We start from the raw sequence: 55,783 nt of genomic DNA, 5'->3' as shown, positions 1-55,783 counted from the left end.
GCCGATCTTCTTGCCCTTCAGGCTGGCGGCGTCCACCTTGGTGCCGTCCTTGGCCACCATGCGGCTGGCGATGTTGTAGTACTTGCGGGAGAAGTCCACCGCCTTCTGGCGCTCCGGCGTGATCTGCATCGAGGAGATGATGGCGTCGAACTTGTTGGCGTTCAGCGCCGGGATCAGGCCGTCCCAGTCCTGGGGCACGATCTGGCAGGTCACCTTCATCGCTGTGCACAGCGCGTTGGCGATGTCGATGTCGAAGCCTTGCGGCTTGCCGTCGGCGCCTTGCTTGGAGAAGGGCGGGTAGTTGAGATCCACGCCGATGCGCAGGGTTTCCGCCTGGGCGGACAGGGAGGCGAGCAGGGCGATGCCGGCGCTTGCGATCAGGGCTTTTTTCATGATGTTGCTTCTACTTCTCTCTCGTTGGCCGCTGGCGCGATGCGCAAGCGGCCGGCTTGTAAACCCCGCACCGGAGGCGACGTTAATGTTCCGATCCGGGCCGTTTTGTGTTCTGAATTGACCAACGGTTTTTGCGATAGCCAACAGTAAGCGGCTGATTTGGTCAATCCCCACAAGCAAGTGCGCACATTCTACCTTACTTTTGCGAACAAATGGAAATATCATAAAAATCAATAGGTTACGACGTTATTGTTCGATGATCTACAATGCGTGCTGTTACGAGATTTGTGTAATTGTCCGTCGCTTTGCTGTAAGGTGTCGGCTGGATTTTCGGGCGGCTTATGCGCCTGCGTTGTTGCCTCTGGGATAGGCGTGGCGCTTTTTGTGTAAGTGCATGTCGCATTAAGGAAATCCGGCCGGGGTGGCGCTATCTACAATGCCCCGACAACCTCCCTGCTCACAACAAGAGAAGCTAAATGTCGCTTACCAACAAGACCGAACTGGCCAGCCTGATCGCTGATATTCAGGCAGTGGCCGAGAGCAAGCTTTCTTCCAAGGAGACCCAACGACTCGCCGCCTTCTTCCCGATCTATTTCGAAGAGACCGAACACGCCGACCTCAGGCAGTTCTCCTCGCTCGATCTGTTCGGCGCAGCGATGGCGCACTACGAGTTCGCCGGCAAACGCTCTGCCGGACAGGTCAAGTGCCGCATCTACAACCCCGATTTCGAACGCGACGGCTGGCAAAGCACCCACACGGTGATCGAAGTGGTGAACGACGACATGCCGTTCCTGATCGATTCGATCTCCATGCTGCTGTCGCGCTACAACCTCAATCTGCATCTGCTGGTCCATCCGGTGCTGGCGGTTGCCCGCGACAAGAGCGGCGTGCTGGCCGAGGTGAAGCGCACCGAGGATCGCAGCCTGCCGCTGGAGTCCTTCATCCACGTCCAGATCGACCGCATCAGCGATGCCGAACTGCTGGCCAAGCTGGAAGCCGAGCTCAAGCGCGTGCTGGCGGATATCCGCCTGGTGGTCACCGACGAGCCGAAAATGCGCGAAGTGCTGGCCAGCATCGGCAAGGACCTGGCCAAGGTGAAGGGCGAGCGCGCCGCCGAAGCCAAGGAAGCCGTGGCTTTCCTCGACTGGATGGCCGCGCGCAACTTCCTGTTCATGGGCTATTGCGATTACGATCTGGTCAAGCGCGACGGCAAGGACAGCCTGAAGATCGTCAAGGAGTCCGGTCTTGGCATCCTGAAAGAGCAGGGCGACAAGGAATACTCGGCCAGCTTCGAACAGCTGCCGCAGGAGCTGCGCGAGCTGGCCCACCTGCCGCAGCTGATCATCCTGAACAAATCGCAGACCCGCTCCATCATCCATCGCCCGGCCTATGTCGACTTCGTCGGCATCAAGCGCTTCAACGACAAGGGCCAGGTGATCGGCGAGCGCCGCTTCCTGGGACTCTATACCGCCAGCGCCTACCAGGCTTCGCCGAAGGACGTGCCCATCCTGCGCCAGAAAGTGGCGACCGTGGTGTCCAGCTGCGACTTCGTCGACGACAGCTACAAGTCCAAGACCCTGGGCTTCGTGCTGGAAAGCTACCCGCGCGACGAGTTGTTCGAAATCCCGGCCGAGGTGCTGGGACCGATCGCCGAAGGCATCGTCAGCCTGCAGGAACGCCCGCGCGTGCGGCTGTTCGTCCGCGCCGACCGCTACCACCGCTATGTCAGCAGCCTGGTCTATGTGCCGCGCGACAGCTTCAGCACCGAAGTGCGGCTGAAGATCGAAAAGGTGCTGATGAACGCCTTCAACGGCGCCAGCGCCGAGTTCAGCGTGCAGATCGGCGACGGCACCCTGGCCCGCGTCCATTACATCATCCGCACCGCATCCGCCAAGCTGCCTGAATTCCACGCCGCCGACATCGAGGCCGAAATCGCGCGCCTGGTGCGCGGCTGGAGCGAAGAGCTGCACCAGCAACTGGTGGAAGCCCACGGCGAAGAGCGCGGCAACGGCCTGTTCAACCGCTACAAGGATGGTTTCCCGCTGGCTTACCGCGAAGAGTTCGCGGTGCGCAACGCGGTGCTGGACGTCCAGCACCTGGAGGCGATCTGCGCCGAACAGCCGCTGGCGATGAAGCTGTACCGTCCCTTCCACCGCGTCGGCGCGGCCTTCAATCTCAAGCTGTTCCGCGAAGGCGAGCCGCTGGGCCTGTCCGCCAGCCTGCCCATTCTCGAGAACATGGGCGTCAAGGTGCGCGACGAGCATCCATACTGCGTGAAGCGCGCGGACGGCAGCCAGGTGTGGATCAGCGACTTCGGCCTCGACGTCGGCGGTTTCGGCGAGCAGATGGCGCAGGATCAGGTGCAGCATGACTTCCAGGAACTGCTGGCCCAGGTGTTCGCCAAGCGCTGCGAAAACGACGGCTTCAACCGCCTGGCGCTGGTGGCCGGCCTCGACTGGCGCGAAATCTCGCTGGTGCGCGCGCTGGCCAAGTATCTGCGCCAAGGCGGCCTGACCTTCAGCCAGGCTTACATCGAGCAATGCGTCGCCAATTACCCGGCCATCACCCGCAGCCTGGTTGAGCTGTTCTACGCCCGCCTGGACCCGGCTGGCTTCGACGACGACAAGGCCGAGCTGCTGCTGGCCGCCGTGCGCGGCATGCTGGATGGCGTGGCCAACCTCGACGAAGACCGCATCCTGAACGGCTTCCTGGCCGTGATCCTGGCTACCCGCCGCACCAACTTCTGGCAGAAGGCGGAAGACGGCCACTTCAAGTCCTACATCTCGTTCAAGCTGGAATCCAGCCAGATCCCGTTCCTGCCGCAGCCGCGCCCGATGTTTGAAATCTGGGTGTACAGCCCGCGCGTGGAAGGCGTGCACCTGCGCGGCTCCAAGGTGGCCCGCGGCGGCCTGCGCTGGTCTGACCGGATGGAAGACTTCCGCACCGAAGTGCTGGGCCTGGTGAAGGCGCAGATGGTGAAAAACTCGGTGATCGTGCCGATGGGCTCGAAGGGCGGCTTCGTCGGCAAGCAACTGCCGGCGCCGTCCGAGCGCGAGGCCTTCCTGGCCGAGGGCATCGCCTGCTACAAGATCTTCATCTCCGCCTTGCTGGACGTCACCGACAACCTGGTGACCGGCCAGATCATTCCGCCGACCGACGTGCGCCGCCTGGACCCGGACGATCCGTACCTGGTGGTGGCCGCCGACAAGGGCACCGCCACCTTCTCCGACATCGCCAACGGCATTTCCGAAGCTTACGGCTTCTGGCTGGGCGACGCCTTCGCCTCTGGCGGCTCCGCCGGCTACGACCACAAGGGCATGGGCATCACCGCCCGCGGCGCCTGGGAGTCGGTGAAGCGCCACTTCCGCCATCTGGGCATCAACACCCAGGAGCAGGATTTCACGGTGATCGGCATCGGCGACATGGCCGGCGACGTGTTCGGCAACGGCATGCTGCTGTCCGAGCACATCTGCCTGAAGGCGGCGTTCAACCACCTGCACATCTTCCTGGACCCGACGCCGGACGCGAAGAAGAGCTTCGCCGAGCGCGCGCGCCTGTTCAATCTGCCGCGCTCCAGCTGGGCGGATTACAACCGCGAGCTGATCTCCAAGGGCGGCGGCATCTTCGAGCGCAGCGCCAAGTCCATTCCGCTGTCGCCGGAAGTGAAGGCGTGGCTGGAAACCAGCAAGGACAGCATGGCGCCGAACGAGCTGATCCATGAGATCCTCAAGGCCAAGATCGACCTGTTGTACAACGGCGGCATCGGCACCTACATCAAGGCGTCGACGCAGAGCCACGCCGACGCCCGCGACCGCGCCTGCGATCCGGTGCGCGTCAACGGCAACGAGCTGCAAGCCCGCGTGGTGGCCGAAGGCGGCAACCTGACGTGCACCCAGCTGGGCCGCGTCGAGTTCGCGCTGGCCGGCGGCCGCATCGCCACCGACGCTATCGACAACTCCGCCGGCGTGGACTGCTCCGACCACGAGGTCAATATCAAGATCTTGCTGGGCGCGGTGATGCAGGCCGGCGACATGACGCTGAAGCAGCGCAACGAGTTGCTGGCCGAGATGACCGATGAAGTGGGCCAACTGGTGCTGCGCAACAACGTGCTGCAGACCCAGGTGCTGGCGATCAAGCGTCTGGAAGCCGCGTCCATGCTGTCCACCCATGCGCGCATGATCGCGCACATGGAGAAGACCGGCGAGCTGAACCGCGAGATCGAGTACCTGCCGTCCGAAACCCAGATCAACGAGCGCCGCCTCGCCCGCCAGGGCCTGACCGTGCCGGAGATCGCGGTGCTGCTGGCCTACAGCAAGATTTCGCTGGACCAGGCGATCCTGGCCACCGACGTGCCGGACGACAAGGACTTCCTGCCGGTGCTGGTCAACTACTTCCCGAAACCGCTGCAGCAGCGCTTCGGCAAGCAGATGGAGCAGCACCAGCTGCGCCGCGAGATCATCGCCAATCAGCTGGCCAACCAGATCATCAACCGCATGGGCACCACCTTCGTGTTCCGGATGCAGGAGGAGTCGCCGTTCTCCGCCGCCGACATCGCCCGCGCTTGGTGGATCGCCAGCCGCGTGTTCGACGCGGAAAGCCTGTGGGGCCAGATCGAGGCGCTGGACAACAAGGTGCCGGCCGATCAGCAGATGCAGCTGATGGTGCTGGTGCGCACGCTGGTGGAGCGCGTGACCCGCTGGGTGCTGCGCAACAAGCGTCCGTTCGGTTCCGTCAACGCGGTGATCGAGCAGTACGCGTCCAAGGTGCAGGGCCTGCTGGCGCAGCTGCCCAAGCTGATTCCGGCCGCCGACTACCCGGCGGTGGCCGCGCTGGAGCAGCGCATCGCCCACGCGAATCTGCCGCAGCCGCTGGCCCAGGTACTGGCGCGCCTGGAGTTCGCGGTGCCGCTGATGGACATCATCGAGATCGGCGAGGGCAGCAAGCTCAAGCTGGAGCAGGTGGCCGCCAACTACTTCCAGCTGGGCAGCGCGCTGCAGCTGGACTGGCTGCGCGACGCCATCACCGGCCTGCCGCGCGACAACCGCTGGCAGTCGCTGGCCCGTTCGGCGCTGCGCGATGACTTGTACAGCGTGCACCGCAATCTGGCACGCCAAGCGCTGGAAGGCGCGTCGGCGGCGGACTTCGCCTCCAAATGGCTGGTCAATCGCCAGGGCGCGGTGGAAATCTGCGGCCAGATGTTCGCCGAGCTGCAGTCGTTCAGCGCATTGGACCTGGCGATGCTGTCCGCCGGCATGCGCGAGTTGAACAATCACCTGCTGGCCTGATGCCGATGCCCTGACAATTCCGGCCGGGAGGACGGAATGAAAAACGCCGCGAGGACTCCTCGCGGCGTTTTTGTTGATATTGCCGGAATGCCGGGTTTACATTGGTTTTGTGGATTTTAGTAGCTCAAATGTCACTGAAATTGTGTATCTTTGCCGATCTCGACGTCATGCCGTGGCAGCGGCGGGCTTCGTTAAGAACAATACACAAGGAGCAAGTGATGAAACTGATCCCGCTGGGCATGACTCTGGGCGCCGCGCTGGCGCTTGGCGGCTGCATGTCCGATTCCTCTTCCGTGAGCGCGACGCGCACCCAGACCGGCGACGAGGCCGCCGCCGGCCAGGTGGCGGTCAAGATGATCGCCTTCAACGATTTCCACGGCAATCTGGAAGCGCCGGGCACGCTGTCGATTCCCGATCCGAAAGACCCGAGCAAGACGGTCAAGGTGACGGCCGGCGGCGTCGACTATCTGGCGGCCTGGGTCAAGCAGCTGCGCGCGCAGTCGCCCAACACCGTGGTGGTGTCGGCCGGCGACCTGATCGGCGCCAGCCCGCTGGTGTCCGGCCTGTTCCACGACGAGCCGACGATAGAGGCGATGAATTTGCTGGGCCTGGACATCAATGCGGTGGGCAACCATGAATTCGACGACGGCCAGGACGAATTGCTGCGGATGCAGAATGGCGGCTGCAAGCCAGGCGCGGCGGAAACTTCCTGCTTGTACGGCGGCAGCTTTGGCGGCGCCAAGTTCAAGTTCCTGGCGGCCAATGTGCAGAAACAGGACGGCGGCACGCTGTTTCCGGCTTACGAGATCAAGAAATACGGCAACATCCCGGTCGCCTTCATCGGCATGACGCTGAAGGGCACGCCGGACATCGTGACGCCCACCGGCATCCAGGGCCTGAGCTTCAAGGACGAGGCCGACACCGTCAACGCGCTGGTGCCCAAGCTGAAGGCGCAGGGCGTGGCCGCGGTGGTGGTGGTGGTGCACGAAGGCGGCTACCAGAGCGGCAGCTACAACGAGTGCAAGGGCATTTCCGGCCCCATCGTCGACATCGTCAAGAAACTGGACAAGGCGGTAGGGTTGGTGGTCACCGGCCATACCCATCAGGCTTACAACTGTCAGATCGACGGCCGCACCGTCACCAGCGCCAAGAACTACGGCCAGCTGTTCACCGAGATCAATTTCAAGCTGAGCCCGGCGACGCGGACCTTCGTACCGGGGTCGATCCAGGCGGTGAATCGCCCGGTGACGCAGGACATCGCGCCGCTGGCCAATATCAGTAGCCTGGTCCAGTTCTATCTGGACAGGGCTGCGGAAAAAGGCAACAAACCGGTGGGCACGCTGGCGGGCGCGCTGACGCGCAGCGCCAACGCCGCGGGCGAATCGACGCTGGGCGACGTGCTCGCGGATTCCCAGCTGGATGCCGGCAAGGAGCAGGGCGCGGTGGCGGCCTTCATGAACCCGGGCGGCATCCGCGCCGATCTGGCGCCGGCGGCAGACGGCAGCGTCAGCTACAAGCAGGTCTACACCGTGCAGCCCTTCGGCAACACCATGATGACGATGACGCTGACCGGCGCGCAGATAGACCGCCTGCTGGAACAGCAGTGGAGCAACCCGTCCCAGCCCAAGATCCTGCAGGTGTCGTCCGGCTTCAGCTACAGCTGGAGCCAGTCGGCGCCGGCCGGCAGCAAGGTGGACATCAACAGCATCACGATCAATGGCAAGAAGATCGATCCCGCCGCCAGCTACACGGTGCAGGTGAACAACTTCATCGCCGGCGGCGGCGACGGTTTCACCGTGCTGGCCGAGGGCGCCAACCGCGTCGGCGGCCGGGTGGATGTGGATGTGCTGCAAAGCTATCTGGCCAAGCACGCCAACTTGCCGGTGCCGGCGCTGAACCGCATCGTTCAGCTGCCGTGAGCGATGGGCCCCTCCGCCTGGCGGCAGGCGGAGGGGCCGCGCCTGTTCAACGTCTGGCTAGGCGAGTAGAAGACGGCTGAACACGCGCAGCGCGCAAGCGTTCCAAGGCGGTATCGCCGACGCGCGGCAGGCATGGGACAGGCTGTCAGAAGTAATCTATCTGGTCGGCGATGAGCGGGGATTCCAGCTTGCCGCCGGCCACCAGCTTCTCATAGCCGCAGACCTGGTCGCGGCCGTGGCTCTTGGCGTAGTAGAGCGCGCGGTCGGCTTGCTCCAGCAGCTGGTCGGGCAGCAGGCCGGGCGTGATGCGGGTATAGCCGATGCTGATGGTGATGCAGCCGACCTGGGGAAACGGGTGCCGCCGGACCAAGGAGCGGAAGCGTTCCAGCGCGACTTCGGCCGGTTCCGCGTCTCCGCATTCCAGCAGCAGCGCGAACTCTTCGCCGCCATAGCGGAACAGCCCGTCCTCTTCGCGGAAGCATCCCTGCATCAACTGGGCCATCAGCAGCAGCACCTCGTCTCCGACCATGTGGCCGAAGCGGTCGTTCACCTGCTTGAAATGGTCGATGTCCAGCAAGGCCAGCATGTGGGTGGCCGCGGACTCCGCCTGATGCTGCAGGGAAGCGATCAGGTTGTAGAAGCGCAGGTCGAACTTGCGGCGGTTGTGCAGCGCGGTCAGCATGTCGCGGTCGGCCTCGAACAACAGCCGCAGGAAGTTTTCGTGTATCCGCGCCATCGCCAGCAGCATGTCCCGGTTGACGCCGGCGTCCGGGCCGCAATGGATCACCACCAGCGAGGTGATGTTGCCCATGCAGTGCAAGGGCAGGCACAGGCCGCTGGGAATGCGCAGCAGCGCCGCGTGGTCGGGATGGGCGTGGCTGGACAGCTCGCGCAAGAACGGGGGAGGGGGCAGCCAGCCGTCGGCCGGGGTTTCGCGGACATCCGGCTTGCCGGGCGCGGCCAGCGCTTCCAGCCGCCGGCAGAGATAGGGCGAGCCATTGGCCTGGCGGCAGGCGAACAGCTCCACCCTGTCGACATGCATCAGTTCCACCAGGGTGGACAGCAGGCTGGACTCCAGCATTTCCTGCTCGCGCTGCGAGGTCAGCTCGACCAGATTGTCGAGCAGCAGCTTGCTTTCATCCTGCTCCGCGAGGGGTGTCGGCATGGCGGGAACTCCTGGGATGGCCGCGATGCGGCGCGTCCGCGCCGCAAGTTCCCAGAATTATAGGCAAGCCGCCGGAGAAAACAGTCCTAGCCGCGACCCGTGCTGCCGAAGCCGCCGGCGCCGCGGTCGGAGGCGTCGAAGTCGTCGACGATATTGAAGCCCACCTGCACCACCGGGACGATCACCATCTGGGCGATGCGCTCCATCGGCTCCAGGCGGAAAGGCTCCTGGCCGCGGTTCCAGACCGAGACGAACATCTGGCCCTGGTAGTCGGAATCGATCAGGCCGACCAGATTGCCCAGCACGATGCCATGCTTGTGGCCGAGGCCGGAACGCGGCAGCAGCATGGCGGCCAGGCCCGGATCGTTCAGGTGGATGGCGATGCCGGTCGGGATCAGCTGGGTTTCGCCCGGCTGGATGGTCATCGTCTGTTCGGTGGCGGCGCGCAGATCCAGGCCGGCCGAGCCGGAGGTGGCGTAGGCGGGCAGGTTGTCGCGCAGACGCGCGTCCAGGATCTTGACGTCGATTACGGGTCGCATGGTGTTTCCTTGTGATGCGGGGCGGCCAGAAAGCCGCCCGATGATTGATTCTTCAGCGTTGGGCCAGCAGGGCGGCCAGGTGGCGGACGATGGCGGCGGCCACTGCATCCTTCGGCATCTGCGGCAGCGGATGCTCGCCGGCGTCGTCGAGCAGCACCACCTGGTTGTCGTCGGCGCCCATCGCCTGTTGGGCAAGGTTGGCCACCAGCATGGGCAGTTTCTTGCGCTTGCGCTTGGCCTCGGCGAATTCCAGCAGGTTCTGGCTTTCGGCGGCGAAGCCGACGCAGAACGGCGCGGCGGGCAGGCTGGCGACGGTGGCCAGGATGTCCGGGTTTTCTTCCAGCTCGATCGCAGGCGCGGCGGCGCCTTTCTTGATCTTGTGCTCGCTGCGGTTCTTCACCCGGTAGTCGGCCACCGCCGCCACGGAAATGAACACGTCGCTGCGGCCCACTTCGCCCAGCACCGCCTGTTGCATCTCGGCCGCGCTTTGCACATCAATGCGGCGCACATTCATCGGCGCGTCCATGCCGGTGGGGCCGGAGACCAGCGTGACTTCGGCGCCGGCGTCGCGGCAGGCGCGCGCCAGCGCGTAGCCCATCTTGCCGGAACTGATGTTGGTGATGCCGCGCACCGCGTCTATCGCTTCGTAAGTGGGGCCGGCGGTCAGCAGCACTTTTTTGCCGGCCAGCAGCTTGTCGGCGAAGAAGCCGTGCAGCAGCTCGACGATTTCATGCGGCTCCAGCATGCGGCCGTCGCCGGTCTCGCCGCAGGCCTGGAAGCCGTTGCCGGGGCCGAACACGGTCACGCCGTCCGCCTCCAGCTGGGCGATGTTGCGCTGGTTGGGCGGGTTCTGCCACATCTGCAGATTCATCGCCGGGGCGACGATCAGCGGGCAGGTCCGCGCCGCTGCCAGCGTGGAGACCAGGTCGTCGCAGGCGCCGTGGGCCAGCTTGAACAGCAGGTTGGCGGTGGCCGGCGCGATCAGGAAGGCGTCGGCGCGGCGAGACAGCTCGATATGGGCCATCGCGTTGCTGGGGCGCGGATCCCACAGGTCGGTGTAGACGGTGTGGCCCGACAGCGCCTGGAAGGTGGCGGGCGCGACGAAACGGGTGGCCGACTCGGTCATCACCACTTCCACTTGATGCCCGGCCTTGATCAGTTGGCGGGTCAGCTCGGCCGACTTGTAGGCGGCGATGCCGCCGCCGATGCCGAGGAGGATGCGTTTGGCAGTCATCTCTATGGTTTCGAAATCAGCCGTAAACTGGCCATTCTAGCGGATTTGTCCTTTCGGGTGGTCGTATCGTCGGCAGTTCATGCCAATGTTAATGTCATTGCCTGCTTCTATCTTGTTGGCCTGACCCCACAAACAATGCTATAGCCAGAAGGAGGATGCGAGATGTCCATCGCCAGTTGGCCCGAGTCCGAGCGTCCGCGGGAGAAGCTGTTGTCCCAGGGCGCCGCGACATTGAATGATTCCGAATTGCTGGCCATCTTCCTGCGCACCGGCATCAAGGGCGTCAACGCGGTGGAGCTGGCGCGGCGGCTGTTGCAGGAATTCGGCTCCCTTTCGGCGCTGCTGGCCGCGCCGCTGCCCGCGTTCAAAGCCAAGCAGGGCTTGGGGGAGGCGAAATACGCGCAATTGATGGCCTGCACCGAGCTGGCGCGGCGGGCGCTGTCGGAGCAGCTGAAACTGGGCGACGCGCTGTCCAGTCCGCAGCAGGTGAGGGATTATCTGAGACTGAGCATAGGCAGGCGGGAGGTCGAAACATTTGTTGTGATTTTTCTGTCGGCACAAAACCGGCTGATCGAAGTCGAAGAAGTGTTCAAAGGAACCTTGACCGAGACCCGGGTGTATCCGCGCGAGGTGTTGCGGCGCGCGCTGCGGCACAATGCGGCGGCGCTGATTATCGCGCATAATCACCCGTCAGGCGTCAGCGAGCCGTCCAGCGCCGACCGGGTGCTGACCGACACGCTCAAGCGGGCGCTGGAACTGGTCGATATCAGGTTACTTGACCATTTTGTCGTAACCGGCGGGCACGCGGAGTCGTTCGCCGAGCGTGGTTGGCTGTAGCAGGCGCGCGAGCGCGCGGGGCTTGATGCGATGGCGGTTTGACAGTGCCGCCCCCGATGACGGGGCCCGCGAACAATAACTGTTTGCTTGACCTTTGTTCTCCACCGCATCATAAGGAGGTCGTCATGAACATCCTGCGTTTGCTGAATGAGTCGGATTACATTCAGGTCAACAACCAGTTCGTCAAGCCGGACTTCCACACGGTTTCAGAAGAGTTTTCCGATGACGACGACGTGGTGCTGGAAGCCACGCTGGATGGCCAGGAGCTGGTGCTGACCGTGGCCGACCTGACCGACGCCACGCCGCTGGCCGATGGCGGGTTCTGGCTGGAAGGCCTGGGCTATCTCCGTTTCCTGTCGCAGCAGAATCTGCATTGACGTTTCGTCTCCGCATTCTTCCCCAATGGCCCGGCCGACGCCGGGCCATTTCGTTTGGCGGCCGTGGTTTGACCTGCCTCAACTCCGGCACGGGCGCGATGTTCTAGAGTGGCGGCTGTTATTTGCCAGTCATAAATCGGGAGCGTGGAGCGCGTATGCAAAAGTTCAGAATAGGCATGGTGGGAGTGGGGGAGACAGGCACGCCTTTGCTGAAGCAATTGCTGGATGCGTCGTTCGTCGATCTGGTCGGCGTGGCGGATCTGGACCTGCGGTTGCCGGGCATTCTGCTGGCCAAGGAGCGCGGCGTGCCGGTGACCGATAATTTCATCGAGATCGCCGAGCAAGGCGAACGCGTCGACATCATCATCGACGTCACCGGATCCCGCAAGGTCAGGGAGGACCTGCGCCGCTACATGCAGTTTTCCGGCAACACCCATACCGTGATCGTGCACGAGCGCGTGGCCTTGCTGATGTTGTCGTTGGGCGCCGGCCGCTGGGTGGAAACCCGGCACGACGAGCTAAGCTATTGATCGGGAATGTCTGGAATGTGAGGCTGTCCCAGCGATAAGGGAGAGCTGCACGAGGGGATGCGGGAGGCTTGCGCCTCCCGCTTTTTTATTCTCCGGTCGGCGCTTTCGGCGAGGCCGCGTTCTTGTATGCTGAGAGTGTAGTCCGCGCGGCATGGCGCCGCGGGCTATCCTTCATCGCCGTGCAAGGGGAATTCAATGATCAAGCCATCTTCATCCGCCTGGCTGCTGCTGTTGCTGCCCGGACTCGCCCTCGCCGCTCTCGGGCAGCGCATCGATTTATCATCCTCAACCCCTGTCGCGGGCCGTCAGCTGACGGCGGCAGCCATCGGCGCGCCCTATCGCGTGGTGCAGGATCAGGATGCCGCGGGGAGGGTGATACGCCAGTATGTCGCCGCCGACGGCACGGTGTTCGCCGTGGCCTGGAGCGGACCGACGCTGCCGGATCTGCAGCAGTTGCTGGGCGATTACTTTCCCGCCTTCCGCCAATCCCAGCAGTCCAATCGTCGGGGACTTAACTCGATGCAGGGGCAGGTGGGCAGCTTTGTCGTGGAGTCTAGAGGACGGGTGGGCAATTTTTCCGGTGTCGCTTACGACAGCGCGCTGATGCCATCCGGCGTGACGGCCGAGCAGTTGAAATGAGAGGCGAAGCGATGCGCAGAATAATATCGGTGTGCCTGATGCTGTTTCTCAGCGCTTGCGGCGGCGGAGGTGGAGGCGGCGGTGGCGGAGACAACCTGTCCAATGGCAATACGGGGAGCACGTCAGCCAACAGCGTGACGATGAAGGTCGACTCCGGTCCCAGCGGCGTGCAAACGCTCAATATTCCCTATGTGTCGGTCACCATTTGCGCGCCAGGCAGCACCAGCAATTGCCAGGTTGTGGACCATGTGCTCGTCGACACGGGCTCCAGCGGCCTGCGCATTTTGGCATCGGCTTTGAGTGCTTCAGTGATTGCCGGACTGGGCAACCAGCAAGTGGTCGGCCGCCAGGTGGTGGAGTGCATGCAGTTCGTTTCGAGCATCACCTGGGGGGCGGTTAAATTGGCGGATGTCAGAATGGCGGGGAAAGCAGCCAGCGCTTTGCCGATGCAACTGGTCTCAGATCCGGTGTATACAACGATTCCAGGAGCGTGCTCGTCGAGAGGAGCCAACGCCGGCAGTCTGGCCGGCCTGGGAGCCAATGGCATCATCGGGGTGCGCCATGATCTGCAAGACTGCGGCAGCGCTTGCGCCAACAGCTCACTGAACAGCATGTATTATTTATGCGCCGGGGCGTCCAGTTGTGTGGGCGGGGCAGTGCCGGTGACGCAGCAAGTGGCCAATCCGGTGGCGAATTTCAGCGGCGACAATAATGGCGTGTTGCTGCAATTGCCCAGCGTGCCGGCGACTGGTACGGCAACCGCGACCGGTTCGTTGATTTTCGGCATCGGGACGCAGTCCAATAATGCGATTCCGGCCGGAGCGCAGGCTTATCCCACCACCTCTGCATCCGGCTTCACCATCAATACGCTCTACAAAGGCCTCAATTATTCCAGTTTTCTGGACAGCGGCTCGAATCTACTGGTTTTCCCGGATGGAAGCATCAATACCTGCGTCGTCAACGGGCAAACCTGGTTCTGCCCGCCCTCGCAGCAGAATCTGAGCGCGGTGTTGTCCAGCGGAACCAGCAGCAGCGTCGTCAACTTCAGTGTGATCGACGCGAGTCAGTATCTGCAGGGAGCCAATTCGGCGATTCCCGGCATTGCCGCGCCGGCTTCGGGTTCGCTGGGTGGCCAATTCGACTGGGGCCTGCCGTTCTTCTATGGGCGCAGCGTGTTCATCGGTTTTGTCGGCGGCAGCAATCCCTTGGGATCCGGACCTATGTATATTTTCTGAGCTAGTCCGATCTTGCGGCGCAACAATATCTGATCTATAACGCAATCGTCATCACGATGACATCTCCTCTGTCTTTGTGCTTGAGGATAATGGCAAACAGGCCCGGAACACTCCGGGCCTTTTTTTGTTATATGGGCAGCACGAAATATCAGTTAAGCCGGCATGCGTTCCATGCTACATTTCCATGTCATTTTTATTTCGGAACAAGCGTGAACGCGGCGAAGAAGTTACGCCAGCTGCTGGATCAGAGCGAAGAGCCGGAGCAGGTGGAGGTGTTGCTGCAAATGGTGGCGGGCTTGCAACTGGGGCTTCCGTTCGACCTGAGGCGGCTGTGCGGGATCGAGCAGTCCTATTTTGAGCTGGGCATGGCGCTGTTGAAGGATTGGCACGCCGATCATCACATCGCCGCGCGCAGCAAGCTGGTCGAGTCCATCCTGGCGCGCGACCACGGCCTGCAGCGCCAATTGTGCCATCTGGACCCGTCGGCGGGCTGACGCTTGCTGTTAGAATGATCGTCTTTGCGCGACGGAGACGACCATGCTGGCGGATGTGGAATTGGCCAAATCCTATCGTTTGTTGAACCACGGGCCGACGGTGCTGGTGAGCAGCGCGGCGGGCGGCAGGCGCAACGTGATGGCGGCGGCCTGGGCGATGCCGCTGGATTTCGATCCGCCCAAGGTGCTGGTGGTGGTGGACAAGTCCACCTATACCCGCGAGCTGATCGAGGCCAGCGGCGAATTCGTGCTCAACATTCCGTGCCGCGCCCAAGCGGCGCAGGTGGTGCGGGTCGGCAGCGAGAGCGGCCACGGGCAGGACAAGTTCGCGTCCAGCGGGCTGGCAGCCATGCCGGCGCGGAAAGTGGGCGCGCCGCTGGTGGCAGGCTGCATCGCCTACCTGGAGTGCAAGGTGGCGCCGGAGCCGCACAATCAGCAGCAATATGATCTGTTCATCGGCGAAGTCGTCGCGGCCCAGGCTGACGACGCCTTGTTCAGCGGCGGTCATTGGCATTTCGACGACGACCCGGCCAAGCGCAGCCTGCACTACATCGCCGGCGGCGCCTTCTTCGCCACCGGCGAGGCGTTCAGCGTGTAAGAAAACCCTGTTGACGATCGCAAACAGGCGCTGAGCGCCGTGACAGTGATCCGATAAAAAAAGCCCGCCGTGAAGGCGGGCTTTTTCGTTGGCGTCGCGGCGCTTACTGCCAGTCCACCAGCGCGTACAATTTCTTGCCGCGCTTGAGCAGCGAGTATTGGCCGAACAGGCGTTCGCCGTCGCCGATGGCGTGCTCCAGGCTGTCCACCTTGATGCCGTTGACGCTGACCGCGCCGCTCTGGATGAAGGTGCGCGCCTCGCTCTTGGACTTGGCCAGGCCGCCGGCGGCCAGCGCGTCGATCAGGCCGCTGGCGCTCTTGTCCAGCTTGATGGTCGGCAGGCCGTCCTGCGCCAGCTGGGCGAAGTCGTCGGCGGTCAGGCTGGACAGGTCGTTGCTGAACAGGCTGTGGGTGATGCGCTGCGCGGCTTCCAGCGCCGCCTTGCCGTGCACCAGCGCGGTCACTTGCTCGGCCAGGATGCGCTGGCCTTCGGGCTTGCCCTCGCGGGTCTTGTCGGCTTCTTCGATCGCGGCGATCTCGTCCACCGACAGGAAGGTGAAGTAGCGCAGGAATTTGTACACGTCGGCGTCGGCGGTGCCCAGCCAGAACTGGTAGAAGGCGTAGGGCGAGGTCTTGCTGGCGTCCAGCCATACCGCGTTGCCCTCGCTCTTGCCGAACTTGGTGCCGTCGGCCTTGGTGATCAAGGGCAGCGTCAGGCCGTACACCTGGGTCTGATGGAGGCGGCGGGTCAGGTCGGTGCCGGCGGTGATGTTGCCCCACTGGTCGGAGCCTCCGATCTGCAGCTTGCAGCCGTGGCGGCGATACAGTTCGGCGAAGTCGTAGCCCTGCAGCAGGCTGTAGGAGAATTCGGTGAAGGAGATGCCCTGGTCTTCGCGGGCGATGCGCTGCTGCACCGCTTCCTTCTTGATCATGGCGTTGACCGAGAAATGCTTGCCGATGTCGCGCAGGAACTCCAGCGCGCCCATCTGGCCGAACCAGTCGTAGTTGTTGGCCATGATGGCGGCGTTGCCGCCATCGAAGGCCAGGAAGGGCTCTACCTGCTTGCGGATCTTCTCCACCCAGCTCTCGATGATGTCGGGGGTGTTCAGCTTGCGTTCGGTGGCCTTGAAGCTCGGGTCGCCGATCATGCCGGTTGCGCCGCCCACCAGCGCCACCGGCCGATGGCCGGCCTGCTGGAAGCGCTTGAGCATGAGAACCGGCACCAGGTGGCCGAGGTGCAGGCTGTCCGCCGTCGGGTCGAAGCCGCAATAAAGCGTAACCGATTCCTTGTTCAGCAGTTCTTGCAGCGCGGCCATATCGGTGGTTTGCGCGATGAGGCCGCGGGCCTCCAGATCCTGAAGAAGGGCGGTTTGCGTCATTTGACTGGGTCTCCAACACGGTAGAAAACAACGGCCCGTCGCGGGGCCGTCAGGGGGTACGGTTCCAGCGCCGCTTCGCGTCGCCGGGAAAAACGTCCATCTTAACCGAAAATGGAGCGAATTGCGTCTCCGGGCGTAGAATAGCCATACCCGTAGCATGGATGGGTTTGCCCGGATGCCGCATTGCGGCAAAATGTCGGGCGGGAAATCAGGAAAGGAAAGAATCGATGTCGCAGCAGGTCAAGGTATGGGATGTGCCCACTCGTTTGTTCCACTGGACGCTGGTGGGATTGTTCGGCGCCATGTGGTACTGCGCCGAGCAGGGCGGCGAATGGCTGCAATACCATATCTATTGCGGCGTCGCGCTGGCGTCGCTGCTGGTGTTCCGTCTGATCTGGGGCGTGATCGGCAGCCAGACCGCGCGTTTTTCCAGCTTCGTGCGCGGTCCGAAAGCCATCCTGCGCTATCTGAAGGGCGAGTTGCCGGAACGCGAAGCGCCGGGCCACAACCCGCTGGGCGGCTGGATGGTGGTGGTCATGCTGCTGGCGCTGGCCGCTCAGGTGCTGACCGGCTTGTTCGCCGCCGACGTGGACAGTTATTTGTATGACGGCCCGCTGGCCAAGCATATCGACAGCGGTTTGGCGGAAGCCTCCACCGGCGTCCATAAATTGCTGTTCAACGGCCTGTTGGGCCTGGTGGCGCTGCACATCGCCGCCATTGTCGCCTATCGGGTGGTGAAGAAGCAAAACCTGGTGAAGCCGATGCTGACCGGCTACAAGAAGATGGCCGGAGAGGAGCCCAGCCTGCGTTTCGCGCATGGCGCGCTGGCCTTGGCGGCGTTGCTGCTGTCGGCGGGCGGCCTGTATCTCGCGCTGCTGCGCTGAACGACGGGTGGGAACGACAAAGCCGGCTCATGGCCGGCTTTTGGTTCGCATCGCGCCGACGCTTATTTTTCCGGGCCGCGGAAAGCGTCGTGACAGGTCTTGCAGTTCTGCGCCACCTGGCCGTAGGCCTTCTTGATGGCGGCCAGGTCGCCGGCTTTGGCGACGGCTGCGAGGTTGTCCACCGACTTCAGGAAGACGTCGCGGTCGGCCTGGAACTTGGCCGGCTGGCTCCAGATTTCGGGCTTGGCGCGGCTCTTGCCGGTGACGCTGTTGGCCGGGAAATGCTTGAAGGGCTCCGCGGCCAGCGTCTTCATCGCTTCCGCCTGCTGCTCGAACTTCGCCTTGTCGTAGGGAGAGCGCTCGCGCACCGCCATGCCCATCGGCTCGAACGATTGCAGCAGCATCTTCTTGAAGGTCTGGCTGCGGATCTCGGCCGGCGTGTCGGCGTGGGCGGCGGGAATGGCGATCGCTGCCAGCAGCAGCGCGGTCAATGTCTTGTTCATGGCGTCTAGAATGCATGTCGTGCTTGTCGGATGGCGGCGCGGCGCGCCGCAAGGGCCTGTTTATGATGAATGGCGGATGACGCAAAAAAACGTAAACAGGCGCTAAGCCGATTATATCGATGACGGCGGGAAATGGGGCCGAGTGGGCGGCCCGAAAGGATCAATCCTTGCGGAAATCCTTGTGGCAGGCCTTACAGGTCTGCTGGGTGGCGCCGAACTGGGCCTTGATCGCGGCCAGATCGCCGGTCAGCGCCACTTGCTTCAGCTTGGCGGTGGCGGCCTTGTGGTTGTCGATGGCTTTCTGCCAATCGGCGGGCTTGCTCCAGATTTCGGGCTTGGCGTCGGTCTTGCCCGCGCCGCTGCCGGCCGGGAAGTATTGCCAGGGCTGCTGCGACAGCTGTTCCAGCTTGGCGGCCTGCTTGGCGAATTCGTCCTTGTTGTAGGGCATTTCACCCTTCACCATCTTGCCCATCTCGCCGACCACCGGCTTGTACTGCTTGAACGCTTCCTTGCGCTGGCTGACCGGATCGGCGGCGAACGCCTGGCCGGCGATCAGCAGCGCCAGCGACGCCATTAACATCTTTTTCATCGAAGCTCCCTTTTTTGGCATGAAAACGACGCCCGCAGCCTATCACAGCGGGCGGACCGTCAAAACCCGCATTATGTAAATGGTTGAATGGCTGTGATGTTATATAGTAACATTCGTTCATTATTTAGCCGATGCCGACATTATGGACCCCTCCGCCTATCTCGCCGCCGCCGAGCGCCATTGCGCCGCGCGCGGCAGCAAGCTCACCGATCTGCGCCGCCAGGTGCTGGAGCTGGTGCTGAACCGCAGCGGCGTGGTCAAGGCCTATCAGGTGCTGGCCGACTTGCAGCAGCAGCGCGGCTCGGCCGCGCCGCCCACCGTCTACCGCGCGCTCGATTTCCTGGTGGAGCACGGCCTGTTGCACAAGGTGGACGCGCTGAACGGCTTCATCGTCTGCGAGCACTTCGACTGCCAGCACGAAAGCCTGATCCTAGTATGCGAACAATGCGGCCGCGTCAACGAGGTGGACGCCGCCAGCGGCCTGGCCCGGCTGCGCGAAATGGCGCAGGCCGCCGGTTTCGCGCTCAGCCCGCAAAACCTGGTGCTGGCCGGACGCTGCCAGTCCTGTGCCGCCTGAATCTGAAGAAATCATGAACAAGACCAAAGTCAATCTGTTTACCGGCTTTCTGGGCGTGGGCAAGACCACCGCGCTGCGCCATCTGATCGCCAACCGCCCGCAGCACGAGAAGTGGGCGGTGATCGTCAACGAATTCGGCGAAGTGGGCATAGACGGCGCCGCCTTGCTCAACGACGAGCTGGCGGTGGCCGAGATCGCCGGCGGCTGCCTGTGCTGCGTCGCCGGCCCGCAGATGACCGCCACCGTGGCCACGCTGCTGCGCCGCGAGAAGCCGGACCGCTTGCTGATCGAGGCCAGCGGCCTGGCCCACGCCGCCGGCGTCATCGACGAATTGCGCGCCAAGCCCTTGGGCGAGGCGCTGGAAGTGGCCGCGGTGCTGACGCTGGTGGATCCGCGCCAGTTCATCCAGCCCGATTACCACCGCCAGCCGCTGTACCGCGACCAGATCTCCATCGCCGACGTGCTGGTGGCCAACAAGATAGACACCGCCGACATCCCGACCATGGAGGCCTTCCGCGCGCAGGCGGCGGCGCTGTTCCCGCCCAAGTCGCTGGTGGGCGAGGTGCGCGACGGCCAGTTGGACGTCGCCTGGCTGGACGCCGAGCTGGCGGCCAAGCCGCGCTACCGCCCGGCGGTGCTGCCTGATAACGCCAGCGCGTGGCAATCGGCCGGCTGGACCTTCGAGCCGGAGCTGAATTTCGATGGCGAGCGGCTGACGCGGCTGTTCGACGACCTGCCCGCCAAAGTGCCGGGCCTGGTGCGCGCCAAGGGCGTGTTCCGCGTGCTGGACAGCTGGGTATGGCTGAACTGGGCCGCCGGGCAGTGGGGCGCCGCCCAGGTGTCCTGGCGCCGCGACAGCCGCTTCGAGCTGATCGCGCCGGAATTCGACGCCGCCGCGGTGGAAGCCTGGCTGAAGGAGTGCCTGGAATGAGCGGATCGCATTCGCACGATCACGGCCACGCGCATGAGCCGCACCGCCATGTGACCGCCTCCAATCTGCGCCCGCCGCTGAGCCTGCTGGCGATGTCGGCCGGCCAGCGCGTCGCGCTGACGCTGCTGCCGCTGGCCGGCCTGTGGCTGCTGGTGTGGTGGGCATTGCGGGAGCTGGCATGAGCATCATCCTGAACAACCTGACGGTGTCCTACCAGCGCCATCCGGCGGTGCACCACATCAACGGCCGCTTCGCCGACGGCGACGCCACCGCCATCTTCGGGCCCAACGGCGCCGGGAAGAGCACCTTGCTGAAGGCGATGATAGGCGCGCTGACGCCGGATTCCGGCCATGTGGATTTGAACGGCCACCGCCGCAGCGACATCGCCTATCTGCCGCAGCAGGCGGAGATAGACCGCAGCATGCCGGTCAGCGTGCTGGAGCTGGTCGGCACCGGCCTGTGGCACCAGAGCGGCCCGTTCGGCCGGGTGGGGCGCGACGGCATGGCCCGCGCGATCGAGGCGCTGGAGCAAGTGGGGCTGGCCGACTTCGCGCTGAGGCCGATCGCGGCGTTGTCCAGCGGCCAGTTCCAGCGCGTGCTGTTCGCCCGCATCCTGGTGCAGGACGCCAGGCTGATTCTGCTGGACGAGCCGTTCAACGCGGTGGACGCCAAGACCACGGAAGACCTGCTGGGCCTGGTGGCGCAGTGGCGGCGCGAGAAGCGCACCGTGATCGCGGTGCTGCACGACGCGCTGCAGGTGAGGGCGCATTTTCCGCACACGCTGCTGATGGCGCGCGAAGTGATCGCCTGGGGCGACAGCGCCACGGTATTGAATGATGACAATCTGCGGCGCGCGGTGGACACCGCCGCCCACTGGCAGGCCCAGGCGCCGGTTTGCGGCCTGGATGGAGTAAGCGCCTGATGCAACATTTGTACGATCTTCTGGTGTCGCCCTTCGTCGAGTTCGCCTTCATGCGCCGCGCGTTGGCCGGTTGCCTGGCCTTGGCGCTGGGCTCCGGCCCCATCGGCCTGTTCCTGGTGATGCGGCGCATGAGCCTGATGGGCGACGCGATGAGCCACGCGGTGCTGCCGGGCGCGGCCATCGGCTTCATGTTCGCCGGTCTCAGCCTGCCGGCGATGAGCCTGGGCGGCTTCTTCGCCGGCGTGCTGGTGGCGCTGATGGCGGGCCTCGCCACCCGCTTCACCAGCATCAAGGAGGACGCCAGCTTCGCGGCCTTCTACCTGCTGTCGTTGTCGCTGGGCGTGCTGTTGGTGTCCAAGGGCGGCAGCAATGTCGACCTGATGCATATCCTGTTCGGCTCGGTGCTGGCGGTGGACGATGCGGCGCTGTACCTGGTGTCCGGCGTGGCCACGGCGACGCTGCTGACGCTGGCCGTCATCTACCGGCCGCTGCTGCTGGAGAGCCTGGACCCGGTCTACCTGCGCGCGGTGGGCGCGCGCGGCGCCTGGTGGCATCTGCTGTTCCTGATGCTGGTGGTGCTGAACCTGGTGGCCGGCTTCCAGTCGCTGGGCACGCTGATGGCCGTCGGCCTGATGATGCTGCCGGCGATCACCTCGCGGCTGTGGACCGAGCGCATCGAGACCATGCTGGCGCTGGCGGTGGGCATCGCCTTCCTCAGCGGCCTGGGCGGGCTCTTGCTGTCCTACCATTTCGAATTGCCGTCCGGCCCCGCCATCATCCTGCTGGCCGGCCTGGTCTACCTGTTGTCCTTGTTGTTCGCGCCGGTGGGCGGAGCCTTGCCCCGCTATATCCGCGCGCGCCATCTTGAATCGTAAGCGTGAGGAGAAACGCATGAAGAAGACTTTAGCCGCCTTGCTGCTGCTGGGCATGCCGGCGCTGGCGCTGGCCAAGGTGCCGGTAGTGGCCAGTTTCAGCATCATCGCCGACATGACCCGCGAGATCGGCGGCGACCGCGTGGAAGTGGTGTCGCTGGTGGGGCCGGACCAGGACGCGCACGTGTTCCAGCCGTCGCCGGCCGACATCAAGAAGGTGTCCGCCGCCAAGGTGCTGGTGACCAACGGCCTGGGGCTTGAGGGCTGGATGTCGCGCCTGGACAAGGCGGCCAATTTCCGCGGCGCGATCGTGGTGGCCTCCAAGGGCATCAAGACCCGGCAGGCGCCCGAAGAGGAGCATGCCGAGGAGGACCACGGCCATGACCACGGCGACGTCGATCCGCACGCCTGGCACGACCCGGCGCGGGTGCAGACCTATATCAAGAACATCAGCGCCGGCCTGATCCAGGCCGATCCGGCCGGCAAGGCCGAGTATCAGCGCCGCGCGGCCGATTACGCCGCCAAGGTGAAGGCGGTGGACGACTGGGCGAAGCAGCAGTTCGCCGCGGTGCCGGCCGCCAAGCGCAAGATGCTGACCTCGCACGACGCCTTCGGCTATCTGGGCGAGCGCTACCAGCTGAAGGTGCTGGCGATCCAGGGCGTCAGCACCGAGTCGGAGGCCTCGGCCAAGGGCGTCGCGCAGCTGACGCGCCAGGTGAGGAAAGAAGGGGTGACGGCGATTTTCATGGAGAACATGAGCGACGCCAGGCTGCTGAAGCAGTTGTCGGCCGAAGCCAAGGTGAGGATAGGCGGCAAGCTGTACGCCGACGCGCTGTCCGGCCCCAGCGGCCCGGCCGCCAGCTATCTGCAGCTGATGCGCTACAACGTCGACACCATCATGAAATCGTTCCGCTGACGAGCTGAGCCAGCTTCCACGCGCCGATTCCCGCCACGCCCAGTCCGGCCGCCAGCCGCACCGGGCGTTTTTGCATCCAGCGCCGCAGGCCGTCTGCGAACACGCCCATCAGCAGCAGATTGGGCAAGGTGCCCAGGCCGAAGGCCAGCATCATGCCGGCGCCGTTCCAGGCCGATCCGCTGGCCAGCGCCGAGATGGACGCGCTGTAGACCAGGCCGCAGGGCAGCCAGCCCCATATGGCGCCGACCGCGATCGCGCCGCCGGCCGACCGCACCGGCAGCAGCCGGCCCACCAGCGGCTGAACCCGCCGCCACAGCGGTTGTCCCAGCTTTTCCAGCGCGACCACGGCTTGGGCGAATCCCGCCAGATAGAGGCCCATCGCGATCAGCATCAGATCGGCCAGCGCCGCCAAGCCCAGCTGCCAGGCATGGGTGGAGGCCAGGCTGAGCCCGCCCGCGGCCAGGCCGCCCAGCAAGGCGCCGATCAGCGCGTAGCTGGCGACGCGTCCCAGATTGTAGCCGGCCAGCACCCGCCAGCGGGCGTGGCCGGGCGGCTGATGCAGGGTGAGCGCGGCGACGATGCCGCCGCACATGCCGACGCAGTGCCCGCCGCCCAACAGGCCGGCGAGGAACAGAATCCAGAAATTTGTCTCAATCATGCCGCAAGCGCTTCAGGAAAGCTCTATGGTAACAGAGGGCATGACAGAGAGGCTTGAACGTGCCGATTTGGCTTGACGACGGGGTTTGCGGCGGTTTGTTCGATTCTTTTTGGCATTGTCGAAACAGTCATTCTACAAAAAAGGTTGAAGATAATTGTTTCGCCTACTGGCCAAAAGTACAGTTTGCAAAGAAAATGGCGGTTTGGGCGAGACAAGAAGGGCGGCGCTGTCTATAAGACGGACGCGGTCCAAGCCCGGAGCCAGGCTGGGATATGGGAGCGACTGCCGCGTAAGGCGGATCGATCCGGCCTGGGCTGCAATGAAAAGGAATGGGGATACATGAGGAACACAATATGGCCAGGTATCTGACACTTGAACGGCTGGGCAAATCAGCCATCATCACGCTTTCCAACCTGCCTGCCAATCTGCTGACGACCGATGGCCTGAACGAGCTGACGGCGACGCTGCAGGCGCTGAATGCGGATGATGACGTGCGTTCGGTGGTGATTACCGGCGCCGGCGACGCGTTTTTTTCCGCCGGAGCAGATTTGAAGCAGTTCGCCGCCGGCGACAAGGCCGCGGCGGATGTGGTGCTGCAGGCCTTCGCCAACGCGCTGCAGGCGATACGCGCCTATCGCGGCGTCACGGTGGCGGCCGTCAACGGGTTCGCGCTGGGCGGCGGCCTGGAGTGCGCGCTGGTGTGCGACTACATCATCGCCGAGCGCGGCTCCAAGCTGGGCCTGCCGGAAGCCAAGGTCGGCCTGATTCCCGCCGCCGGCGGCACCAAGACGCTGGCCGACAAGGTGGGCGTGTCCTGGGCCAAGCGCATCATCCTGGGCGGCGAGGTGGTGTCGGCCGAACAGGCGCTGAAGATAGGCCTGATCGAAGAGGTGGTGGATCAGGGCTTCGCCAAGATCGTCGCGGTCAGCCTGGCCAACAAGGTGGCGGGGCAGGGCCCGGTCGCGGTGGCCGCCGCGCGCAAGCTGATCGAAGACAGCCCCAATCTCAATCTGGACGAGCATCTGAAGCGCGAGCGCGCGGCGACGCTGGGGCTGGTGGGCGGTTCGGAGCAACTGGAAGGCGTGGCCGCCTTCCTGGCCAAGCGAGCGCCTGGCTGGGCGCAGGATGACGACGACTGAGCCGTCGCCGCTTTGCGAGCCGATATGACAACAGCCGCCTGCGCGCAAGATTTGCCGCCGGCGGCTTTGTTTTGGCGGCCTCGGCCATGTTAGCCTAGTCGTCATTTGGCATATTCGGTCGCGGACGCCTGCGGCCGGCATCGCAGGGGAGAGCATGGAAATCTACCAGTTGCGCACCTTCGTCACGGTGGCCCAGCAAGGCCATCTGACGCAGGCGGCCGAGCTGCTGCATCTGTCGCAGCCGGCGGTGACCGCGCAGATCAAGGCCCTGGAAGAAGAAGTGGGCATGCAGTTGTTCGAGCGCAGCGCCGGCGGCGTCAGCCTGACCCGGGCCGGCCAGGAACTGTTGCCGCAGGCGCAGGGCGTGCTGGCCGCCGCGCGCGACATCATCAACCACGCCAAGCAGTTGAAGGGCCAGCTGTCGGGGCAGGCGCGCATCGGGGTGACGCTGATGCCGGACATCCTGAAGCTGGGGCCGTGGGTGGCGGCGCTGGCGGACGCCCACCCGCTGCTGGAGGTGAAACTCACCCATGGCGTCTCAGTGGACGTGCTGAACCTGGTGCGCAAGAAGGAGCTGGACGCGGGCTTCTACCTGGGCAAGAACCCCTATATGAACGTCAGCACCGTGCCTTTGCGGATGCTGAATTTCCGCGTCGCCTTGCCGCCGGCCTGGGCGGGCCAGGCGACGGAAGGGCGGCTGAAGGAGCTGGGCAAGCTGCCCTGGGTCGGCATCTCCCAATTTTCCAGCTTGTCCAAGATCACCGCCGAGTTGTGGCGGGAACTCAATATCTCGCCTAAAAAGGTGGCGGAGAGCGATCACTTGTCTGTAATACTGGAGCTGGTGGCCGCGGGCGTGGGCGCGGCCCTGGTGCGGGAGGAGGAAGCGCTGGCCTGGGAGGCCGCCGGGCGCGTCCGGCTGGTGCCTGATCTGCGCAAGAGCGCCGAACTGCAGTTTGTCTATCCGGCGGACCGGGCCGGCGATCCGGTGCTGGAAACCTTGCTGCGCGAATTGCTGGCGGTCTGGGAGCTTCCCTGTCCGCAAACGTGAGTCCGGGCGCGCGAGCGCCGTCGAATGAGGAGGCCGCATGGCCAGCTGGATAGTCGGAGCGATGGAAACGTATTGCGGCGCGGTGGAGCAGGGACAGCGCCGCTGGCTGGACGCGCAGCAGGAGGCGTGCAGCTGTTGGCTGTCGTCGATCACGCCGAGCTTCGCCTTGTCGGAAGGGGAGATGGAGCGGCGGATCGATGGCGGCCTGCTGGCGGGCGCCTCGATATGGCAGGCCCAAGCCGACATTCAGCGCGGCTTGATGCAGGCCGCAGAAAAACTGTGGACCGAGATGGGGCGCAGCATCGCGCGGCAGCTGCCCGATGACGGCGCGGCGCCGATCGCGGCGGTGCGCCAGGCGCTGGAGGTGGGCTGCGCTTCCGGCGCCGCCTTGTCCACCGCGTCGCGGCAGGCCGGGCATTTCGCCGCCACCAACTTTTCCGGCATTCCGCTGAAAGCAGCCCGCGATGTGAGGCGCGTGCTGCGCAAATCCTGATTCGCGGTCGCCGCGGCTTGCGCAGGCGCATGGTATGCTGATCGCATCTGCCCGGAGATGGGCATCAGCGAAGAGCGTGCGATGAGAATCCATGGCGCCTGCCACTGCGGCAATATTTCCTTCGAACTCGACTGGCCGGACGGCGTGGCGATCCCCGCTCGCCGTTGCGGCTGCGGTTTCTGCCGCAAGCATGGCGGCGTCTGGACCGCCTCTCCGGCCGGCAAGCTGGAGGTGGCGCTGCGCAATCCGCAGCGGGTATCGCATTACCGCTTCGGCACCCGTACCGCCGACTTCCACATCTGTTCCGATTGCGGCGCCGCGCCGCTGGTCACCAGCGAGATCGGCGGCCGCTTGCGCGCCGTGGTCAGCGTCAATGCTTTCGAGACGCCAGGCCTGCCGCTGGGCGATGCGGTCGACGTCTCGTTCGATGGCGAGAGCGAAGCGGAGAGGCTGGAGCGGCGCGCCCGCAACTGGATACCCGATGTCCGCTTCGTCTGATCGCTTCCCCCTTATCCGGCTGGAGGCCTTGCCAGCCGAGGTGCTGGTCGATCTGGCCGCCGGCAGGCCGTCGGCAAGCCTGGGCCGCCGCTGCGAGGAAGGCGCCTTGCCGCCGCCGGAAGTGGCAAGCCGGGCATTGCGTTTGTTGGCGTCAGGCGTGGCCGAGCGTTGGAGCCTGCCCTGCGCGATGATCGATGAGCGCGGCGCGGTTGTCGGCGCCTGCGGCTTCCATGGCGCTCCCCGCCTGGGGCTGGTGGAGATCGGCTACGGGGTGGCCCCGCTGCGGCGTGGTCGCGGCATTGCCGCGGCCGCCGTGCGGCTGTTGCTGCAGCAGGCGGTGGCCGATGGCGGCGCGCGCCAAGTGCTGGCGCGGATCAACCCGGATAATGCCGCGTCGTCGCGGGTGGCGGCTAAGCTGGGTTTCGTCCGCGGCGAGGTGAGGCTGGACGACGACGGCGAGCCGTTGGCGCAATGGCTGTGGCCGCCGTCAACTGATTTTCCCGATGATGGAGAGGCACCATGAAGCTGATCGGCATGCTGGATTCCCCCTATGTCCGCCGCGTCGCGGTTTCCCTGCAACTGCTGGACCTTCCGTTCGAGCACCATCCCGTGTCGGTGTTCAGCGCATTCGACCATTTCCGGGAGATCAACCCGGTGGTGAAGGCGCCGACGCTGGTTTGCGATGACGGCTCCGTGCTGATGGACTCCACGCTGATCCTGCAGTACGCGGAGTCGCTCGCGCCGGGGCGCAGCCTGATGCCTTCCGATCCGCAGCGCCTGCTGCGCAGCCTGCGGGTGACCGGGCTGGCGCTGGCGGCCTGCGAGAAGAGCGTGCAGATCGTCTACGAGCGCAAGCTGCGCCCGGAAGACGCGCGCTACCAGCCCTGGCTGGAGCGGATCAGCGGCCAGTTGCTGGCGGCCTACGACGAACTGGAGCGGGAGCTGGCGTCCGGCTTGCCGGACATCGGCGGCGAGGCCATCGATCAAGCCTGGTTGAGCACCGCGGTCGCCTGGCACTTCAGCAGGCGGATGACGGCGGACATCGTGCCGGAGGACAGGTATCCGGCGTTGGCCGCCTTGTCCGCGCGGGCCGAGGCCCTGGATGCGTTCCGGGCGGCGCCGTTCGGCGACGGCGTGTGCCAAGCGGCGCGCTGACCTTGGCCTAGGCCTGGCGCAAAAAACGCCGCCGCATTTCACAATGCGGCGGCGTCGTCATTGGCGTTTGATGGAATTACTTCTGATGCGCGCCGTCGGCCACGATGCCGCGCACCTTGGCCACATCGCCGGCCGCCACCGGGCTGGCGGCGTTGCCCCAGCTCTGGCGCATATAGGTGAGCACGTCGGCCACTTCCTGGTCGTTCATTTGCTGGGCGTAGCCCGGCATGCTGTATTCCCAGGCCAGGTGGCGGGTGCGGGCGTTGACGCCGCCCTCCAGCACCACGCGGATCAGCGAGGTGGCGTCGCGCGCCATCACCGCCGAGCTGCCGGCCAGCGCCGGCACCACCTTGTCATGCCCCTGGCCGTTGGCCTGGTGGCAGGTGGCGCAGTTCTCGAAGAACAGCGTGGCGCCGGTGCGCACCGGGGCGACGTCGGCCGCGCCCGCGCCGGGCAGGCTCTTCAGGTAGACGGCGATCGCCGACAGATCGGCGGTGTTGATGTGCTGGCTGCTGTAGTGCACCACTTCCGCCATCGGGCCGAAGGCCGCGGTGTAGCGGTTGCGGCCGGTTTGCAGGTATTGCACCAGCTCGTCGGCCGACCAGCCGCCCAGGCCTTCGCGCGCGTCGCCGGTCAGGTTGCCGGCGTACCAGCCGGCCAGCTGCGCGCCGGTCAGGTAGCCGGGCTTCTTCTCGCTCAGCGCCACTTCCTGGAAGGCGGCGCCGCGCGGAGTGTGGCAGGTGCCGCAGTGGGCCATGCCCTGCACCAGGTAGGCGCCGCGATTCCATTCGGCGTTCTTGGCGGCGTCAGGCTGGTAGCGGCTGTCGTCGTGGAACATCCAGCGCCACAGCGTCAGCGGCCAGCGCATCGACAGCGGCCAGGGAATGTCGCTGTCGCGGTTGGCTTGCTTCACCGGCGCTACGCCGTGCATGAAGTAGGCGTACAGGTCGCGCATGTCGTCGTCGTTGATGCGGGCGAACGAGGTGTAGGGCATGGCCGGATACAGCGAATGGCCTTCCTTGGCCACGCCTTGCCGCAGCGCGCGGGCGAAGTCTTCGTAGCTGTAGTCGCCGATGCCGGTTTCCTTGTCCGGCGTGATGTTGGTGGAGTAGATCTTGCCCACCGGGGTATCCATCGGCAGCCCGCCGGCGTTTTCCTTGCCGCCGGGCGCGCTGTGGCAGGCGATGCAGTCCGACACGCGGGCGAGGTAGGCGCCGCGGCGCACGCCGTCGGTGTCGACATGCGCCAGCGCGGCGTTCGCCGCACAGGCCAGCAGGGCCGCGAGACCCAGGGTTTTCATCAGTTTCATCACGGTGTTCCTGTTAGCTCAGCTCGTTGACGGCGCGCCACGCCTGGTCGATGGCGGCGTGGGTGTACGGGTTCCAGTCGGAGTCGGAGTTGGCGATCGCCACCTTGCCGGCCGGGCGGCGGGCGGCGGCGATGATGCGCTTGGACTCTTCTTCGTCGTCGTACATCGAGTTGAGGAAGTAGGAATAGCCGTGCGACCAGCGGTTGACCGTGATGGCCGCGATGTCGCGGTTGTGGTCGAAGCCTACGGGGCCGAGGATGCGCTGCAGCTGGCTGCGGATCATGTTCTCGTGCTCGGAGAACGGCATGGCCAGCAGCTTGGCGCGGCCCATCTTCCACTGCGTGCGCGGGTCGAGGTTGGAGCCGGCGATGGTGGGCACGTAGACCATGTGCAGGCACATCGGCTCGGACGGCTTGCGCGGATGCTGGTAGCCGCCGATGTCCACCGGGTAGTCCATCTTGATGCGGCTGTACGGCATCGACGGGCAGTACAGCTCGTGCACGCCCAGCTTCATGAAGCTGTCCCAGTTCTTCAGCACCACCTTGGTGTAGACCAGCGGCGCCTTGACGTTCATCGCCAGAGCCTGTTTCTGGTCGTTTTCCAGCTCCGGCATGATGTGCGGGATCATCATGTTGTAACAGGCCATCACCACGTGGCGGCCCTGCACGCGATGCAGCCTGCCGCCCTTGTCCAGGTAGCCGACGTCCACCGGGCCCTTGGCGTTTTCCACGCGCACCACGGTGCTGTTCAGCCGCAGCCGCACCGGGTTTTCCGGCAGGTCCAGCTTGCTGTAGTCGAAGCGGGCCAGCACGATGTCGTTCATGTCCTTGCCCGGCGCCACTTGAGGGATCATCTTGCGCACCAGGAGGCGGGCGATGGACGCGTTGCCGTCCGGGAAGTGGTAGATGTAGGGGTCGCGCAGTTCGGCTTCCGCCTCGGCGCTGATCTTGCCGAGGCCGGCCACGCCGTGGAAGCCCGGCAGGTCGAGATTGCGCGCGTCCAGCGCCGGCAGGCCGTCGATGCCCACCGCCTGGAAGTCGTTGCTGCGCGACTGGAAGAAGCGGATCGCGGTGGCGCTCAGGCCGACGTGGCGCGACAGGTAGGTGCTGTAGCTGATCTTGGCGAGATAAGCCTCGCGCTTGTTCTTGGGCATGTCGCCCAGGTAGTCGCGGGTGCTGGTGTGCAGGGCGATCAGCGCGTCGCGGTCCTTCTTCGACATCGGGAAATCGTTGATGAAGTCGCGGATCGGGCGCGCGTTCAGGCGCTTGGGATCGATGTCGTCCGCCACCTGCAGATAGGGGTCGCCGCCGACAGTCTTGTCGACGCCGAAGTCTTCCTTGTTGAAGAACACGCCGCGCGACAGCTTGAGGTCGGGGTAGAAATTGCGGTGGAAGTGGCTGGCTAGGCCATCGATGTCGATGGTCAGTTCCTTCATCAGCGCCAGCGCTTCCTTGCTGAACACGTGTTTCGGCGACTGCAGCGATTCGGTGCCGCCGTAGCCCAGCATCAGGCGATCGCCGACCTTGAACTCGTTGCGCTTGGCGTGGCCGCCGAAGTCGTCGTGGTTGTCCAGGATCAGCACTTTGGCCTGCGGATGCTTCTTGCGGTAGTAATGCGCGGCCGCGAGGCCGCTGATGCCGCCGCCGACCACCACAAGGTCGTAATGCTCTTCCACCTTGGCGCCGCCGAGGTTGAACGCGTGATGGGCGCGGCCTAGCTTGTGGGCGTTCTCGAAGGAGCCGTCATGGTTGCCGCGCAGTCCGGTGAGCGAAGGCGGGTAGTAGCTGGCGCTGATCTGTCGGGGTGCGGCACGGAGGATTTCCAGCGGAGTGAGCCCGGCAGCCACCGTCAGCGCAAAACCGTTGAGAAAGTCTCGTCGGGTAATGGACATGGCTTTTCCTGTGTTGTTGTTGGAATAAACCAGCAGCCTCTGCGTGCTGTCTGGCGTTCCATTATAACAAATTGTAAATATAGTTAATTTTTATGCTGCGGGAATGACGAATCGAGGCAGGGAAACGAACAGGCCCGGTTGAGCCGGGCCTGGGAGGATGGGATGGGACCGCGCGGCGGCGGGATCAGGCCAGGGCGATTCTCTTCTTCAACAGGCCCAGCGCCAATGCCGTGACCAGGGTGCCGGCGGCCAGCGCCGCCAGGTAGCTGAGCAGGTGTTCCACCGCATTGGGGATGGGCAGCACGAACACGCCGCCGTGCGGCACCTTCAACTGCACGCCCATGGTCATCGAGACGGCGCCGGCCAGCGCCGAGCCTGCCATCAGCGCCGGGATCACCCGGAAGGGATCGCGCGCGGCGAAGGGAATGGCGCCTTCGCTGATGAAGGCCAGGCCCAGCACCGCGGCGGCCTTGCCGGCCTCGTGCTCGTCGGCGGTGAAGCGGTCGCGGAACAATCGGGTGGCCAGCGCCAGCCCCAGCGGCGGCGTCATGCCGGCGGCCATCACCGCCGCCATCGGCGTATACACCTGGCTGGCGATCAGGCCGGTGGCGAAGGCGTAGGCCGCCTTGTTGACCGGACCACCCATGTCGAAGGCCATCATCGCGCCCAACAGCGCGCCCAGGGCCAGCGCGCTGCTGCCCTGCATGCCTTTCAGCGCCTCGGTCAGCGCCGACAGCACGGCGGCCACCGGCTGGCCCACCACGTAGATCATCAAGAGGCCGGTCAGCAGCGAGCCCAGCACCGGCAGGATCAGCACCGGCTTCAGGCCGTCCAGATGCTGGCCCAGCTTGATCCGGCGGTTCAATTCGCGGGTGCCGTAGCCGGCGATGAAGCCGGCGGCGATGCCGCCCAGGAAGCCGGAGCCCAGGCTGGCGGCCAGCATGCCGCCCACCATGCCGGGCGCGATGCCGGGGCGGTCGGCGACGGAGTAGGCGATGTAGCCGGCCAGGATGGGCACCATCAGCGCGAACGCCGACTTGGCGCCGATCTGGAACAGCGACCAGGCCAGCGTGCCCTTGTGCGCGTCGTCGAAGGCGTAGATGCCGCCCAGCGCGAAGGCGAGCGCGATCAGGATGCCGCCGGCGGTGACGAAGGGCAGCATGAAGGACACGCCGGTCATCAGGTGGCGGTAGGGGCCGTCCTTGGCTTTTTCCGGGCTCGCGGCCTTGGCGGCGGCCGAGCCTGCGCCTTCCCATGGCCGCGCTTCTTCGATGGCGCGGCGGATCAAGGCCTTGCCGTCGCCGATGGCGGCCTTGGTGCCGCTCTTGAACAGCCGCTTGCCGGCGAAGCGGTCCAGCTGCACCTGGGTGTCGGCGGCGATCACCACCAGATCGGCGGCGGCGATTTCGGCGTCGGTCAGCGCATCTTGCGCGCCGACCGAGCCCTGGGTTTCCACCCGCATCGCGTGGCCCAGCGCCTTGGCACCCTGGACCAGGCCCTCGGCGGCCATGAAGGTGTGGGCGATGCCGGTGGGGCAGCCGGTGATGGCGACGATGCTGAGCGCGCACGCGTTCGCCGCCGCGCCTTCCAGCTGCGCGGCCGGATCCGCCAGTACCGCGTCCAGCGTGGCGCGGCGCGCCGGCCGCTGCCCGGCGCGGCCGTCGTCGGGACAGTCCACCAGCAGGATCTGGCTGGCGGCTTGCAGGCGCTCCGCGTCCAGCGCCGGTTGTCCGTCGATCTCGATGTCTATCCGTTTGCCTTGCCGCTGGGCGGCCTGGCGCAGCGCTTCGGCGGCCAGCCTGGCCTGGGTGCTGCGCTCTCCCGCGCGGATGATGGCGACGATGCTCATGTGTTTCCCCTGTTGCTAAGCGGGCGCGGCTCAGGCCGCGTCCAGGGTTTGCAGGCTGACGGCGGCGGCCAGCTCTCGTATCTGTTGTTCCGGCGGCAGATGGGGGCCGACGCGCTGCAGCTTGGCGGCGGCGAAGGCCACCGCCAGCCTCAGGCTGTCCGCCGCGTCCAGGCCCTGGAGCCGGGCGGCGGCCAGGCCGGCCACCAGCGCGTCGCCGGCGCCGACGGTGCTCAGCGGCCGCTGCGGCGGCAGGCTGGCCAGCAGCGCCGCGTCGGCGGCCACCCAGAGCGCGCCTTGCTCGCCGAGCGACACCACCACCCGGCTAACGCCCATTCTTTGCAGGCCGCGCGCGCAGCGGACCACGTCGTCCAGGCCGGGCAGCGGGCAGCCGGCCCATTGCGCCAGCTCCTCGCGGTTGGGCTTCACGCAGTCGGGCAGCGCTTCCGGCGGGTTGGCCAGCGCGGCCGCCAGCGGCGAGCCGCTGCTGTCCACCAGCACCCAGGCGCCTTGCCGTTTCAGCCGCGCGCACAGCCGCGCCAACGCGTCGCGCGGCAGGCCGGGCGGCAGGCTGCCGGCCAGCACGGCCTGATCGCCGGCGCCGACGTGGGCGAGGCCGGAGGCCAGCGCTTCCAGCTCAGCCTCGCCGGTCTGCGGGCCTGGGAGGTTGATGTCGGTGGTGTCGCCGGTTTCGAGATCGGCCAGCTTGATGTTGACCCGGCTGGCACCGGCCACCCGCAGCATGCGGTCGTCGATGCGCTTGGTGGCGAACAGCTGCTCGAACGGGCCGCTGTTGTCGCGGCCGAGCAGGCCGTGGACGTGGACCGGCAAGCCCCAGTCGGCCAGGCAGGAGGCGACGTTGACGCCCTTGCCGCCGGCGTTGACGTGGGCGGCGCGCGCCAGGTTGACGGCGCCGGTCCGCAGCGCGTCCAGCGTCACGGTCTGGTCGAGCGCCGGATTGGGGGTGACGGTGTGTATCGCGGCCCTCATGCCAGCGCCTCCAGCAGCTGCCGCACTTCCTCGGCGCTGTCGCAGGCCAGCGCCTGTTCGGCCAGGTCGCGCAGCCTGGCGAGGCTGTGGCGGCGCAGCATCGCCTTCACCGCGGCGATGTCGTGCGGGCTCATCGACAGCTCGTCCACGCCCAGGCCGGCCAGCACCGCCGCGCCCTGCGGGTCGCCGGCGATGCCGCCGCACACGCCCACCCAGCGCTGGTGGGCAGCCGCGCCCTGCACGGTCTGGCGGATCAGCCGCAGCACGGCGGGATGCAGGCTGTCGGCCTCGGCGGCCAGCTCGGGGTGCTGGCGGTCCATCGCCAGCGCGTACTGGGTCAAGTCGTTGGTGCCGATGGAGAAGAAATCGACATAGGGCGCGAACTGGTCGGCCAGCAGCGCGGCGGCCGGCACTTCCACCATGATGCCGATCGGCACCGGCGGGGCGTCCAGCTCCTTGCGCACGCCTTCGCACAGGCCCTTTAGGCGGGTGATCTCCTTCAGCGAGCTGATCATCGGGAACATGATGGACAAGGGCTTGCCGGCCTTGGCGGCGCGGTACAGCGCGCGCAGCTGCGGCTCCAGCAGTTCGCGGCGGGACAGCAGGAGCCGCGCGCCGCGCATGCCGAGGAAGGGATTGTCCTCATGCGGCAGGTTGAGGTAGGGCACCTGCTTGTCGCCGCCGATGTCCAGCGCGCGGACGATCAGCGGCCGGCCCTGCAGCGCCTGCTGCATCGCCAGATAGGTTTTCAGCTGTTCTTCCTCGTCCGGCGCGGCGTCGCGCTCCAGGAACAGGAACTCGGTGCGCATCAGGCCCACGCCCTCGGCGCCGGCGTCCAGCGCGGCGGCGGCCTGGTCCGGGCGGTTGATGTTGGCGGCGATCTCGATGCGCTTGCCGTCTGCGGTCTGGCCCGGCTGCTGCCGTTCCGCTTGTTGCTTGCTCTGGTCTTCCCGCTGGCGCTGTTGCCAGGCGCGGGCGGAATCCAGATCCGCGTCGCTCGGGTTCAGATACAGCCGGCCGGCGTCGCCGTCCAGAATGGCCGGGCTGCCGTCGGCCACGTCCAGCAGCGCGGCTCCGGCGGCCACTAGCGCCGGCAGGCCCAACGTGCGCGCCAGGATGGCGGTGTGGGCGGTGGGGCCGCCATGGGCGGTGGCCAGGCCCTTGACGCGGGAGAGGTCCAGGCTGGCGGTGTCCGACGGCGCGAGATCGGCGGCCAGCAGCAGGGTGTCGGGGCCGAATTCGGCCGGCGCATGGCCTTGCAGCGCCGGGTCCAGCTGGAACAGCACGCGGCGGCCCACGTCGCGCAAGTCGGCGGCGCGCGCGGCCAGCAGCGGGTTGCCCAGCGCGGAGATTTTTTCCGCCAAGCGCTCCACCGCCTGATGCCACGACCACTCGACGCCGTGGCCGGCCACCATCAGCTGGCAGCTGAGGGTGATCAGGTCGGTGTCGTTCAAGAGCTCGGCCTGGGCGCGGAAGATGGCGGCTTCGCCGGCGCCCAGCGTCGCCTGGGTGGCGTCGGCCAGCTGCGCCAGCTGTTGGCGGGTGGCGGCCAGCGCTTCGTGCAGGCGGTCGCCGCCCTCGGCCAGGCTGACCGGCCGGTCCGGCACGTGCAGCTGGTGGCTCGCGAGGATGCGCGCGGTGCCGATGGCGAGGCCGGGGCTGGCGGCGATGCCGGGCAGGGAGATCAGCGATCCGGCCGGCTGCCAGCCGGCGGTTTTGCGCGCGCCCGCGGCGCGCTGGGCGGCGATGGCGGCGGCGGTCTGCTCGGCCAGGCTGGCCTCGCGCATCGCCTTCAGCAATTGGCGCACGCCGTCTTCGGCTTGCGGGCCGCGGCCGGACACGGAGACGAGATCGCCCTGGCGCAGGCCGAGCTGCAGCAGCGAGATCAGGTTCTTGGCGTCGGCGACGCGGCCGCCGTGGCGCACCTGCAGCTGCGCCGGACTGCGCCGCGCGGCCTCCACCCACAGCGCGGCGGGGCGGGCATGCAGGCCGTTGGGGTAATCGAGCCGCCATTCTTCGCCGGCGTCCAGGTCGCGCGCCTCGGCGTCCGGCGACGGGTTTTCCGGCGGCTGCTCCAGCGCGGCGATCAGGTCGGCGCTGTCCTGGGTGGAGAACAGCGGCAGCAGCCGGGCTTCGTCCTGCAGCAGCCGGGTCAGTTGGCGCAGCATCACCAGGTGGTCGTCGGAACGCGCGGCGATCGCGCACAGCAGGTGGGTGCGTTGGCCGGGGTTCCATTCCAGCCCGTCCGGAATCTGCAGGATGGCGACGCCGGTGCGCAGCACCATCGCCCGGTCTTCCACCATGCCGTGGGGGATGGCGATGCCGTTGCCCAGGTAGGTGTTGGCCACCGCTTCGCGGCGCAGCAGGCTGTCTATGTAGTCGGGCGCGATGCAGCCGGCGTCGGCCAGCATGCGGCCCGCCTCGCGGATGGCGGCCTCTTTGCCGGCGGGCTGGCAGCCCAGGCGTATCAGTTGCGGAGTGAGCAGGGCGTCGGACACGGCATACCTCGTTTTTGGGCTCGATATGGCTGGCATTGAAAACGATTACATTTTTTCTGTCAATCAGACAGAACTGGTTAAAATCAAACTTGTGGCGTAATCCGGATAACTGTCGCTATTTCGCGCTTGCCAGCAGATGTTTGCTGGCGCAACATCGCTTCCGTTAATTGAAAACGATTTCCAAACCATGACTACCAGCATCAAGGATGTCGCGCTGCTGGCCGGCGTGTCGGTGGCTACCGTGTCGCGCGTGCTGGGCAACGGTCCGGTCAGCGCCGCGCTGCGCGCCAAAGTGGAGGCCGCTGTCGCCCAAAGCGGCTACCGGCCCAATCTGTCGGCGCGCCGGCTGCGCTCGCAGGCCTCGCGCACCATAGGCTTGATCGTGTCCGACATCCGCAATCCTTTCTTCACCTCGGTCAGCCGGGCGGTGGAGGATGTCGCCTATCGGGCCGGCATGCGGGTGATCCTGTGCAACACCGACGAGAATCCGGACAAGGAGGCGATGTATCTCCGGCTGATGCAGGAGGAGAGGGTGAGCGGGGTGATTTTCGCCGCCACCCGCGCCACCGCCGATGCGCTGGACGTCGCCGGCCTGGGCTTCCCTGTGGTGATGATAGACCGCGCGGGGCCGGCCGCCCGCTGCGACGCTGTGCTGCTGGACAACCGGACAGCGGCGGCTCAGCTGGTCGAGCATTTGCTGGGCCGCGGCTATCGCCGCATCGGCGGCCTGTTCGGCAATACCAGCAGCACCGGCGCGGAACGGCACGCGGGTTTCGCCGAGGCGATGGAAAGGGCGGGGCTGCCGGCGGCGGCGCGCTTTGTCGCCCCCAGCGCCGAGGCGGCTCAGGCCGAAGCGGCGAAGTGGCTGCGGGAGGCGGGCGCGCCGGAGGCGCTGATCGCCAGCAACGGGCTGCTGCTGCTGGGCGCGGTGAAGGCGGTGCGGGCGGCGGGCGTCGCCGTGCCGAGGCAACTGGCGCTGGCCGGTTTCGACAACGACAGCTGGACCGAGCTGGCCGATCCCGGCATGACGGTGATCGAGCAGCCGGTCGACGAGATCGGCCGCGCGGCGATGGAGATGCTGCTGGAGCGGCTTGAGCGGCCGGAGCGGCCGCTGCGCAAGGTGGTGCTGGCGGGGCGGCTGGTGGAGCGCGGCTCCAGCCGAGCCCGCGGCTGAGGCGCGCCGCGTTCAGCGCATCGGGCCGGTCAGCCGGGTGACGGTGTCGTCCTTGACGATGAAGTGGTGCCACGCCGCGGCGGCGGCGTGCAGGATGCTCAGCCACAGCAAGACATTGCCCAGCAGTTCGTGCAGTTCCTTCAGGCTCTTGCCCAGTTCCGGGTCGTTGGGCATGAAGGCGGGCAGGCCGAGGCCGAACAGGGCTACGTTGCCGCCCTTGGCCTGGATGAAGGCGATGCCCAGGATGGGCAGCGCCAGCATCAGCGCGTACAGCGCCCAGTGCCCGGCGTGGGCCAGCAGCTTCATCAGCGGGCTGGGCGCGGGGGAAATGCCGGGCGGCGGGTTGCCCAAGCGCCAGGCCAGCCGCGGCAGCACCAGCAGCAGCACGATCAGCCCGGCCTGGACATGGGCGTAGCCCAGGCCGTTGCGGACCGGGTCGCCCTTGGGGAAGTTGCCTTTCAGCTCGATGAAGACCAGCGCGGCGATCGCCGCCAGCGCGCACAGCCAGTGCAGGCCGCGGGCGATTTTGCCGTAACTGTGGAGAGTGTTGCGCAACATGTCGGCTCCTGTTGTTTTGATTGGAACATGTTGCAAGCTTAGTCGGTCATTCTTAAGCCGGTCTTAATCCATTTCAACGAGAGGGGAAATGGACGGGCATGGCGCGCCCGCTGCTGACGCGCCGCGGATCACCCCCAGCTTGTCCGCCGGCTGCCAGCCTTCCGGTTTCAGCACCTTGCCGTCGGCGCGGCGCACCACCTGGCCGTCCACGCATTTGCGCAGATTGGCGTCGTGTATCGCCTCGCACATCGCTTCCAGCGGCAGGCCCTGCGACAGCAAGAGGCCGCATACCACGTTGAGCACGTCCACCGCTTCTGCGGTCAGTTCGGCGCGGCTTCGCAACTGCTGTTCGGCGGATTGCTCGGGCAGCGCGCGGTAGTCGGCCAGCGCCTGGCGGAGCTCGTCCAGCTCTTCGTCCAGCATGGTCTGCCACATCGCCAGCTGCTCGGGCTGGTATTCGGGGTGGGAGGGGGAGGGGATGTCGAAGCGCCGCATGAAATCGCGGCGCATCCGGAACAGGTCGCTCATCGATAGACTCCTTTAAGTGCATATATTGTGGAGTCTATCGATTAAATCATCAATATGTTGTGATTATTGCGCCTGCAGCGCGGCCAGCGCCTGGAAGTAGTCCGGGAAGGTCTTGGCTACGCAGTTGGGGTCGTTGATGATGACCGGCGCCCCCAATAGCGAAACCAGCGAGAAGCACATCGCCATCCGGTGGTCGTCGTAGGTGTCGATCTCTGCATTCGGCGTCAGCGCGGCCGGCGGCGTGACGCGGATGTAGTCCGGACCTTCCTCCACTGTCGCGCCCACCTTGCGCAGCTCGGTCGCCATCGCCGACAGGCGGTCGGTTTCCTTCACCCGCCAGCTGGCGATGTTGCGCAGCGTGGTGGTGCCGTCGGCTGCCAGCGCGGCCACGGCCAGCGTCATCGCCGCGTCCGGGATGTGGTTGCAGTCGAGGTCGATCGCCTTGAGCCTGCCCTCGGCGCGGGCCTCGATCCAGTTGTCGCCGCGGCGCACTGTCGCGCCCATCAACTCCAGCGCCTCGGCGAAGCGCACGTCGCCCTGGATGCTGGCCTCGCCCACGCCTTCCACCCGCACCGGCCCGCCGGCCAGCGCGCCGGCCGCCAGGAAGTAGGACGCGCTGGAGGCGTCGCCTTCGACGTAGATCTCTCCCGGCGAGATGTAGTGCTGGCCGCCGGGAATGATGAAGCGCTGCCAGCCGTCGCGCTCGACGCGCACGCCGAAGCGCGCCATCAGGTTGAGCGTGATTTCGATGTAGGGTTTGGAGATCAGCTCGCCCACCACCTCGATTTCGGATGTTTCGCCGGTCAGCGGCAGCGCCATTAGGAGCGCGGTGAGGAACTGGCTGGAAACGTTGCCTTTCACCTGGATGGGGCGGGCGCAGCGCACGTCGGCCGGCGAGATGGCCAGCGGCGGGAAGCCGGGCTGGCCCAGGTAGCCGATGCTGGCGCCGGCGGCGTTCAGCGCGTCCACCAGGTCGCCGATGGGCCGTTCGTGCATGCGCGGCACGCCGGACAGCTGGTAGCTGCCGCCCATCAGCGCCAGCGCCGCGGTCAGCGGGCGGAAGGCGGTGCCGGCGTTGCCGAGGAACAGCTCGGCGTTTTTCACCGGGAAGGGGCCGCCGCAGCCGTGAACGCGGAAATCGCGGCTGTCGCCTTGTTGTTCTATCTTCACGCCCAGCAGCTTCAACGCGCTCAGCATGTGGCGGATGTCGTCGGAGTCCAGCAGGTCGCGGACCATGGTGCTGCCGCCTGACAGCGCGGCCAGCAGCAGCGTGCGGTTGGAGATGCTTTTGGAGCCGGGCAGCTTGATGGAGCCGCCGAGGCGGACGCAGGGGGAGAGGTGCAGTTGTTCCATTGAGTGTCGCGCTTGTGTTTTCGGAATGGCGTTGCTTGATGCGTAAGGGACACTGTACCCGCCGCACGCGGCTGCGCGCAAATGGCGCGGCGCCACACCATGCCACACCACTTGGGTTACAATGCGCGGTTTGGCCGGCCGGCGGCTGCCGCGACGCGCGGCGGTATCGGCAGGGCCTTGGCAGAATGCAACAGGATCAGATTCCGATGACAGTTCCGGTGATTACCATCGACGGCCCGTCCGCTTCCGGCAAGGGCACGGTGGCGGCCCAGGTCGCCGCGCGCCTCGCCTTCCATTATCTCGACTCGGGCTCGCTGTACCGGCTGCTGGCGCTGCACGCGCGCCGCCGCGGCATCGCCTGGGACGACGAGCCGGCCCTGGCCGAAGCCGCCGCCGGCTTGCCGGTGGAGTTCTCCGACGGCGCGGTGTGGCTGGAAGGCAACGACGCCAGCCAGGACATCCGCGCCGAGGAAATCGGCATCGGCGCGTCCAAGGTGGGCGCGCTGCCGGCGGTGCGCGCCGCGCTATTGCAGCGCCAGCGCGATTTCTGCGAATCGCCGGGCCTGGTGACGGATGGCCGCGACATGGGTTCGGTGGTGTTTCCGGACGCCATGTTGAAGATATTTCTGACCGCCAGCGCGGAGGAAAGGGCGAGTCGCCGTCATAAGCAGTTGATCGGCAAGGGGGAATCTGCTAACCTCGCCCAGATTATGCAGGACATTATCGATCGGGACGCGCGGGACGCGGCCCGGCCGGTAGCGCCGCTGCGCCAGGAGCCGGACGCCTTTTTGCTCGATACCACGGAGCTGACCATAGACCAGGCGGTCGACAAGGTCCTCGTGTGGTTTGAGGAAAAACAGGTTTCCGGCCGTTGATTTTTTGTATGGTCGTTTTTGCTGCATTGCGGAAACGATCTTGTTCCAACCCTAACCCCGCAAGCCGCAAGGCCTGCAACCGAGAGTACGCTTGATGACTACCCTCTCCATGGAAAACTTCGCTCAACTGTTCGAGGAAAGCCTCACCCTGCACGACATGCGCGTGGGCGAAGTGATCACTGCTGAAGTCGTGGCAGTTGATTCCAACTTTGTTACCGTGAACGCCGGCCTGAAGTCCGAATCCCTGATTCCGGCCGAAGAGTTCAAGAATGACCAAGGCGTGGTCGAAGTTGCCATCGGCGACTTCGTTACCGTCGCTATCGACGCGCTGGAAAACGGCTTCGGCGAGACCAAGCTGTCCCGCGAAAAAGCCAAGCGCATGGCCGCTTGGGTTGAGCTGGAAGAAGCTCTGGAAGCCGGCACCATCCTGTCCGGCATGATCAGCGGCAAGGTGAAGGGCGGCCTGACCGTCATGGTCAACGGCATCCGCGCCTTCCTGCCGGGTTCCCTGGTCGACGTGCGTCCGGTGAAAGACACCACCCCGTACGAAAACAAGCAGATCGAGTTCAAGGTTATCAAGCTGGATCGCAAGCGCAACAACGTCGTGGTTTCCCGCCGCTCCGTGCTGGAAGAAACCCTGGGCGAAGAGCGCAAGGCTCTGCTGGAAACCCTGAAAGAGGGCGCAGTCATCAAGGGTATCGTCAAGAACATCACCGACTACGGTGCGTTCGTTGACCTGGGCGGCATCGATGGCCTGCTGCACATCACCGACCTGGCATGGCGCCGCGTGAAGCACCCGTCCGAAGTTCTGGCGGTGGGCGACGAAGTGGAAGCCAAGGTACTGAAGTTCGACCAAGAGAAGAACCGCGTATCCCTGGGCCTGAAGCAACTGGGCGAAGATCCGTGGGTGGGCCTGTCCCGCCGCTACCCGTCCGGCACCCGTCTGTTCGGCAAGGTGACCAACCTGACCGACTACGGCGCGTTCGTGGAAATCGAACAAGGCATCGAAGGCCTGGTGCACGTGTCCGAAATGGACTGGACCAACAAGAACGTACACCCGTCCAAGGTGGTTCAAGTTGGCGACGAAGTGGAAGTCATGATCCTGGAAATCGACGAAGACCGTCGTCGTATCTCCCTGGGCATGAAGCAGTGCCTGGCCAACCCGTGGAACGAGTTTGCCGACAACTTCCACAAGGGCGACAAGCTGAAGGGCGCGATCAAGTCCATCACCGACTTCGGCGTGTTCGTTGGCCTGCCGGGCGGCATCGACGGCCTGGTTCACCTGTCCGACCTGTCCTGGAACGAAGCTGGCGAAGAAGCCGTGCGCAAGTTCAAGAAGGGCGACGAGGTTGACGCCGTGGTTCTGTCCATCGACGTGGAAAAAGAACGCATCTCCCTGGGTATCAAGCAGCTGGAAGGCGATCCGTTCAACAACTTCGTTGCGATGAACGACAAGGGCGCCCTGGTCAAGGGTACCGTGAAGTCCGTTGACGCCAAGGGCGCGGTTATCGCTCTGGACACCGACGTTGAAGGCTACCTGCGCGCTTCGGAACTGTCCCGCGACCGCGTGGAAGACGCTCGCTCCGTCCTGAAGGATGGCGATGCCGTCGAGGCCGTGATCGTTGCCGTGGACCGCAAGTCCCGCAACATCAGCCTGTCCATCAAGGCTAAGGACGCTCAGGAAGAGAATGCCGCGATGAAGAACCTGTCGACCGTTGACAGCGCTTCCGCCGGCACCACCAACCTGGGTGCCCTGCTGAAGGCCAAACTGTCCGGTTCCAACGAGTAATAGCGTCATGACCAAGTCTGAGCTGATCGCGAGGCTGTCTGAACGACTGGCCGAGCGCAATTCTCAGTTGGTCTACAAAGATGCTGAGTTGGCCGTCAAGACCATTCTGGACGCGATGGCCAACAACCTGGCTCAGGGAAGCCGCATCGAGATTCGCGGGTTCGGTAGCTTCGATCTGAACTACCGTCCGCCGCGGGTCGGCCGCAACCCGAAGTCGGGCACCAGCGTCTCGGTTCCTGAGAAATACGTGCCTCATTTCAAGGCCGGCAAGGAACTGCGCGAGCGCGTGGACTTGTCCCTTGTGGAACAGACCCAGGCCTGATCGCAGTTTTATCGGTCTACCTGCTAAAAAGCGTCGCATATGCGGCGCTTTTTTCGTATCCGCGCCGCTTGAGCGGCTTGGGTTGCGGCGGGCTATCGTTTAGAATTGCACTCCGGCAAACTCATTGAGCGATCCCATGCGATATTTGTTGCGCATCGTCGAACTGGCCCTGTTGCTGCTGCTGGTCGCCGTCACCGTGCAGAACAGCCACTCAGTCGAATTCAAACTGTTCTTCGGCCAATCATGGTCGGCTCCGTTCATCGTGTTCCTGCTGCTGTTCTTCGTCGTCGGCGCCGTCGTCGGCCTGCTGGCCACCTTCAGCTTCTACCTGAAAACCCGCCGCGAGCTGTCGCAGCTCAAAAAAGAGCTGCGCAACCGGCCGCCCGCCGGCAAGGTGGTGACCGATCCCAGCGACGCCATCGCCGATTGAGCTTGTCTTCACGGGGCATGGCCTTGACCCCGTTCTATCATCCCGAAAGGATTGCTGTTGGAACTTGATTTGTGGTGGCTGCTGCTGTTTCCAGCCTTTTTCGGCCTGGGCTGGTTCGCGGCCCGGGTGGATATGCGCACCGTGCTGAAACAGGCGAAGTCGGTGCCGATTTCCTATTTCCGCGGCCTGGACGCGCTGGTGGAAGACAAGACCGACGTCGCGGCCCAGGCGTTGGCCGAAGTGGCGCGCCAGCAAGGCTCTGCGCTTGAACTGCAGCACATCTTGGGCAAGCTGTACCGCAAGCGCGGCGAGAACGACCGCGCGATCCGCCTGCATCAGCAGATGCTGGACTCCTCCGACCTGCCGGGCGAGCAGCGCGACCTGGTGCGCAACGAGCTGGCGCAGGACTTCCGCAAGGCCGGCCTGGTGGATCGGGCCGAGGAGATTCTGCTCAAGCTCCTGAACGGCAATATGGCGCTGGCGGCGCGCCGTCAGCTGCTGGACATCTATCAGCAGGACCGCGACTGGCAGAAGGCGATCGAGACCGCGCGCGAGCTGCGCAGCGACGCGCATTCGTTCCAGCACGAAGTCGCGCAGTTCTACTGCGAGTTGGCGCAGGGCGAGCTGTACAAGTCCGATCACAGCCAGGCCAGGCAGTACGTGGCCGAGGCGCTGGCGGCCAACCGCAAGTGCGTGCGCGCCAGCCTGATCCTGGGCGACATCGAGTTCGCCGAAGGCAATCTGGAGGCGGCCATCGCCGCCTGGCAGAGTATAGAGAAACAGAATTACGAATACCTGGCGATGGCGGCCGAGCGCCTGTTCGACGCTTATGAAAAGCTGGGTCGTCCGCAGGAGGGCATCGCGCTGCTGCGCGGCTACCAGCGCACCTTCCCGCAATTGGAGCTGACCGACCTCTTGTACCAGAAGATCGCCACTTACGATGGCGAGGCCAAGGCGCTGGACGGCGTGCGCGAAGCGGTGCATGCCCGCCCCAGCCTGGCCGGCGTGTATCGGATGATAGAGGCGCAGATGGACGAGCTGTCGCCGGAAGGGCGGATGGACGCCGAGGTGGCGCGCGCGCTGATCCTCAAGCATTCCCAGCGCCTCAGCGTGCATCGCTGCAAGTGCTGCAACTTCCGCTCGCGCGCCTTCTTCTGGCACTGTCCGGCCTGCGGCGAGTGGGAAAGCTTCACCGCCAACCGTTCGGAAAACTGAATCACTCGGCGCGCGGCCGCTTGAACGGCGCGCGCCGCGGCAATTATAGAATGATGGAGCATCGATGAATCCCCTGATCGCACAGAGCGAAAGCCGGACGACCTCCCCGGTGGTGGTGGCGCTGGACTTCGCCGACGCGGATAGCGCATTGGCTTTCGCCAGCCGCCTGGACCCGGCGGAGTGCCGGCTGAAGGTGGGCAAGGAGCTGTTCACCTCCAGCGGCCGCCATCTGGTCGAGGCGCTGGCCGCGCGCGGTTTCCAGGTTTTCCTGGACATGAAATTCCACGACATCCCCAATACCGTCGCACATGCCTGCAAGGCCGCGGCCGAGTCCGGCGTGTGGATGGTCAACGTCCACGCCTCCGGCGGCCGCCGGATGATGGAGGCCGCGCGCGAGGCGCTGGCCGCTTACAGCCAGCGTCCGCTGCTGATCGCGGTGACGGTGCTGACCAGCATGGAGGCGTCGGATCTGGCCGAGGTGGGTATCGATGTCCCGCCGCAGCAGCACGTGCTGCGCCTGGCCACGCTGACCCGCGATTGCGGCCTGGACGGCGTGGTGTGCTCGGCGCAGGAAGCTTCCATGCTGAAGCAGGCCCTGGGCGGCGATTTCAAGCTGGTGACGCCCGGCATCCGCCTGGCCGACAGCGCCGGCGACGACCAGCGCCGCGTGATGACGCCGACCGCCGCCTTGGCCGCCGGCTCGGACTATCTGGTGATCGGCCGACCGATCACCCGCGCCGCCGACCCGCTGGCCGCGCTGCGCGCCATCAATCAAGACATTTCCGCATTCCTGGGTAAACAATCATGAAAATCACGGTAATTGGCTCGGGCTATGTCGGCCTGGTGACCGGCACCTGCCTGGCCGAGACCGGCTACCACGTCTGCTGCCTGGACGTGGATCCGCGCAAGATCGAAATCCTGCAGAACGGCGGCATCCCCATTTTCGAGCCTGGCCTGGAAGACATGGTGAAGCGCAACGTGGCCGCCGGCCGTTTGCACTTCACCACCGACGTGGCGGCTTCGGTCGCTTTCGGCGAAGTGCAGTTCATCGCCGTCGGCACGCCGCCGGACGAGGACGGCTCCGCCGACCTGCAGTACGTGCTGGCCGCCGCGCGCAATATCGCCCGCCATATGACCGACTACCGCGTGGTGGTGGACAAGTCCACCGTGCCGGTGGGCACCGCGGACAAGGTGCGCGCCGCCATCGCCGACGAGCTGGCGCAGCGCGGCGCCGATCTGCCGTTCAGCGTGGTCTCCAATCCGGAATTCCTGAAGGAAGGCGCGGCGATCGAAGACTTCATGCGGCCCGACCGCGTGGTGATCGGCGCCGACGACGACCGCGCGGCCGAGATCATGCGCCGCCTGTACAAGCCGTTCCAGCGCAGCCACGAGCGCGTGTTGCTGATGGATGTGCGTTCGGCCGAGCTGACCAAGTACGCGGCCAACGCGATGCTGGCCACCCGCATCTCGTTCATGAACGAGCTGGCCAATCTGGCCGAGACCATGGGCGCAGACATCGAGCAGGTCCGCCAGGGGATGGGTTCCGATCCGCGCATCGGCTACCACTTCCTGTATCCGGGCGTCGGCTACGGCGGCTCCTGCTTCCCCAAGGACGTCAAGGCGCTGGTGCAAACCGCCAAGGAGAACGGCCACACGCTGCGCGTGCTGACCGCGGTGGAAGAGGCCAACGACGCGCAGAAGCTGCGCCTGGTCCAGAAAGTGGTTTCCCGTTTCGGCGAGGATCTGTCCGGCCGCCGCCTCGCGCTGTGGGGCCTGGCGTTCAAGCCCAATACCGATGACATGCGCGAGGCGCCCAGCCGCGTGATCGTCGAGGAGCTGACCCGCCGCGGCGCCGAGATCGTCGCTTTCGACCCGGTGGCGGCGCACGAGGCGCAGCGGGTGATGGCCGGCGTCAACGGAGTGGCGTTCGCCGACGACATGATGCAGGCGCTGCAAGGCGCTGACGCGCTGTTGATCGTGACCGAGTGGAAGATGTTCCGCGCGCCGGATTTCGAGGCGATCCGCCGCAGCCTGAAGCAGCCGCTGATCTTCGACGGCCGCAATATGTACGACCCGGCCTGGCTGCGCGAACAAGGCTTCGATTACCACGCCATCGGACGCTGAGGTAAGCCATGAGTCTGATGCAAACCCTGGGACTGAAGCCCGCCGCGCTGGCTTCTTCCCTGGCCAAGGCCAAGGTGTTGGTGGTCGGCGACGTGATGCTGGACCGCTACTGGTTCGGCGACGTGTCGCGCATTTCGCCGGAGGCGCCGGTGCCGGTGGCCAAGATCGGCCGCAGCGAGGAGCGGGCCGGCGGCGCCGCCAATGTGGCGCGCAATATCGCCGGCCTGGGCGGCAAGGCCACCATTTTGTCGGTGGTTGGCGACGACGAGGCGGCGGACGCGCTGGAGAGGCTGTTGAAGGCCGACGGCATCGTCACCTCGTTCAAGCGCGACGCCAACATCGCCACCACGGTGAAGCTGAGAGTGGTGGCGCGCCAGCAGCAGCTGATCCGTCTCGATTTCGAAGACGCGCCCAGCCATGAAATCCTGGCCGGCAAGCTGGAAGAGTTCGCCGACATCGTCGCCGCGCACGATGTGGTGATCCTGTCCGACTACGGCAAGGGCGGCCTGACCCACGTGGCCGAGATGATCCAGCTGGCCCGCGCTGCCGGCAAGCCGGTGTTGATCGATCCCAAGGGCGACGATTACAGCAAGTACGCCGGTGCCACGCTGCTGACGCCCAATCGCAGCGAGTTCCGCCAGGTGGCGGGCGGCTGGAAGGACGAAGCCAGCCTGACCGCCAAGGCGCAGGCGCTGCGCGCCGAGCTGAATCTGGACGCGCTGCTGGTGACGCGCAGCGAAGAGGGCATGACGCTGTTCCGCGCCGACGGCGCGCTGCATCAACCCACTTTCGCGCGCGAGGTTTATGACGTGTCCGGCGCCGGCGATACCGTGATCGGCACGCTGGGGCTGGCATTGGCCGCTGGCCAGCCGCTGCCGGTGGCGATGAACCTGGCCAACGCCGCCGCTGGCGTGGTGGTGGGCAAGCTGGGCACCGCCGTGTGTTCGCAACAGGAACTATTTGCCTTGTAAGCCGGCAGGAGACGCGATGATGAAGCTGACCGCGCAACAAGTTGAAGAGGTGCTGGCCTTCTGGTTCGACGCCAGCGACGATGCGGCCTTGAGCCGGCCGCGCGAGGCCTGGTTCCGCCGCGACGACGCGTTCGACGCCGAGATCCGCCGCCGTTTCCTGCCCTTGTGGCAGGCGTTGGCGGATGGCGAGCTGGCCATCGACGTCGGCGACGCCCGCGCGGCGCTGGCCTGGCTGATCGTGGCCGACCAATTTCCGCGCAACCTGTTCCGCGGAGACGCTCGGGCATTCGCCAGCGACAAGAAAGCGAGAGAGGGCGCGCGGCTGGCCGTTGGCCAGGGGCTGGAGCAGACGCTGCCGCCGGTGGCGCGGGTTTTCTTCTATCTGCCGTTCGAGCATAGCGAGGACATGGCTGACCAGCAGTTGTCGCTGGAGCTCTTTTCCGCGCTGGACGCGGCTTTGCCGGGCTCCAATTATCTGGATTTCGCGCGGCGGCATGAGCGGGTAGTCGCAAAATTCGGCCGTTTTCCGCATCGCAACGCGGCGCTGGGCAGAATCAGCACGCCGGCCGAGCAGTCCTACCTGGCCCAGCCGGGCGCGGGCTACTGAATTTCATCCGGACCCGAGGGTCCGCAGCAGAACTAAGGATCGACATATGACTATCGTCGTCACCGGAGCCGCAGGCTTCATCGGTTCCAACCTGGTCAAGGGTTTGAACCAGCGCGGCATCACCGACATCATCGCCGTAGACAACCTCAGCAACGGCGACAAATTCCACAATCTGGTCGATTGCGAGATTTCGCATTACCTCGACAAGCACGAATTCCTGCACCTGCTGCTGGACGGCGAGTACGAGGGAGAGCTGGCCGCCATTCTGCACCAGGGCGCGTGCTCCGACACGATGAACCACGACGGCAAGTACATGATGGACAACAACTACCAGTACACGCTGGCGTTGTTCGACTACTGCCAGCACGAGGAAATCCAGTTCCTGTATGCGTCCAGCGCCGCCACCTACGGCAAGGGCACAGTGTTCAAGGAAGAGCGCCAGTACGAAGGCCCGCTCAATGTCTACGGCTATTCCAAGTTCCTGTTCGACCAGGTGTTGCGCCAACGGATGAAGGAAGGCCTGTCCGCGCAGGCGGTGGGCTTCCGCTACTTCAACGTCTACGGCCCGCGCGAGCAGCACAAGGGCCGGATGGCCTCGGTGGCTTTCCATCACTTCAACCAGTACCGCGAGCACGGCAAGGTCAAGCTGTTTGGCGGCTGGGATGGCTGGGACAACGGGATGCAGAGCCGCGACTTCGTGTCGGTGGAGGACGTGGTCAAGGTCAACCTGCATTTCCTGGATCATCCGGAGAAGAGCGGTATCTTCAACCTAGGCAGCGGTCGTTCGCAGCCGTTCAATGACGTGGCCGAGGCCACCGTCAATGCCTGCCGCCGCCACGAGGGCAAGCCGGCGCTGACGCTGGCCGAGATGATTGCGCAGGGCATCGTTGAGTACATCGATTTCCCGGACGCGTTGAAGGGCAAGTACCAGAGCTTCACCCAGGCGGATATCGCGCGGTTGCGCGAGGCGGGTTACGGCGAAGCCATGCTGTCGGTGGCCGAGGGCGTGGACCGCTACGTCGATTGGCTGATCAGCCGCCAGGGTTGATCGTCTGGACAATGATAAAAGCCACGCCGTCACCAGACGGCGCGGCTTTTGTCGTTTCAGCGTCCGGCGTTTTCCTGCGCCAGCCGCATGCGGGCCCGGGCATCGCGTTCGGCCAGCAGCATCTGGCTTTGCAGCGTGTCGGTGACAAAGTCGATATGCCGCTCCGCCGCCAATTGCGCGGCGTCGGGCTGGCGGTCGCGGATAGCCTGCCAGATCGCCAGATGCTGCTCGCGCAGCGCCTCCGCCACTTCGCCGACGGCGAACAGATTGGCGATATTGTCCTTTACATGCCGCTGCAGCATGGCCAGCAGGCTGCCGGACAGGTGGGCGAACAGCACATTGTGGGAGGCTTCGGCCACCGCCTGATGGAACTCGACGTCGGCCTGCGCCTGCTCGGCCAGATCGCCGCCGCGATAGGCTTGCTGCAGCCGGTCCATGCAGCGCCGCAGCCGCTCCACGTCGGCTGGTGTCGCCCGGCTGGCGGCGCAGCGCGCCACAGTGCCTTCCAGCACGCGGCGGAATTCCAGCAGATCGCCATGCAGTTCCTCGTGCTGGTTCAGCAGCTTTTCCCAGGGGTCGGAAAACGCCGTTTCCAGCCTGTCTGTCACCCAGGTGCCGCCGCCCTGGCGGCTGGACAACAGGCCGCGCGACGCCAGTTGCTGGATCGCCTCGCGCAGCGACGGCCGCGACACGCCGAACTCCTCGGCCAATTGCCTTTCCGGAGGCAGCCGGTCGCCTGGCTTGAGCACGCCGTCGAGTATGCGTTTTTCCAGTTGCTGCACGATCATGTCGGACAGCTTGGGCAGGTTTACTTTGGGGTAGGCCATGTAGAAGAGTGGTTGGTCTGACCGAATAATTGAGCATAACACGCAGGGCGCTGCCTGATGCCGATTTCCCTGACTCGCGAAATTGGCTTAAGCATGATTAAAAGGCATTAGTCAAGGAAGAAAAAATATTTTCGCTTTTCGCTAAACTTTCGCCGCAAACCCAGGATAAGGCTGTTCGACATAACAGACTTTTGATGGGGTGGCGGTATGGTTGCAGTGGTAGCGGGAACGGGACTGGGTCTGCGCAATGGATCACTGGCGGCGCTGGGCGCGCCAGGCCAGCTGGGCGCGGCGGCGTTCGGTCGCGGCGGCGAGCGGGTCTACGTCAACGCCGGCAACGGCAACCTGATCCTGCAGCACCAGGACGAGTTCCTGGCCGGCGGCCTGCCGCTGGGCCTGATCCGCACCTACAACAGCCAGGGCCAGGGCGGGGACGCCGGCAACTGGCGGCTGGGCTACAGCCGCCAGCTGAGCGCCCTGTCCGGCGCGCTGAACACGGCGGGCAGCAGCGTCCACCGTATCGCCGAGGACGGCAGCGACACCCTGTACGCCTATGACGCCGGGCGCGGGCTGTATGTGTCGCAGCGCAGCGATGGCGGCGCCGACGACACCTTGCGCGGCGACGCGCAAGGCTGGACCTGGACCGACGGCGCCAGCCAGGCGCAGGAGCGCTACGACGCTGGCGGCCGGCTGCAGCAAACCCGGGACCGGGACGGCCAGACGGTGGACGTCGGCTACGACGGCGCCGGCCGCATCGTCAGCCTGAAGCGCGCCGGCGGCGAAGCATTGTTTGTCGACTACGACGCCCAGGGCCAGCTCAGCCAGCTGCGCACGGTGTACCTGAAGGACGGCCAGAGCCAGACGCTGACCCGCACCCGCTACGGCTATGACGCCCAGGGCCGTTTGAGCAGCGTCGCCACCGATCTCACGCCCGACGACAACAGCGTGGCCGACGGCCAGGTCTACACCACCCGCTATCTCTACGACGGCGCCAGCCGCCGGGTGGCCAGCCTGCAGCAGAGCGACGGCAGCCGGCTGGACTTCACTTACGTCCAGGTCGGGGCCGACTACCGGATCCAGACCGTCAGCGACGTGCGCGACGGCCAGACGCTGACCACCCGCTTCGACTACGACGCCGGCGGCGGCCGCACCACCGTCACCGACGCCGCCAACCAGGCGACCCAGCTCGAGTACGACAACGGCCAACTGCGGCGCGTCGCCGGCGGCGGGGTGGAGCAGCGCTTCGCCTACGACAGCCACGCCCGGGTCAGCGACGTCACCGACGGCCGCGGCCAGACCACCCACTACGACTACGACGCCGCCGGCAACCGCGTCGGCGCGCGCGACGCGCAGCAACGCCAGACTACCCGGCGCTACAACGCGCAGAACCAGCTCGTCAGCGAAACCGTCGCCGGCGTCGGCACCAGCCGCCGCCTCTACGACGCCAGCGGCCTGCGCCTGCGCTTCAGCATCAGCGCCGAAGGCCGGGTGGTGGAGCGCCGCTACGACGCCCAGGGCCGGGAAGTGAGCCGGCTGGCCTACCAGGGCGGCATCGCCGGCGCCGACGACACGACCGGCGAAGCCGACCTGCAAGCCTGGGCCGCCAAGCAGGACCCCAGCCGCATCGAACGGCTGGACACCGCCTACGACCTGCGCGGGCTGGCGGCGCAGACCACCCGCTACGCCGCGCTGGACGCCCAGGGCAACGGCGTGGCCGATGGCCGGCAAATCGTCACCCGCTACGTCTACGACGCCGCCGGCAATCTGCTGCAACAACTGGACGGCAGCGGCGCGGTGCGCGCCAGCTACCTGTACGACGGCCTCAACCGCGTGCTGCGCGCGGTGGACGGCAATCAGGTCGCCACCGTCACCGTCTACAACGACGCCCAGCGCCAGACCCGGGTCAGCCTCAGCAACGGCCTCACCACCGTCAGCAGCTACGACGCCGCCGGCCAGCTGATCGGCGCGCTGCAGCAGGATGCCGGCGGGGCGTTGGGCACGGCCAGCACCCGCTACAACGCCCAGGGCCTGCCGGTGAAGCTGACCGACGCCAACGGCGCCGTCACCTATCTGGTTTACGACGGCCTGGGCCGCAAGGTGGGCCAGATCGACAACGAAGGCGGCGTCACCGAATGGCGCTACAACGGCAACGGCCAGGTCACCGCGACGCTGCGCTACGCCAACCGGGTGAAGCTGGCGGCGCTGGCCGGCGACCCGGCGACGCTGCAACTGGCCGATCTGCGCCCGGCGGCCGACCCGGCGGGTGACCGCGTCGACTACCGGCTGTACGACAGCCTGGGCCGGCTCATCCAGACGATCGACGCCGAAGGCGGGGTCACCCGCCACCAGTACGACGCCGGCGACCGGCTCAGCGCCAGCACCCGCTACGCCAACCGGCTGTCCGCCGACCGTCTGGCGGCGCTGGCGCAGGCCAGCGGCGAACCGAACCCCGACGACGCCGCCAACCAGCCGGCGGCCGATCCGGCCAACGACCGCGTCAGCCGCGCCTTCTACGACGCCGATGGTCTGCTGCTCGGCCAGCTGGACGGCGAGGGCTACCTGACCGAAACCCGCTACGACGGCGCCGGCCACGCCGTCGACACCCTCCGCTACGCCGCGCGCGCCAACGCCGGCGACACCCTGGCGGCCATCCGTCCGGCCGCCAGCGCCGCCGACCAGCGCACGCGAACCCTGCACGACGGCGAAGGCCGCGTCGTCGGCCAAGTCGACGCCGAAGGCTACCTGACCGAGACCCTGTACGACAGCCAGGGCCGGGTCGCCCAGACCCTGCGCTACGCCCAGCGCGCCAACGCCGGCGACAGCCTGGCCCAGCTGCGTCCGGCGGCCGACCGCAACGACCGCAAGACGCTGCGGCAATACGACGACGCCGGCCAACTGATCCGCGAAGAGACGCAACCTAGCGGCCTGGTGACCACCTACCAATACGACGCGCAAGGCCATCTCACCGCCACCACCCGCAGCGCCGGCGCCGACAGCCGCAGCCAGCTGAGCCGCTACGACAGCCAGGGCCGGGCGATCCAGACCCTGGGCGGCGAAGGCGCGCAGGCGCTGGCCGCCCTCGGCAATGCCGCCACGGCGGCGCAGATCGACGCCGTCTGGTCGCGCTGGGGCACCCGCCACTACTACAACGCCGGCGGCCAACGCCTCGCCAGCCTGAGCCCCGACGGCCAGGGCGGCGCCGGCCGCCGCACCCTGTACTACTACGACGGCGCAGGACGGCTCAGCCACACCCTCAACAGCCTGGGCGAAGTCAGCGAAATCCGCTACAACGCCTTCGGCGAAGCCATCGACAGCCGCCGCTACGCCACCCGGCTGAGCGCCGAGCAGTTGGCCCGCCTCAACGGCGGCGCCCGCAACGACCTGGGGACCCTGGTCTCCGGTGTGCAGACCGTCGCCGACAGCGTCGAAACCAGCCAGTACAACCGCCTGGGCCAACGCGTCGCCGCCGGCGACAGCCTGAGCGCGGAGCGCGAGCGCTGGGACTACAACGCCTTCGGCGACGCCATCGGCCACCGGCTGCGGCTGGACGCCAACCGCAGCGCGCTGCAACGCAGCGCCTACGACCGCCGCGGCCTGGCCGTCGGCCAGACCGCCGACGCCGAAGGCCTGGGTTTGAGCACCCAGGCCCGCTACGACGCCTTCGGCCGGCTCACCGACAGCATCGACGCCAACGGCAACGTCCGCCATGTCGACTACGACAAGCTCGGCCGGCAGCTCGCCGCGCGCGACCCGCAAGGCGGCAGCCAAACCACCGCCTACGACGCCTTCGGCCGCACGCTGAGCCACACCGACGCGCTCGGCCACGTCACCGCCACCGTCTACGACGACGCCGCCGGCACGGTGACGATCACCCAGCCGGGCGGCATCCAGACCGTCAGCCAGCAGAACGCCTACGGCGAAACCGTCCAGCTGACCGACCCGCTGGGCCACGTCACCACCTACCAATACAACCGCGACGGCCAGCTGCTGTCCACCACCACCCCGGCCGGCGCGACCCGCAGCGGCTACGACAGCGCCGGCCAACTGGCCATCAGCACCGACATCCGCGGCGTCAAGACCGCCTACCAATACGACGCCGCCGGGCGCGCGCTCAGCCGCACCGTCGACCCCGACGGCCTGAAGCTGACCACGCAAACCCGTTACGACGCCCAGGGCCGCGTATTGCGGCAGACCGAGCCGGGCGGGCGGGTCACCGAAAGCCGCTACGACGCCAATGGCCGGCTGCAAGCCGTCATCGTCGACCCGGACGGGCTCAAGCTGACCACCGCCTACGACTACGACGCCCAGGGTCGGAAAGTGCGGGTCACCGAAGCGGCCGGCACCGCCCAGGCCAAAGTCACCGAATACGAATACGACGGCGCCGGGCGGCGCGTTCGCGAGACGGTCGATCCGCAGAAGCTGAGCCTGAGCACGCGCTACAGTTACGACGGCAACGGCAACGTCACCGCCAAGACCGACGCGGCGGGCCAGGTCATGCGCTATGTGTACGACGGCAACGACCGGCTGTACTACAGCATCGACCCGCTGGGGCAGGTGACGGAGCAGCGCTACGACGCGGCGGGGCATGTCACTGCCAGCGTGCGTTACGCGACGGCGATCAAGCTGGACGGATTAGACCAGGCGTCGAAGCTGTCGGATGTTGAGGCCCGGCTGAGCGCGACGGCGCAGGACCAGATTACGCGCACGGTGTACGACGCGGCGGGCCGTCAGAGCTACGTGGTGAACGCCGCCGGCGCGGTGACGCAGTATGAGTACGACGCGGCGGGCAATGTCACCGCCAGGCGCGAACTGGCCAACACTGTGCCGAACGGCGGCGGGGTGAAGATCAAGAACAAAGATGGCCAATGGCACGCCATCTCCAAAAATCTGAGCAATTTCAAAGTCGGCGACGTGGTAACTGCGACCGTGCGCTTCAAGGCGCCGGTGGGGTTGATTGGCCAGATGCAGCTCGGTAATCCCCTGTCTGCCTTTGACAACGCCGTCGTAGTGGCGCAGCCCGGCAATGGCGGGTGGCAGACGCTGACGTTGACGCATCAGATGACGGGTCATGATGACACTATGTTGGTGTACCTCTACAACATGGTGGGCCAGAGCGACGCAAATGCGGGCGTGGTGTATGACAATCTGCGCGTCAGCAGCGTGCAGCGCGGAGAGGTGTTGTCGGAAACCTTCACGCATTTTGATGGCGTGACTCAGGGTTGGGATGTTAGCGCGGATATCCAGGAGGAGCAGAGCACGCTGTCGCAAGTGGGTAGCCAGGAGCAGCTGGCGGCCTTCCTGCCGACGCTGCAGGATTCGGCGCGCGATCGGGTCACGCGTTACGTTTACGACGCGGCGGGCCGGCAGCGTTACAGCGTAGATCCGTTGGGGCAAGTGACGGAGCGCAAGTACGATGCCGCCGGACAAGTGGTAGAAGAGAAACGCTACGATCAAAGCGTGTCGCTGTCGGCGCAGCCGAGCGAGGCGGAACTGCAGGCTGCGCTGGCGCCCAGCCGCTCACTCGATCTGGCCGGCAGCAGCGGCACGGCCGGGGTGATGGAGAACGGCCAGCTGAAGCTGATCGGCAAACCGGAAGCCGGCGGCTCCTGGGCGGGGATGA

The 55,783-nt window shown here is 65.9% G+C and carries 51 protein-coding genes (1 of these 51 running past the window's edge); 34 read left to right on the top strand and 17 right to left on the bottom strand.

What is annotated here, in order from left to right:
- Nucleotides 1–393 carry the 5' portion of an ABC transporter substrate-binding protein gene (locus tag ACY3GB_RS05885; RefSeq protein WP_463087929.1) on the bottom strand. It extends 372 nt beyond the left edge of the window, so 393 of the gene's 765 nt are visible here — the first part of the coding sequence; it begins with the start codon at nt 391–393; the stop codon falls past the left edge of the window.
- 476 nt (nt 394–869) lie between these two features.
- Here ACY3GB_RS05885 and ACY3GB_RS05880 point away from each other — a divergent pair, with 476 nt between their 5' ends.
- Both ACY3GB_RS05880 and ACY3GB_RS05875 read left to right on the top strand, forming a co-directional pair.
- Nucleotides 870–5,678 carry an NAD-glutamate dehydrogenase gene (locus tag ACY3GB_RS05880; protein ID WP_463087928.1) on the top strand — a complete coding sequence of 1,603 codons (4,809 nt, stop codon included), beginning with the start codon at nt 870–872 and terminating at the stop codon, nt 5,676–5,678.
- A 218-nt stretch (nt 5,679–5,896) separates the two neighbouring features.
- The gene (locus ACY3GB_RS05875) at nt 5,897–7,597 is read left to right on the top strand and encodes a bifunctional metallophosphatase/5'-nucleotidase (RefSeq protein WP_463087927.1); all 1,701 of its coding nucleotides are present in this window, start codon (nt 5,897–5,899) and stop codon (nt 7,595–7,597) included.
- A 145-nt stretch (nt 7,598–7,742) separates the two neighbouring features.
- Here the strand turns inward: ACY3GB_RS05875 and ACY3GB_RS05870 are convergent, their stop codons facing one another.
- The 3 genes from ACY3GB_RS05870 to coaBC form a co-directional block, all read right to left on the bottom strand.
- Complete coding sequence (locus tag ACY3GB_RS05870) at nt 7,743–8,762, bottom strand: GGDEF domain-containing protein (RefSeq protein WP_463087926.1); 1,020 nt, start codon at nt 8,760–8,762, stop codon at nt 7,743–7,745.
- Nucleotides 8,763–8,848: 86 nt separating this feature from the next.
- The gene (gene dut, locus ACY3GB_RS05865; protein WP_463087925.1) at nt 8,849–9,301 is read right to left on the bottom strand and encodes a dUTP diphosphatase; all 453 of its coding nucleotides are present in this window, start codon (nt 9,299–9,301) and stop codon (nt 8,849–8,851) included.
- 52 nt (nt 9,302–9,353) lie between these two features.
- Entirely contained in the window at nt 9,354–10,535 is a 1,182-nt protein-coding gene (gene coaBC, locus ACY3GB_RS05860; RefSeq protein ID WP_463087924.1) for a bifunctional phosphopantothenoylcysteine decarboxylase/phosphopantothenate--cysteine ligase CoaBC, read from the bottom strand.
- Between the two features lie 162 nt (nt 10,536–10,697).
- Here coaBC and radC point away from each other — a divergent pair, with 162 nt between their 5' ends.
- From radC to ACY3GB_RS05825, 7 genes are all read left to right on the top strand, one after another.
- On the top strand, nt 10,698–11,372 hold the full coding sequence (radC, locus tag ACY3GB_RS05855) for a RadC family protein (RefSeq protein ID WP_021475734.1): 675 nt from the start codon (nt 10,698–10,700) through the stop codon (nt 11,370–11,372).
- Nucleotides 11,373–11,497: 125 nt separating this feature from the next.
- Nucleotides 11,498–11,749 carry a hypothetical protein gene (locus ACY3GB_RS05850; protein WP_021475733.1) on the top strand — a complete coding sequence of 84 codons (252 nt, stop codon included), beginning with the start codon at nt 11,498–11,500 and terminating at the stop codon, nt 11,747–11,749.
- Nucleotides 11,750–11,904: 155 nt separating this feature from the next.
- Entirely contained in the window at nt 11,905–12,279 is a 375-nt protein-coding gene (locus ACY3GB_RS05845; protein ID WP_046158302.1) for a Gfo/Idh/MocA family oxidoreductase, read from the top strand.
- A 195-nt stretch (nt 12,280–12,474) separates the two neighbouring features.
- Nucleotides 12,475–12,918: a DUF2844 domain-containing protein gene (locus ACY3GB_RS05840; RefSeq protein WP_463087923.1), complete on the top strand. Its 444-nt coding sequence runs from the start codon at nt 12,475–12,477 to the stop codon at nt 12,916–12,918.
- Nucleotides 12,915–14,153 carry a DUF3443 domain-containing protein gene (locus ACY3GB_RS05835; protein WP_463087922.1) on the top strand — a complete coding sequence of 413 codons (1,239 nt, stop codon included), beginning with the start codon at nt 12,915–12,917 and terminating at the stop codon, nt 14,151–14,153. Before ACY3GB_RS05840 ends, ACY3GB_RS05835 begins: the two co-directional genes overlap by 4 nt.
- A 209-nt stretch (nt 14,154–14,362) precedes the next feature.
- Complete coding sequence (locus ACY3GB_RS05830) at nt 14,363–14,647, top strand: hypothetical protein (RefSeq protein ID WP_463087921.1); 285 nt, start codon at nt 14,363–14,365, stop codon at nt 14,645–14,647.
- Between the two features lie 43 nt (nt 14,648–14,690).
- Nucleotides 14,691–15,245, top strand: coding sequence for a flavin reductase family protein (locus ACY3GB_RS05825; RefSeq protein WP_463087920.1), 555 nt, complete (start codon nt 14,691–14,693; stop codon nt 15,243–15,245).
- A gap of 103 nt (nt 15,246–15,348) precedes the next feature.
- On the opposite strand, the gene tyrS is transcribed toward ACY3GB_RS05825, so the two are convergent.
- Nucleotides 15,349–16,623 carry a tyrosine--tRNA ligase gene (gene tyrS, locus ACY3GB_RS05820; RefSeq protein ID WP_463087919.1) on the bottom strand — a complete coding sequence of 425 codons (1,275 nt, stop codon included), beginning with the start codon at nt 16,621–16,623 and terminating at the stop codon, nt 15,349–15,351.
- Between the two features lie 227 nt (nt 16,624–16,850).
- Between tyrS and ACY3GB_RS05815 the strand changes: the two genes are divergently transcribed.
- Nucleotides 16,851–17,507: a cytochrome b/b6 domain-containing protein gene (locus ACY3GB_RS05815; RefSeq protein WP_463087918.1), complete on the top strand. Its 657-nt coding sequence runs from the start codon at nt 16,851–16,853 to the stop codon at nt 17,505–17,507.
- Nucleotides 17,508–17,569: 62 nt separating this feature from the next.
- On the opposite strand, the gene ACY3GB_RS05810 is transcribed toward ACY3GB_RS05815, so the two are convergent.
- Nucleotides 17,570–18,010 (bottom strand): c-type cytochrome, encoded by a 441-nt coding sequence (locus tag ACY3GB_RS05810; RefSeq protein WP_463087917.1) that lies wholly within the window; start codon nt 18,008–18,010, stop codon nt 17,570–17,572.
- A 160-nt stretch (nt 18,011–18,170) separates the two neighbouring features.
- On the bottom strand, nt 18,171–18,599 hold the full coding sequence (locus ACY3GB_RS05805) for a c-type cytochrome (RefSeq protein WP_463087916.1): 429 nt from the start codon (nt 18,597–18,599) through the stop codon (nt 18,171–18,173).
- A 142-nt stretch (nt 18,600–18,741) separates the two neighbouring features.
- On the opposite strand from ACY3GB_RS05805, the gene ACY3GB_RS05800 reads away from it, so the two are divergent.
- Genes ACY3GB_RS05800 through ACY3GB_RS05775 form a run of 6 tightly spaced genes read left to right on the top strand, consistent with a single transcriptional unit; the run spans nt 18,742 to nt 22,817 of the window.
- Nucleotides 18,742–19,176 (top strand): Fur family transcriptional regulator, encoded by a 435-nt coding sequence (locus ACY3GB_RS05800; RefSeq protein ID WP_463087915.1) that lies wholly within the window; start codon nt 18,742–18,744, stop codon nt 19,174–19,176.
- A 13-nt stretch (nt 19,177–19,189) separates the two neighbouring features.
- On the top strand, nt 19,190–20,107 hold the full coding sequence (locus ACY3GB_RS05795) for a CobW family GTP-binding protein (protein ID WP_463087914.1): 918 nt from the start codon (nt 19,190–19,192) through the stop codon (nt 20,105–20,107).
- Complete coding sequence (locus ACY3GB_RS05790) at nt 20,104–20,289, top strand: hypothetical protein (protein ID WP_046158315.1); 186 nt, start codon at nt 20,104–20,106, stop codon at nt 20,287–20,289. The genes ACY3GB_RS05795 and ACY3GB_RS05790 overlap by 4 nt, the downstream gene beginning before the upstream one ends.
- Nucleotides 20,286–21,029, top strand: coding sequence for a metal ABC transporter ATP-binding protein (locus ACY3GB_RS05785; RefSeq protein WP_463087913.1), 744 nt, complete (start codon nt 20,286–20,288; stop codon nt 21,027–21,029). Before ACY3GB_RS05790 ends, ACY3GB_RS05785 begins: the two co-directional genes overlap by 4 nt.
- Entirely contained in the window at nt 21,029–21,904 is an 876-nt protein-coding gene (locus ACY3GB_RS05780; protein WP_463087912.1) for a metal ABC transporter permease, read from the top strand. The genes ACY3GB_RS05785 and ACY3GB_RS05780 overlap by 1 nt, the downstream gene beginning before the upstream one ends.
- Before the next feature lie 16 nt (nt 21,905–21,920).
- Nucleotides 21,921–22,817 carry a metal ABC transporter substrate-binding protein gene (locus ACY3GB_RS05775; protein ID WP_463087911.1) on the top strand — a complete coding sequence of 299 codons (897 nt, stop codon included), beginning with the start codon at nt 21,921–21,923 and terminating at the stop codon, nt 22,815–22,817.
- Here the strand turns inward: ACY3GB_RS05775 and ACY3GB_RS05770 are convergent.
- The gene (locus ACY3GB_RS05770; RefSeq protein ID WP_463087910.1) at nt 22,798–23,475 is read right to left on the bottom strand and encodes a sulfite exporter TauE/SafE family protein; all 678 of its coding nucleotides are present in this window, start codon (nt 23,473–23,475) and stop codon (nt 22,798–22,800) included. The two genes, ACY3GB_RS05775 and ACY3GB_RS05770, sit on opposite strands and share 20 nt — an antisense overlap.
- Before the next feature lie 353 nt (nt 23,476–23,828).
- On the opposite strand from ACY3GB_RS05770, the gene ACY3GB_RS05765 reads away from it, so the two are divergent.
- The 6 genes from ACY3GB_RS05765 (at nt 23,829) to ACY3GB_RS05740 (ending at nt 27,808) form a co-directional block, all read left to right on the top strand.
- A complete protein-coding gene (locus ACY3GB_RS05765; protein WP_221665276.1) occupies nt 23,829–24,614 on the top strand; it encodes an enoyl-CoA hydratase in 786 nt (261 codons plus the stop codon).
- A gap of 154 nt (nt 24,615–24,768) precedes the next feature.
- The gene (locus ACY3GB_RS05760) at nt 24,769–25,662 is read left to right on the top strand and encodes a LysR family transcriptional regulator (protein WP_463087909.1); all 894 of its coding nucleotides are present in this window, start codon (nt 24,769–24,771) and stop codon (nt 25,660–25,662) included.
- Nucleotides 25,663–25,699: 37 nt separating this feature from the next.
- Nucleotides 25,700–26,155, top strand: a complete 456-nt coding sequence (locus ACY3GB_RS05755; RefSeq protein WP_463087908.1) for a hypothetical protein — start codon at nt 25,700–25,702, stop codon at nt 26,153–26,155.
- An 81-nt stretch (nt 26,156–26,236) separates the two neighbouring features.
- Complete coding sequence (locus tag ACY3GB_RS05750; protein ID WP_463087907.1) at nt 26,237–26,653, top strand: GFA family protein; 417 nt, start codon at nt 26,237–26,239, stop codon at nt 26,651–26,653.
- The gene (locus ACY3GB_RS05745) at nt 26,637–27,176 is read left to right on the top strand and encodes a GNAT family N-acetyltransferase (RefSeq protein WP_463087906.1); all 540 of its coding nucleotides are present in this window, start codon (nt 26,637–26,639) and stop codon (nt 27,174–27,176) included. The genes ACY3GB_RS05750 and ACY3GB_RS05745 overlap by 17 nt, the downstream gene beginning before the upstream one ends.
- On the top strand, nt 27,173–27,808 hold the full coding sequence (locus ACY3GB_RS05740; RefSeq protein ID WP_463087905.1) for a glutathione S-transferase: 636 nt from the start codon (nt 27,173–27,175) through the stop codon (nt 27,806–27,808). The genes ACY3GB_RS05745 and ACY3GB_RS05740 overlap by 4 nt, the downstream gene beginning before the upstream one ends.
- A 76-nt stretch (nt 27,809–27,884) precedes the next feature.
- Here the strand turns inward: ACY3GB_RS05740 and ACY3GB_RS05735 are convergent, their stop codons facing one another.
- The 5 genes from ACY3GB_RS05735 to ptsP form a co-directional block, all read right to left on the bottom strand.
- Entirely contained in the window at nt 27,885–29,117 is a 1,233-nt protein-coding gene (locus tag ACY3GB_RS05735) for a c-type cytochrome (RefSeq protein ID WP_463087904.1), read from the bottom strand.
- A 13-nt stretch (nt 29,118–29,130) separates the two neighbouring features.
- Nucleotides 29,131–31,008, bottom strand: coding sequence for an NAD(P)-binding protein (locus tag ACY3GB_RS05730; RefSeq protein ID WP_463087903.1), 1,878 nt, complete (start codon nt 31,006–31,008; stop codon nt 29,131–29,133).
- 184 nt (nt 31,009–31,192) lie between these two features.
- Nucleotides 31,193–32,857 (bottom strand): PTS fructose transporter subunit IIC, encoded by a 1,665-nt coding sequence (locus ACY3GB_RS05725; protein ID WP_463087902.1) that lies wholly within the window; start codon nt 32,855–32,857, stop codon nt 31,193–31,195.
- A 30-nt stretch (nt 32,858–32,887) separates the two neighbouring features.
- Entirely contained in the window at nt 32,888–33,844 is a 957-nt protein-coding gene (gene pfkB / locus ACY3GB_RS05720) for a 1-phosphofructokinase (RefSeq protein ID WP_463087901.1), read from the bottom strand.
- Nucleotides 33,841–36,342, bottom strand: coding sequence for a phosphoenolpyruvate--protein phosphotransferase (gene ptsP, locus ACY3GB_RS05715; protein ID WP_463087900.1), 2,502 nt, complete (start codon nt 36,340–36,342; stop codon nt 33,841–33,843). The genes pfkB and ptsP overlap by 4 nt, the downstream gene beginning before the upstream one ends.
- A gap of 187 nt (nt 36,343–36,529) precedes the next feature.
- Here ptsP and ACY3GB_RS05710 point away from each other — a divergent pair, with 187 nt between their 5' ends.
- Nucleotides 36,530–37,516 (top strand): LacI family DNA-binding transcriptional regulator, encoded by a 987-nt coding sequence (locus tag ACY3GB_RS05710; RefSeq protein ID WP_463087899.1) that lies wholly within the window; start codon nt 36,530–36,532, stop codon nt 37,514–37,516.
- Nucleotides 37,517–37,528: 12 nt separating this feature from the next.
- Here the strand turns inward: ACY3GB_RS05710 and ACY3GB_RS05705 are convergent, their stop codons facing one another.
- From ACY3GB_RS05705 to aroA, 3 genes are all read right to left on the bottom strand, one after another.
- Nucleotides 37,529–38,074, bottom strand: a complete 546-nt coding sequence (locus tag ACY3GB_RS05705; RefSeq protein WP_463087898.1) for a cytochrome b — start codon at nt 38,072–38,074, stop codon at nt 37,529–37,531.
- Nucleotides 38,075–38,137: 63 nt separating this feature from the next.
- On the bottom strand, nt 38,138–38,602 hold the full coding sequence (locus tag ACY3GB_RS05700) for a pyrophosphohydrolase domain-containing protein (protein WP_463087897.1): 465 nt from the start codon (nt 38,600–38,602) through the stop codon (nt 38,138–38,140).
- A 63-nt stretch (nt 38,603–38,665) separates the two neighbouring features.
- Entirely contained in the window at nt 38,666–39,955 is a 1,290-nt protein-coding gene (aroA, locus tag ACY3GB_RS05695) for a 3-phosphoshikimate 1-carboxyvinyltransferase (protein ID WP_463087896.1), read from the bottom strand.
- Between the two features lie 206 nt (nt 39,956–40,161).
- Between aroA and cmk the strand changes: the two genes are divergently transcribed.
- The 10 genes from cmk to rfaD all read left to right on the top strand — a co-directional run bounded on the left by cmk (nt 40,162) and on the right by rfaD (nt 49,336).
- Nucleotides 40,162–40,830 (top strand): (d)CMP kinase, encoded by a 669-nt coding sequence (gene cmk, locus ACY3GB_RS05690; RefSeq protein ID WP_463087895.1) that lies wholly within the window; start codon nt 40,162–40,164, stop codon nt 40,828–40,830.
- A gap of 94 nt (nt 40,831–40,924) precedes the next feature.
- A complete protein-coding gene (rpsA, locus tag ACY3GB_RS05685) occupies nt 40,925–42,619 on the top strand; it encodes a 30S ribosomal protein S1 (RefSeq protein WP_463087894.1) in 1,695 nt (564 codons plus the stop codon).
- 7 nt (nt 42,620–42,626) lie between these two features.
- Nucleotides 42,627–42,941, top strand: a complete 315-nt coding sequence (locus ACY3GB_RS05680; protein WP_021477774.1) for an integration host factor subunit beta — start codon at nt 42,627–42,629, stop codon at nt 42,939–42,941.
- Nucleotides 42,942–43,077: 136 nt separating this feature from the next.
- Nucleotides 43,078–43,371 carry a LapA family protein gene (locus ACY3GB_RS05675; RefSeq protein ID WP_463087893.1) on the top strand — a complete coding sequence of 98 codons (294 nt, stop codon included), beginning with the start codon at nt 43,078–43,080 and terminating at the stop codon, nt 43,369–43,371.
- A 57-nt stretch (nt 43,372–43,428) separates the two neighbouring features.
- The gene (lapB, locus tag ACY3GB_RS05670; RefSeq protein ID WP_463087892.1) at nt 43,429–44,586 is read left to right on the top strand and encodes a lipopolysaccharide assembly protein LapB; all 1,158 of its coding nucleotides are present in this window, start codon (nt 43,429–43,431) and stop codon (nt 44,584–44,586) included.
- A gap of 64 nt (nt 44,587–44,650) precedes the next feature.
- The gene (gene pyrF / locus ACY3GB_RS05665) at nt 44,651–45,394 is read left to right on the top strand and encodes an orotidine-5'-phosphate decarboxylase (protein WP_463087891.1); all 744 of its coding nucleotides are present in this window, start codon (nt 44,651–44,653) and stop codon (nt 45,392–45,394) included.
- A complete protein-coding gene (locus tag ACY3GB_RS05660; protein ID WP_463087890.1) occupies nt 45,391–46,710 on the top strand; it encodes a UDP-glucose dehydrogenase family protein in 1,320 nt (439 codons plus the stop codon). The genes pyrF and ACY3GB_RS05660 overlap by 4 nt, the downstream gene beginning before the upstream one ends.
- An 8-nt stretch (nt 46,711–46,718) precedes the next feature.
- Nucleotides 46,719–47,681: a D-glycero-beta-D-manno-heptose-7-phosphate kinase gene (gene rfaE1 / locus ACY3GB_RS05655; protein ID WP_367033390.1), complete on the top strand. Its 963-nt coding sequence runs from the start codon at nt 46,719–46,721 to the stop codon at nt 47,679–47,681.
- Nucleotides 47,682–47,697: 16 nt separating this feature from the next.
- Nucleotides 47,698–48,288, top strand: coding sequence for a DUF924 family protein (locus tag ACY3GB_RS05650; protein ID WP_463087889.1), 591 nt, complete (start codon nt 47,698–47,700; stop codon nt 48,286–48,288).
- 46 nt (nt 48,289–48,334) lie between these two features.
- Nucleotides 48,335–49,336, top strand: coding sequence for an ADP-glyceromanno-heptose 6-epimerase (gene rfaD / locus ACY3GB_RS05645; RefSeq protein ID WP_346195861.1), 1,002 nt, complete (start codon nt 48,335–48,337; stop codon nt 49,334–49,336).
- Nucleotides 49,337–49,392: 56 nt separating this feature from the next.
- Here the strand turns inward: rfaD and ACY3GB_RS05640 are convergent, their stop codons facing one another.
- Nucleotides 49,393–50,163, bottom strand: a complete 771-nt coding sequence (locus ACY3GB_RS05640) for an FCD domain-containing protein (RefSeq protein ID WP_463087888.1) — start codon at nt 50,161–50,163, stop codon at nt 49,393–49,395.
- A gap of 207 nt (nt 50,164–50,370) precedes the next feature.
- Here ACY3GB_RS05640 and ACY3GB_RS05635 point away from each other — a divergent pair.
- The coding region (locus tag ACY3GB_RS05635; RefSeq protein ID WP_463087887.1) for a DUF6531 domain-containing protein at nt 50,371–55,783 on the top strand (5,413 nt) is incomplete at its 3' end.

Source organism: Chromobacterium sp. Ag138 (assembly GCF_055181315.1).
Note: the sequence above shows the minus strand (reverse complement) of the source record. Positions and strands in the feature narration are given on the sequence as shown.

What these genes read in the sequence shown, in the direction of transcription:
- dut (WP_463087925.1), bottom strand. Translation starts at nt 9,301, where the DNA reads ATGCGACCCGTAATCGACGTCAAGATCCTGGACGCGCGTCTGCGCGAC.
- ACY3GB_RS05745 (WP_463087906.1), top strand. Translation starts at nt 26,637, where the DNA reads ATGTCCGCTTCGTCTGATCGCTTCCCCCTTATCCGGCTGGAGGCCTTG.
- ACY3GB_RS05850 (WP_021475733.1), top strand. Translation starts at nt 11,498, where the DNA reads ATGAACATCCTGCGTTTGCTGAATGAGTCGGATTACATTCAGGTCAAC.
- ACY3GB_RS05760 (WP_463087909.1), top strand. Translation starts at nt 24,769, where the DNA reads ATGGAAATCTACCAGTTGCGCACCTTCGTCACGGTGGCCCAGCAAGGC.
- ACY3GB_RS05835 (WP_463087922.1), top strand. Translation starts at nt 12,915, where the DNA reads ATGAGAGGCGAAGCGATGCGCAGAATAATATCGGTGTGCCTGATGCTG.
- rfaD (WP_346195861.1), top strand. Translation starts at nt 48,335, where the DNA reads ATGACTATCGTCGTCACCGGAGCCGCAGGCTTCATCGGTTCCAACCTG.
- ACY3GB_RS05730 (WP_463087903.1), bottom strand. Translation starts at nt 31,008, where the DNA reads ATGTCCATTACCCGACGAGACTTTCTCAACGGTTTTGCGCTGACGGTG.
- ACY3GB_RS05770 (WP_463087910.1), bottom strand. Translation starts at nt 23,475, where the DNA reads ATGATTGAGACAAATTTCTGGATTCTGTTCCTCGCCGGCCTGTTGGGC.
- tyrS (WP_463087919.1), bottom strand. Translation starts at nt 16,623, where the DNA reads ATGACGCAAACCGCCCTTCTTCAGGATCTGGAGGCCCGCGGCCTCATC.
- rfaE1 (WP_367033390.1), top strand. Translation starts at nt 46,719, where the DNA reads ATGAGTCTGATGCAAACCCTGGGACTGAAGCCCGCCGCGCTGGCTTCT.
- cmk (WP_463087895.1), top strand. Translation starts at nt 40,162, where the DNA reads ATGACAGTTCCGGTGATTACCATCGACGGCCCGTCCGCTTCCGGCAAG.
- ACY3GB_RS05755 (WP_463087908.1), top strand. Translation starts at nt 25,700, where the DNA reads ATGGCCAGCTGGATAGTCGGAGCGATGGAAACGTATTGCGGCGCGGTG.
- pyrF (WP_463087891.1), top strand. Translation starts at nt 44,651, where the DNA reads ATGAATCCCCTGATCGCACAGAGCGAAAGCCGGACGACCTCCCCGGTG.
- ACY3GB_RS05880 (WP_463087928.1), top strand. Translation starts at nt 870, where the DNA reads ATGTCGCTTACCAACAAGACCGAACTGGCCAGCCTGATCGCTGATATT.
- ACY3GB_RS05810 (WP_463087917.1), bottom strand. Translation starts at nt 18,010, where the DNA reads ATGAACAAGACATTGACCGCGCTGCTGCTGGCAGCGATCGCCATTCCC.
- ACY3GB_RS05790 (WP_046158315.1), top strand. Translation starts at nt 20,104, where the DNA reads ATGAGCGGATCGCATTCGCACGATCACGGCCACGCGCATGAGCCGCAC.
- ACY3GB_RS05650 (WP_463087889.1), top strand. Translation starts at nt 47,698, where the DNA reads ATGATGAAGCTGACCGCGCAACAAGTTGAAGAGGTGCTGGCCTTCTGG.
- ACY3GB_RS05705 (WP_463087898.1), bottom strand. Translation starts at nt 38,074, where the DNA reads ATGTTGCGCAACACTCTCCACAGTTACGGCAAAATCGCCCGCGGCCTG.
- ACY3GB_RS05710 (WP_463087899.1), top strand. Translation starts at nt 36,530, where the DNA reads ATGACTACCAGCATCAAGGATGTCGCGCTGCTGGCCGGCGTGTCGGTG.
- radC (WP_021475734.1), top strand. Translation starts at nt 10,698, where the DNA reads ATGTCCATCGCCAGTTGGCCCGAGTCCGAGCGTCCGCGGGAGAAGCTG.
- ACY3GB_RS05740 (WP_463087905.1), top strand. Translation starts at nt 27,173, where the DNA reads ATGAAGCTGATCGGCATGCTGGATTCCCCCTATGTCCGCCGCGTCGCG.
- ACY3GB_RS05805 (WP_463087916.1), bottom strand. Translation starts at nt 18,599, where the DNA reads ATGAAAAAGATGTTAATGGCGTCGCTGGCGCTGCTGATCGCCGGCCAG.
- ACY3GB_RS05815 (WP_463087918.1), top strand. Translation starts at nt 16,851, where the DNA reads ATGTCGCAGCAGGTCAAGGTATGGGATGTGCCCACTCGTTTGTTCCAC.
- ACY3GB_RS05775 (WP_463087911.1), top strand. Translation starts at nt 21,921, where the DNA reads ATGAAGAAGACTTTAGCCGCCTTGCTGCTGCTGGGCATGCCGGCGCTG.
- ACY3GB_RS05795 (WP_463087914.1), top strand. Translation starts at nt 19,190, where the DNA reads ATGAACAAGACCAAAGTCAATCTGTTTACCGGCTTTCTGGGCGTGGGC.
- ACY3GB_RS05700 (WP_463087897.1), bottom strand. Translation starts at nt 38,602, where the DNA reads ATGAGCGACCTGTTCCGGATGCGCCGCGATTTCATGCGGCGCTTCGAC.
- coaBC (WP_463087924.1), bottom strand. Translation starts at nt 10,535, where the DNA reads ATGACTGCCAAACGCATCCTCCTCGGCATCGGCGGCGGCATCGCCGCC.
- ACY3GB_RS05780 (WP_463087912.1), top strand. Translation starts at nt 21,029, where the DNA reads ATGCAACATTTGTACGATCTTCTGGTGTCGCCCTTCGTCGAGTTCGCC.
- pfkB (WP_463087901.1), bottom strand. Translation starts at nt 33,844, where the DNA reads ATGAGGGCCGCGATACACACCGTCACCCCCAATCCGGCGCTCGACCAG.
- ACY3GB_RS05640 (WP_463087888.1), bottom strand. Translation starts at nt 50,163, where the DNA reads ATGGCCTACCCCAAAGTAAACCTGCCCAAGCTGTCCGACATGATCGTG.
- aroA (WP_463087896.1), bottom strand. Translation starts at nt 39,955, where the DNA reads ATGGAACAACTGCACCTCTCCCCCTGCGTCCGCCTCGGCGGCTCCATC.
- ACY3GB_RS05765 (WP_221665276.1), top strand. Translation starts at nt 23,829, where the DNA reads ATGGCCAGGTATCTGACACTTGAACGGCTGGGCAAATCAGCCATCATC.
- ACY3GB_RS05840 (WP_463087923.1), top strand. Translation starts at nt 12,475, where the DNA reads ATGATCAAGCCATCTTCATCCGCCTGGCTGCTGCTGTTGCTGCCCGGA.
- ACY3GB_RS05800 (WP_463087915.1), top strand. Translation starts at nt 18,742, where the DNA reads ATGGACCCCTCCGCCTATCTCGCCGCCGCCGAGCGCCATTGCGCCGCG.
- rpsA (WP_463087894.1), top strand. Translation starts at nt 40,925, where the DNA reads ATGACTACCCTCTCCATGGAAAACTTCGCTCAACTGTTCGAGGAAAGC.
- ACY3GB_RS05680 (WP_021477774.1), top strand. Translation starts at nt 42,627, where the DNA reads ATGACCAAGTCTGAGCTGATCGCGAGGCTGTCTGAACGACTGGCCGAG.
- ACY3GB_RS05845 (WP_046158302.1), top strand. Translation starts at nt 11,905, where the DNA reads ATGCAAAAGTTCAGAATAGGCATGGTGGGAGTGGGGGAGACAGGCACG.
- ACY3GB_RS05870 (WP_463087926.1), bottom strand. Translation starts at nt 8,762, where the DNA reads ATGCCGACACCCCTCGCGGAGCAGGATGAAAGCAAGCTGCTGCTCGAC.
- ACY3GB_RS05825 (WP_463087920.1), top strand. Translation starts at nt 14,691, where the DNA reads ATGCTGGCGGATGTGGAATTGGCCAAATCCTATCGTTTGTTGAACCAC.
- ACY3GB_RS05785 (WP_463087913.1), top strand. Translation starts at nt 20,286, where the DNA reads ATGAGCATCATCCTGAACAACCTGACGGTGTCCTACCAGCGCCATCCG.
- ACY3GB_RS05725 (WP_463087902.1), bottom strand. Translation starts at nt 32,857, where the DNA reads ATGAGCATCGTCGCCATCATCCGCGCGGGAGAGCGCAGCACCCAGGCC.
- ACY3GB_RS05750 (WP_463087907.1), top strand. Translation starts at nt 26,237, where the DNA reads ATGAGAATCCATGGCGCCTGCCACTGCGGCAATATTTCCTTCGAACTC.
- ACY3GB_RS05660 (WP_463087890.1), top strand. Translation starts at nt 45,391, where the DNA reads ATGAAAATCACGGTAATTGGCTCGGGCTATGTCGGCCTGGTGACCGGC.
- ACY3GB_RS05735 (WP_463087904.1), bottom strand. Translation starts at nt 29,117, where the DNA reads ATGAAACTGATGAAAACCCTGGGTCTCGCGGCCCTGCTGGCCTGTGCG.
- ACY3GB_RS05675 (WP_463087893.1), top strand. Translation starts at nt 43,078, where the DNA reads ATGCGATATTTGTTGCGCATCGTCGAACTGGCCCTGTTGCTGCTGCTG.
- ACY3GB_RS05875 (WP_463087927.1), top strand. Translation starts at nt 5,897, where the DNA reads ATGAAACTGATCCCGCTGGGCATGACTCTGGGCGCCGCGCTGGCGCTT.